Here is a 55,535-nt window from a genome sequence, read left to right as displayed (position 1 = left end):
AGCGAGGAGCGTATCCAGCGTTCCATCGCCCAGCTCACGCGCGGCAAAACGCTGCTGGTCATCGCGCATCGGCTGTCCACCATCGTCGGCGCCGACTGCATTGCGGTGGTGGAGGACGGCCGTATCGCGGCAACGGGCACCCACGACGAGCTGCTGGCCGCGTGCCCGCTGTACCGGAGCATGTGGGAGGCCCATGTGGGCGCGCAGGCGTGGGCTGCGAGCGGCAGGCGCGCGGCGTTCGCGCCGACGCGCGCGACGCGGAAGGAGGAGTCCCATGTTTAAGGCCATCAGGCGCATCATCGCGTGGACGGGACCGTACAAGCGCAATCTCTACCTGGGGTGCGTCTGCTCGTTCCTCATGACGTGGGCCACGGCGGCGCCCGTCATGCTGGCGGCGTGGATGCTCGCGCAGGTGCAGGACGACGCACGCGGCATCGCGGCGCTCGATCCCCGCTGGGTGTGGCTCTCGCTCATCATCATCGTCGCGTGCATCCTCGTGCGCTTCGCGTTCTCGTACGGCAAGAACCGTTTGCAGGAGAGCATCGGCTACGAGGTGGCGCCCGAGGAGCGCGTTCGCATCGGCACCATCCTGAAGCGCGTGCCGCTCGGCTACTTCTCCACGGTGAAAACCGGCGACATCCTGGCCACGGCCACCACCGAGCTGGGCATGTTGGAACTGCAGGGCATGAAGATGGTGGACGCGGTGGTGAACGGCTACCTGTCCGTGGCGGCCATCGTCGTGTTCCTGGCGTTCATGTACTGGCCGTGCGCCGTCGCCGCGGTTGCGGGCGTGGCGCTGTCGGGGCTGGCGCTTGCGGGCATCAACCGGCGCAGCCGTGCGCTCACGCCTGCCACGCACGTTGCCACCGAGCATCTGGCCGGTTCCATCGTGGAATACGCGCGCGGCTTGGGCACGGCGAAGTCGTACGGCCGCGGCACGAGCGCCCTCGAGCCGATGTACGCCGCTTGCGCGGAGGCGAAGCAGGCGCGCCTCGACGTGGAGTACGGCTTCACCCCGTTCAACGTGCTGCACCTCATCGCGCTCAACCTGGCTTCGGTGGCGCTCGTGGGATGCGCCGCGTGGGCGTGTTTGCACGGCGAGCTGTCGCTGTGGATGTTCCTGGCCATCGCGCTGTTCTCCTTCACCCTCTTCGGCAGCGTCGAGCGCGTGAACGACTCGGCGCACATGCTGGGCGACCTGAACGACGTGCTCGACCGGTTGGAGGCTATCGAGCGCGCTCCGTTCATCGACGAGGACGGCCGCGACGTGGCGCTCGAGCGGTTCGACGTCGAGTTCGAGAATGTGGCGTTCTCGCACGGCGAAGGGGCCGAAGCGCGACGCGTGCTGCACGACGTGAGCTTCCGCATCCCGCAAGGCAGCACCTGCGCCATCGTGGGGCCGTCGGGCGCGGGCAAGACCACGGTGGCGAACCTCATGGCGCGGTTCTACGACGTGGACGAGGGCCGGGTGCGCGTGGGCGGGCACGACGTGCGGGAACTCACGTGCGACAGCCTGCTGCGCGCTATCAGCATGGTGTTTCAGAACGTGTACCTGTTCAACGACACGGTGCGCGCCAACATCGCGTTCGGGCGCCCCGGCGCCACGGACGAGGACGTGGTGGAGGCGGCGAGGCGCGCGCAGTGCCACGACTTCATCGAGGCGCTCCCGCAGGGCTACGACACCGTGGTGGGCGAGGGCGGTTCCAGCCTGTCCGGCGGGCAGAAGCAGCGCATCTCCATCGCGCGGGCGCTGCTGAAGGACGCGCCCCTCGTCATTCTCGACGAGGCCACGGCCAGCGTCGACCCGGAGAACGAAGCGCTTATCCAGCAAGCCATCGGCGAGCTCACTGCGGGCAAGACCGTCGTGGTGATCGCACATCGTCTGGCCACCATCGAGGCGGCCGACCAGATACTCGTGGTGGACGGCGGCACGGTGGCCCAGCGCGGCACGCACGACGAGCTCATGGCCGAGGGCGGCACGTACCGCCGCTTCGTGGAGCTGCGCGCGGCGGCCGAGGGTTGGCGCATCGGAGAGCGTGTGGCCGCGAGCGAATCGCCGGTTTCGTGTCGTGCGCAGATAATCGGCTAAACCGCGTTTGCCTCGATATCCGGAACGTCCGTCTCGTACTCTGCGGTCGTCGTCTCGACCGGTCTGCTCGAGCGCTCGTCCCTCTGTTCGAGGCGACGCCATTTCAACAACGTGGCTGAGTTCGCGATGACGACGACCGATCCGGCGTTGTGCACGAGCGCGCCCACCACCGGGTTCAGGATGCCGGTCATCGCCAGGACGATCGCGACGAAGTTGAGCGTCATGGAGAAGGTCATGTTCAGCTTGATGGTGGTCATCATGCGTTTTGAGATAGCCAGCAGGTGGGGTAGCGATGCGATGTCGTCGCGCACGAGCACGATGTCGGCTGCGTCGACGGCGATGTCGCTTCCCGCTCCGCCCATCGCGATGCCGACGGTGGCGCGCTTGAGGGCCGGAGCGTCGTTGATGCCGTCGCCCACCATGCACACCGGTTCGCCCGCGCGTTCGAGACGCTCGATTGCGTGCATCTTGCTCTCCGGAAGGCAGTTGGCCTCGACGTGTTCGATGCTCGTTTGCGAGGCGATATGGCGCGCTGCGGACGCATGATCGCCGGTGAGCAGCACCGGCTCAATGCCGAGTGCCTTGATGCCTGCGACGGTTTCGCGTGCCGTGGGGCGTACGACATCGGCGAGCGCGACGTAGCCGGCCGCCGCGCCGTCGAGGGCGACGTAGATGAGGGTGCAGCCTTCGCGTATGTGCTCCTGCGCGGCGGCCATGAGCGTCTCGACGCCGGAAACATCCAGTTCAGATAGCATTTCGGCGTTGCCGGCGACGACTTGGCGGCCGTTCACCGTCGCACGCACGCCCCGCCCGGGCGCCATGACGAAGTTGGTGGCGACATCGGTCTTCCCGGCCCCTGTCGCACGCCAGCTGCGTACGACCGCTTTGCCCAGCGGGTGTTCGCTCAAACCCTCGGCGGCAGCTGCCAGGGAGAACAGCGCTCGATCGTCCAGGTTCGCCGTGGCGAGCGTCTCCACGGCTACCACGTCCGGATGTCCGAACGTAAGCGTTCCCGTCTTGTCGAAGGCCACGTTTCTCACCGCTGCTAGACGTTCAAGAGCATCGCCCTCGCGCACAAGAACGCCGTGTTTCGTCACGTTGCCGATGGCTGCCATGATGGCTGTCGGGGTAGCCAGCACGAGCGCGCAGGGGCAAAACACGACGAGAATGGTGACGGCGCGGATGATCTCGCCGGTGATGAGCCATGTGCCGGCGGCTGCGACAAGGGCCACGATGACGATCCACGTAGCCCATCGGTCGGCCAGGCGCACGATCTTCGCCTTTCCGGCATCGGCCGATTGCACGAGCTCGATCATGCGGGCGATGGAACTGTCTTCTCCCACGTGCACGGCGCGCAGGTCGAATGCGCCGAACTGATTGACCGTGCCACTGCGCACGTTGTCTCCGGGTGCCTTGTCTACGGGGAGCGGCTCTCCGGTGAGAACGGATTCGTCGATGGATGTTTGGCCTATCATGATGGTCCCGTCGACAGGTACCGTTTCTCCCGGCAGCACGCGCACGATGTCGTCTACGCGCACCTCCTCGGCTGCGACGATATCCTCGGAGCCCTCCGCGCGCACGATGCGCGCCGTGCGTGGCGTCAAGTGGACGAGCCGTTCGATGCCAGCGCGCGCCTTCGCTACGGTCAGGTCTTCGAGAAGCGCGCCCAGCTGCATGATGAGAGCCACTTCCCCCGCCGCGAAGTACTCGCCGATAACGAGCGAGGCGATGAGCGCCAGTGCCACGAGCACGTCGGCCTTGATGTCGAAGGAAGTGATGAGGCCGATAATCGCTTCGAGCATGATAGGCGCGCCACATAAGACGATGGCGACCCACGCAGGGTTGAAGGGGAGGCTTTCTGGTGCGAAGAAACTGAGAACGAGGGATACGGCGGAGATGACGAGGAACGTCACGTCGCGTTTTACGCCTCCCCATGCCAAAACATGCTCCGCTTTGTTCACTACGACGTCGACGCTGCGCATGGTTGGTCCTTTCCCGTGCGATTTGTACCTATGGGGGTATAGGTATAGTATCGCATACGGAAAATATTTACCATAGGTAACTTTTCAGCGATCGGGGAAGCGGCGATTAGCTCATGTTGGAGAAACGCTCCACCGCTTTCGTGAAACTCTCAATGGTTTTGTCGGCATCGCCGTGTTCGATGCCGTCGCGCACGCAGTGTTGAATATGCCCCTCGAGGACTACTTGTCCGCATTTGTGCAGTGCCGATTTAGCAGCATTGATCTGGGAAAGCACGTCTTCGCAGGGCACGTCTTCGTCCACCATGCGATCGATGGCTTGCACCTGCCCGATGATCTTCTTGAGTCTGCGATGCAGGTTGTCCGCATCCATACACTGTCTCATGGGTGCTCCTTCGCTTCGTTTGGGCGCCCGGGTCGGGGCGCTGCGTCCATTCTACTTGAAATGCCGACGGTTCCCGCTCGAACCTGGTTCAAGCGCGTGGCCCTACGCTGAGAACAGCTTGCGGACTTCGGCTATGAGCTGCTTGCGGGTGAACACCACCATGCCCAGCAGGAAGACGAGGGCCACGAAGGCGCTGATGAGGGCGAGGACGTCCCAGGTGGTGAGGCCGAGCGCCGTCAGGGCGATGGGAATGAGGCCGAACGCGACGTCGAACAGCAGGTACTTCGCGTAGGTGGTGACGAAGGTGCCGCGGAACACCGCGAACAGCACGCCGTCGAACACGAGCGCCACGAGGCAGATGCCGGGGATGACGAACGTGGTCACGACGAGGTTGCGTGACACGAGGAACCACACGGCGGCGATGGCCAGCAGCACGAGGAAGTAGCGCACCACCACGCGCAAGAAGTCGGGCGTGTGCGTGATGATGTTGCGCACGAACAGGTAGTTCACCACGAGGCCCAGGCACACGGTGAGCACGATGTCGCCCGGCAGCTTGAGCAGGTATCCTAAAAACAGCATGACGAGCAGGCACACGCCCGTGGCGAACGCGAGCACCGCGAGCGCGATGGCGCCCGACTTGCGCACCTCGTTGCGCGGGAACACGGGCGGCGTCGCGTCGCCCGACAGCTCGGATTGGCAGAGCGGGCAGCAATCGAGGTTGCCGGAGAACTCGACGCCGCACTTGTCGCATCGCTTCATCGGCTGCCCTCCTCCCCGTCGCGCGCCGGGACCTGGCCGCGAGCGCGCTTCATCGACGTCTCGATCTTGGTCTCGCGACGATCCTCGGCCACTTCCTCGCTCGTCTTGTTGATGTTGATGCGACCCTCGATGCCCTGGCCCGAGAAGAAGCGCACGAAGTTCTTCACGATGTCGGGGTTCGAGTACACCGTGGATATGCCGATGCTCAGATCGTCGCCGAAGGAGCAGGCCATGAAGTTCAAGCCGGTGGTGGACGTGAGGATGTTGATGTCGCGGATGTAGGGCATCAGGCGCTCGTCGAGGCTGATGCTGCCCAGGTTTGACACCGTGGTGGTCACGTCGCGCGCGGCGAGGTGGTCGGCCAGCTCGAGGAGGGCGTCCTTCACGAACAGCGGCGCCAGGCGCAGCAGCGGGTTCTTCTCGAGCTTGATCATGCGGTTCATGCGCGACTTGAGCTCGTCGGCCTGCGTGGCGGCCTTGAGCTGCGCGTGCACGGTGCGCGCCACGACGTCCACGGGCTCGTCCTCGTCGCCGGGCACGTAGGATACGAACGCGAGGCCGAAGAAGTTCTTCACCGTGGTGGATTTGAAGAAGCGCCGCAGGTCGACCGGGATGTCCATGCGGATGGCGCGCTGCCGGTCGCGACGGGGCATCTCGGCGCGGATGGCGCACATGACCACCGCGATGACGAGGGCCGTGAGGCTCACGCCGTAGTCGTGCGCGAGGTCGAGCACGCGGCGGGCGGGCAGGTGGTACTCGAGGAAGGTGGGGTCGCCCTCGTCGCGCCAGCCTTTGAGCCGGTACACCTTCGGCGCGTGGGTGGGCGCGGCCAGGGCGGGTTCGTAGAACTTGTTGAAGCTGTCCTCCGACTTCTGGTGGTCGGAGCCGTCGTACTCGGCGGGCACGCCTTCCACGCCGTAGCGTTCTTCGACGTAGGCGTGCAGGAGGGCCTTGAAGAAGCTCAGGGTGCCGCGCCCGTCGGAGACGATGTGCGACACCTCGAGGTTGATGCGCGATTCGTAGTAGCTCACGCGGAACAGCACGCTCTTCGCGTGAACGTGCAGGCCGTAGCAGAGGGGGAGGTTCTCGCGGTGCACGGCGGGCGGTTCGGCGGCCTGTTCGAGGTAGTGCCAGAACATGCCGCTGCGCAGGCACACGTTGAAGTTGGGGAACACGTCCACCGTCTTCTCGAGCGCGCGCTGCAGGATGGCGGGGTCCACGTCGTCGCGCACGGTGGCCGCGTAGCGGAACACCGTCTGGGCCGAGCTGCCGGCCTGGGACGAGTAGAACTTGCCGACGTTGTCTAGTCGGTACCAAGTATCCCGAGCCATGCGGGTTCACCCTCCTGCGTGAGTTCCTCGTCGTCCAGGAAGTGCTTGATGATGCGGTACGTGTCCCTCACCAGGCTGAGGATGGAGGGGTACAGCAGGTAGCCGTGCACGGCGTCGAGCATGCGGTAGCATTGCACGTCGGAGCCTTCCAGCTCGAGTCGCGCGGCGAACGCCTCGCCCTCGTCGCGCAGCGGGCAGTATTCGGCGCTGATGACGAGCGTGCGCGGCTGGTGCGACAGGTCGGGCTCGAGCAGCGGCGCGAAGTAGGGGTTTGCGCGGTCGAGGGGCGAGGATTGGTACAGCTCCATGTAGCCTTCGATGTCGCGCCAGGTGAGCAGGTAGTCTTCGCCGTTCTCGCGCACCGAGTCGAACCACGACGAGACCGGGTTGTGGTCGTCGTAGGTGACGGGGTAGAGCAGCACCTGGGTGCGCGGCGTGAAGTCGCCGCGGTCGCGGGCCATGAGGGACAGCGCGGCGGCCAGGTTGCCGCCGGCGCTGTCGCCGAACAGCACGACGTGATCGGGGTCGACGTCGGGCAGCAGCGTGCCCGCGTACAGCTGGCGCGCCACCTCGTAGCAATCTTCGGGCGCCTGCGGGAAGCGGTGCTCGGGCGCGCGCCGGTAGTCCACCGACACGATGCGGCGCTCGAGGTGGATGGCCATGGCCGTGCACGCGTCGATGTAGAAGTCCACCGTGCCGTTCACCCAGCCGCCGCCGTGGAAGAACAGGACCGTGCCGCGCGAATCCTCGCACACCTTGAGGCCCTCGGCAAGCGAGAAGTCGAAGTCGAGCGGGGTGAACACGCGCAGCGGCACCTCGAAGCCGTCCGGCATGACGGCCGTGGCCTCGTCGATGCGGCATCGGGGGTTGGGCAGCACGAGCTTGGCGCTCACGTCTTCGGCGAAGCGCTGCGCCTTGTAGAACTCCCTGATGTCGGGCCGGAGCCTGGTGGCAGCTTTGAATGCGGCAAGAACCGCCTTGTTGATGGGCATGGGGCGACGTCCTTTCTCAAACATGCATCGTAGCATATGGACGCGCCCGCGGGATGCCGCGTTACGCAAGCGCCATGACGCAGCGGCCGGGGCGGGGCGGTTGACTCGGGCGGCGGGGTTCGTTATGATGGCGAGCCCGGGCCGCGATCGCGCGACCCGTCCGTATCTCGAAAGGCCTCTCTTCATGACGACTCCTCCCAACCGCTAAGCAACGCATTCATTGCCTGTCCGACGAACCGCGCCGCATGAGGTGCGGCGGTTTCGCGACGGCGTGTTCCGGTTGAGACGAACAGAAGAGGTTCTTCCATGAAAAAGCTGAACAACGGCGTGGTGCCGCCTGTGCGTACCTTCCTTTTCGAATCTGTCCGAATTGCGAAGGAAGGCACTCCTTACCATGAACACAATACGATGGCGCGTGGCTGCGGCCGACGCGCCGGTGGCCGTGCGCCCCTGTGGGCGATGCGGTGCTAACGCCGCGTTCGCGTCGACCGGCTTGTTCCGCGTGAACGCTCAGAAGAAGCTGGTGGACGTGTGGCTGGTCTACCGCTGCGCCGCGTGCGGCAGCGTGTGGAACAACGCGGTGATCAGCCGCGCCAGCATGAAGGCCGTCGGCATCGACGAGCTGGAACGCTACCACCGCAACGATGCCGAGCTGGCGCTGGCCTGCGCGCTCGACCCCGACCTGCTGAAGCGCAACGGCGCGAAGCGGGGCCCGGTTGCCTACGAGGTCGAGGGGCCGGCATGCGGCGACGAAGACTGCCGGGTGGACATCGACTGCGCGTTCGACACCGGCGGCATCCGGCTTGCCGACGTGCTGCGGCGCAAGCTGGGCGTGTCGCGGCGCGAGCTGGAACGGCTCGTGGAGGCGGGCCGGGTGAGCGCGCCGAGCGGGCTGGACGTTGACGTGCTGAAGGTGAAGCTCGCGACGTGCCGGTCGGTGACGGTGCGCGGCGTGGGCGCGTAGCAGGTTGAGGAGCGGCGGCGGTGCGGATGCGCCGCCGCTCCGCGCTTCTCGTGTTCGATGTTTCACGTGAAACATTTGTTCGGTGCGCACTCCTCCGCGTGAGTATTGAACGATGTTTATTGACATTTGTTCAATAGGGTGAGATGATCGGGAAGCGATCGTGTTGGGATCGTCATGGCGGCCGTATGAGCGAACGAGGGAAGGACGTGCGAGGCGCATGGTGAGAACGGTGATGGACCCCGAGGAGCGGAAGCGCGACATCCTCGACACGGCCATGCGGCTGTTCGTCGAGCGCGGCTACGAGGCGGTGTCCATGCGCGACATCTCGCGCGAAGCCGGCATCACGCCCGGACTGTGCTATCACTACTTCGATTCCAAGCAGAAGCTGTTCGCCGCCGCGCTCGCCGCGTACGCGGAGGAGTGCTGCCGCGACTACATCCGCGTGCTCGACGACGCGAGCATCTCGCTCGACGAGAAGATCGAGCGGTTGTTCGCGGCCGTGTTCGAGGAGGAGAACCTGCGCTATCACGAGTTCTTCCACGCGGAGGGCAATCGGGAATTCCATCGGCAGCTCGCCTTCGAGCTGTGCGACCGCATCCGGCCGCACATGGTGGCCGCGGTGACGGCCGACGCGCGGAGGCGCGGCGTGACGGTGAGGTCGCCCGAGACGCTCGTCGACTTCATCACGCACGGGCAGCTCAACATCCTGTCGAGCACGAACGCCCCCGATCGCGAGGCGGTCGAACTCGTGCGCACCTACGTGCGCGCCCTGCTCGATTCGCAAACCGAACCTTCCGCGTAACCTGCGCCCCGGTTCTGCCGGGGCATTGTTCAACCCTTAGATTAAACATTGTTCAATGAAGTGAAGAAAGGAACCTGTTATGGACGAATCGACGGCCATGCCGGCACGTGACTACAAGGAGGCGTCGAAGCAGGCGTTCGACGCGCAGGCGGCGACGTACGACGACGACATGAAGGGCGAGCACGCGCGGCGGCTGTACCCGTTCGTGCTGGAGGAGGTCGTGGCCGCGGCGCCGTCGTGCGTGTTGGACCTGGGGTGCGGCACGGGTGCGCTCGCGCAGCTCGTGCTCGACGCGCTGCCCGGCTGCACACTGGCGGGCATCGACCTGTCCGATGCCATGTTGGCCCGCGCGCGGGAGCGCCTGGGCGACCGCGCCGATGTGCGCCTGGCCGACAGCGAGCACGTTCCGTTCGCCGACGAGACCTTCGACGCGGTGTACTGCAACGACTCGTTCCACCACTATCCCGACCCGCGCCGTGCGGCGTTCGAGGCGTGGCGGGTGCTGCGGCCCGGCGGCGCGTTCGTCATCGGCGACTGCTGGCTGCCGGCTCCGGCGCGCACGGTGATGAACGCGTTCATGCCGTACAACAACGAGGGCGACGTGCGCATCTACTCCGAGGCCGAGCTGCGCGACATCCTGGGCACGTGGTTCGGCAGCGTGTCGTGGCGGAAGGCCGGCGCGCACGGGTGTCTGGCGAAGGCGGTGAAGTGAGCGGCTTGACGCCGGCGCTCGCGCGCTACCTGCTGGCCATTCGCGACGGTGCGACACGGCGCGTGGAGTTGGCCGACGAGCTGGCGGTGGCGCGCCCGAGCGTGACGAAGGCGGTGGAGCGCCTGGTGGGGATGGGGCTTGTGGCGGAGGATGGGCGGCATCGCCTGCTGCTCACGGCGCAGGGCGCCGCGGAGGCGCAGGCGCTGGCTGCCGCGGTGGAAGCCGTCGAGCGCTGCCTCGTCGCGCAGGGCATGGCCCCCGGCTGCGCGCACCGCATGGCCTTCGAGGGCGCCATAACCTCCGGTTGCGCCTCGCGCCGCTGGCACGCCTGAGCGCGGAGCGTGGCCGCGTCCCCCCTTGGGGCCAGGGGAGCGGACCTGGCGAGAAGTTCGCACGGGGCAGGCGGATGTTTCACGTGAAACATCCGTTCGAGTTCGTCGTTCGGCGTCCGTGTTCCGCGCGGGTACGCGAACCTGCGGGATGTCAAAGGAATTGGACAAGGTTCCAAGGTGATTTGCTTTCCCTCTTCCGCGAATTCCCGCAGAATAGCAGGTGACGAACGACGGAAAGGGAGCGACATCATGGTGGGAGAGAAGTTGCAGAGCCTGCGCAGAAAGCAGGGGATGAGTCAGCAGGAGGTGGCCGACCTGCTGGGCGTGACGCGGCAGACCATTTCCAACTGGGAGAGCGATCAGGGCGCGCCGGCGCTCGACAAGGCGGCCGAGCTTGCGCGCTGCTACCGCGTGGGCCTCGACGACCTCGTGTCCGACGAGGTGGAGGTGGTGACGGGGCCCGCCGAGGCCGCGCCGGGCAAGGACCTGCACGTGCTGCGCTCGCTTGTGGGCGCGTCGTGCCAGTTCATGGTTGAGAGCCCCGAGTTCATGCTGTCGAGCATGGACGCGATGGGCCGCACGCGAACCATGCGCATCCTCGACGCGGACGAGAACTGGATTCGGGTGGAGTACGAGCGCTCGTCGGGCATCGGCAAAAAGGAAACGGTGGTGCAGCTGATCGACGTGAACGTGGTGAGCAGCATCACGGTGGTAGGGGAGGACTCATGACGGAAATCCTGTTGCTGGTCATCGCGGTGACCGTCGTCTACATCGCCTGCAAGCTGCCGAAGGACCCTGCGCGCAAGAAGGAGGAAGAGCAGGTGGCTTCCCGGAAAGAACTCATGATGGCGCAACGGCTTCCCCAGCTCAAGGGCAGGTTGTGCGAGTTCACCATGAAGAACCTCACCACGTTCAACTCAGGGATGACGGGCAAGGCCGCCGTCGTGGACGTGGACGACGAGTGGGTGCTGCTGTCGGTGACCGAGCGCAAGGGCGCGGTGACGAAGGTGGTTCGCATCACGTCGATCGACGACGTGAAGGAGCTCGTTTAGAGGCCGCGCTCGTCGAGCAGCTTCTCGAACTTCTTCGGCGAGAGAATTTCGTGGGTGAGCAGCACGCCGTCGTGGAACAGGCTGTACGCCGTGAAGGGCGCGGGCGCGTTCTGCGCCTGCTCGGCGGTTTCGAGCAGGATCGTCTTGAGCGGCACGCCGCGCGCGGCCGCGACGTCGGCAACGAGGGGGACGTACTTGGCCGTGAACGGGCATTGCGGGCTGTAGTACAGCGCGAAGCCCGCATCGTCGGTGCGCGGCTCTTTCACGTGCGACTTGAAGCGCGGCAGTTCGGCTGCATCGGCTGCGTCGCCGAGGGGCAGATGGAGCAGCTCGTAGCCGGGCGCTGCGGTGTCGGCGGTGCGGAAGCCGCGCTTGCGCAGGTAGGCCGGGTCGGACAGGAAAGGCTGCTTCTTCGCGCTCGACAGCACGGTGAGGCCGGCTTTGCCCTGCGCTCGCGCGTCCTCGATGCAGGAATCGAGCAGCTCGTCGGCGTAGCCGTGCCCTTTGAGCTGGCCTGACACCCAGAAGCAGTCGATGTGCAGGTAGCCGGGCGCTTCGATGGGCGCCCAGGCGCGCTCCGCGGGCAGGTACTCGATGAAGCATTTGCCGCGCGCGTCGGCCTTGCGGAACACGAGCCCGTCGGCGAAGCGCTCGGCCATCCACGCTTTCTTGGAGGCCACCTGGCAGTCCTTGTTGTTCGAGATGGCGCAGCAGATGTGCTCCTGCTCCAGGTTCTCGGGCGTGACGGTGATGAAGTCCATGGCATCCTCCGTGGGGTGCGCGTTCGGGCGTTCGGATCAGGGTAGGTCGATGACCGTGGTGGTGCTGACGGGCGCGAGGGGCGATTCGGTGTCGGCGCTCCACACGCTCACGACGGGCGCCGGGTCCTTGCCGGCGTCGACGGCGTCCATGAGATCCTTCCAGGCCTCGGGATTCGCCGGCACGAGCCACAGGCCGTCGAGCTCTTCGAGGAAGTCGCCGTAGTACGGGCCGGTGGTGCCGTACACGGTGATCTGATCGCCCGACGCCAGCTCCTCGGCCCATGCCTGCTGGTCGGCCAGCGAGACGTTCGTGGTGACGAAGCCCTGCAGCAGCGCCAGCAGGTCGCCCGTCTGCGTCGGGTCGGCGTACGCGAGCTTGATGAACTGCGTCATCATCTGGCGGTCGACCACCTGGCGAATCATCTCCTGCTGATAGCCGGTGTCGCCGTAGCCGGTGCGCGCGCGGGACAGCGCCATGACGCGCCACGGCGTGAGCGTCTGCTCGCCGGCTTCGTACACCTCGTCGTCGAAGTCCTTCGTGTAGAAGTTGTACGTGAGGCCGTAGGGCAGGTTCACGTCGAGGCCGCCGAAGTGCTCGACGATGCTCTGCAGCCCGTCGAACCCGACCACCACGTAGTTCGTCACCTCGACGCCCACCACGTCGGACACGGCTTCGCACTGAGCCTCGGGGCCGGCGTTCGTGAGCATCTGGTTGAGCTTCGCGGTGTTTCCGTCGGGGAAGACGTAGGCGGTGTCGCGCGGCACGGTTACGAGGGTGATCTGGTTGCGCTCGAAGTCGAGGCGCATGAGCATCATGAGGTCGGCGTGGCCGGGCGTGTACTTCTCCCAGGAATCGTCGCCGATGACGAGGATGTACTCCGGATCGGGCACGGGCGGGGCCGGCGTGTCGTTCACCACGAGGGGTTCGGCCGGGGCCTGCTGCTCGCTTTCCGGCGCCGGCTGCGTGGCGCACGATGCCAGCAAGAGCGATGCCAGCGCTGCGATGATCAGGGCGATGAGGACGCGGCCGTGCTTCGCCGCGCGCGGGTTCGTTGGGGAGAGATGCATGGATGCCGCCTTCTGTCGAGCATGGTTCTTCGATCCGATGCCCTCATGATACCTGTCCGCGCCGCGGTATGCGGGCGGTATTTGCTATGATGGCGAAAACCAAGGCGATGCGGAAGCAAGGAGCGAACATGTACGGACTTAAAACTGAGGCCAGCTTCGATTCGGCTCACTTTCTGACCGACTACTACGGCAAGTGCGAGAACCTGCACGGCCACCGCTGGCGTTGCGTCGTGTATCTGGAAGCCGACGAGCTGCAGGACGAGGGCACGATGAAAGACATGGTGCTCGACTTCGGCGTGTTCAAGCGCGCGGTGCGCGCGGTGGCCGAAGAGCTCGACCACACCTTCCTCGTGGAAGAGGGGTCGCTCAAGCCGGCGACCGTCGCGGCGCTCGAGGGCGAGGGCTTCAGCCTGACCGTGCTGCCGTTTCGCATGACGGCCGAGAACCTGGCCCGGTACTTCCACGACCGGCTCGTGGAGCAGAACCTGCCCGTCGCATGCGTGGAGATGTACGAGACGCCGAACAACTGCGCTCTCTACCGCGCTCGCTGAGCGTGCTCTGAACTGCGATGACAACTGCGGGTTGTCGGGGCTTCCGCTGAAAAAGCATCCTGAGGTTGGTTGCGGGAACCGCTCGTTCGGGGCATGCTGGTAGGCGTAGGGAAGACGCGGACGAAGACGAGAGGAGCACGCGATGACCTTTCGAGACAACCTCCAGTATTTGCGTGGGACGCGCACCATGAGTCAGGCGGAGCTTGCGCAGGAGCTTGGCGTGAGCCGCCAGTCGGTGGCGAAGTGGGAAGCCGAGAAGAGCTATCCCGAGATCGACAAGCTCATCAAGCTGTGCGACCTGTTCGGCTGCTCGCTCGACGACCTCGTGCGCGGCGACCTCACGGGCGCGCCGGTGGAGGAATGCCCGCAGGTTGAACTTGCGGCGGAGGAGGCGCCGCGGGCGGAGGATGCGCCGGACGCGGAGGCGCCGCGCGTTGTGGACGAGCACGGGTACGACGAGCACATGCGCGTGCGGGCGTGGGATACGGCGGCTGCGGTGGCGGTGTTCATCGCGAGCATCGGCGTGGACTTCTTCATCACGGGCGGGCATATGGCCGGTTCGCTGCCGGCGTCCTGCGCCGTGTACCTCGTGGGCATCGCCATCGCGCTGGCGCTGACGATGCCGATGTATCGGAACCATGTGGCGTTCCAGCAGGCGCATCCGCACATCGAGGACTTCTACCCGCCCGCGCGAAAGGCCGAAGCGGCCCATCGCAAGGCGAGCGGCGTGGTGGTGGGCATCGTGCTCGCGGTGCTCGGCCTTGGCACGCCCGCCCTGTTCGCGAACTTCCACACGATGCAATTCGGCAGCATGACGCTGTTCGGCTTCCTCGGGCTGGCCGCCGGGGTGGTGGTGTACGCCGTGATGATGGAGCATCGCGTGGAGGTGCTCCGCTACAACACGGCGGCGCAGAAGGTGCTCGAAGCGGGCGACGACGCCGATCAGCTGGCCGACCTCGTGGGGCTCGCGCAGCGGCTGAAGAACGCCGTGCTGGTTGAGCTGCGCCGCTAAAGCGGACGGCGGGACCCGCTCCGGTACGCGCTGGGCACCGTGCCGGTGCGGCGGCGGAAGGCTTCGGCGAACGCGCCGGGCTTGCGGTAGCCCACCATGCGCGCCACCTGCGCGATGGGCAGGTCGGTTGCGTCCAGCAGCTCGACGGCGCGCTCGATGCGCGCGGCGGCCACGAAGGCGGCGGGGGAGGTTCCGAACGCCGCCTTGAACGCCGCCTTGAGCTTCGTTTGCCCCATGCAGGCTCGCCGGGAAAGCTCCTCGCACGATAGGTCGGCGTCGGGATGCTCGGTGATGTAGGCATGCAGGCGGTCGAGCGCCGCGCGATCGTCGGACGACAGCGTCGGCGTGCTGCCCTCGTCGTGTTCCCGCTCCAACTGGGTTGCGCGCTCGATGATGAGCGCCATCGCCTCCGATACCGCCCCCTCGTAGAACAGCTCGGCCGCCATGCCGGTGCCCCGATAGGCTCGAATCTGCTTGAACAGGGCGATGAGCTCGGGAAAGTCGCGTCGACCGTCGATGAGCGCGAACGCGCGGCGCACGTCGGGGATGTTCCCGAAGCGCTCCTGCAGGTAATCGCGATAGTAGTCCGGCGAGATGGTGAGGGACGTGGCGCGGGTGTTCGACCCGGCCGCGTAGCGCGCGACGTATTCGGCGCCTTCGTCGGCGATGTACGCGGAGAGGGCGCCCGCGCGCAGGGCGCACCCCCGATTCTGCTCCACAAGGTGCACGGCTTCGTAATAGCCGATGGACAGGTGCTCGGTATGCCGGTAGCGCATGACGCCCGGGCTGCCGAACTGCATGTCGAAGGCGTTCACGGCGAACAGGTTGCCGCGGATGTAGGTCCAGTATTCGCCGCGGCCGCGTCCGTTCGCGAACCGGTAGAGGCTTCCGGCGGGGCCGTAGCCGTCCGTCAGGTCGATGGGCACCATGTCGAAGAGGCGGAACGCATCCTCGTACATATCCTTCTTGATGTCGCGCATGGCGGGACCTCCTCAGCTGCGCGCCCGAAACGGTCGTTTCGATGCCGCGAATCGTCGCGAGCGCGTCGATGCGCTCGCCGCGGGCATCCTCGTGCTCCATTATAGCAAAAGTTACCAAAGGCTAACTACAGGAGGGGAGAACGATCCCCTCTCGCGAAAGGAGCATGCTTCATGGCATCGAATGCTGCACGTGCGCATGGCGGCGGGAGCGCGGTTGCGTCGAGTCGGTGGACGACGCGCGACGTTCTGACGTTCGTCGTGTTCAACCTCATTATCGTCATGGTGACGATGGTGGTGAAGATGGCGGAGGACATGATCCTCTCGCCGCAGAACACGTTCTTCGTGGGATCTTGGCTGTTCCCGCTCGTGTCGACGCCGTTCTACCTCGTGATGGCCGATCGCATTGGCAAACGCGGCGTGCTGGCGGGCTCCATCCTCGTGTTCGGGCTGCTGTACACGCTCATGGGCGGGCTGTACTGCGCCCCCGTGGCCCTCGTGGGAGCGTTCGTGGGCGAGCTGGTGATGTGGGGGAAGGGGTCGTATCGCTCCGTCAAGCGCGCGACGGCGGGGTTCTTCGTGTACTGGGCGACGTTCGCCTGCTACGGCATTTTCCCGTACCTGCTGTTCCGCGACGCCTACATGGAGCAGCTCGGCGCGTACTACAGCGCCGCCGACGTGGCGGCCATGGTGGCGCAGTACACCGAGCTGCCGTGGATTCTGCTCATGCTGGCGATGTTCGCCGTGGGCACGGCGGTGGGCGGCGTTATCGGAGCGAAGTTCCTCAAGAAGCATGTGCGCAAGGCGAAGATCGCGTAGGCGGGCGGCGATGGATGCGAATGCGACGAGCGCCACGGGCGTCACGAGTGCCACGAGCGCCACGGGCGCGGGACGGGCGGCGCCCGGTGCCGCGGCGGGCGAGGATGCGCGGGAGGGCGTGCTGGGGCTCGACCCGCGGGCGCACCTGTTTGCCATCGCGGTGATGGGAACGGCTGCGCTGCTGGTGACGGGCGTGCTCGCGACGGCGGCGCTGCAGGCGGCGGCCGCCTTGTACCTCGCGGGGGACGGGCGCGCGCGGATGGCGGGGCGGTGCTGTCTGAGCTTCGCCGTGGTGTGCGGACTCAGCTTCGTGCCGCTGCCGGGGCTGTACGGCGTGCTGTTCGTGAGCCTCATGCACATGGTGCCGCCGTTCACGGCGGGGTGCGCGCTGTTCACGCTGTCGCCCTCGGCCGTCATGTGCGCGCTTGCGCGGTGGCACGTGCCGCAGCGCGTGCTCGTGGGCGTGTGCATGGTGTTCCGCTTCGCCTCGACGCTGTCGTTCGAGGCGCGCTCCATCGTGCGGGGCATTCGCATGCGCGGCGTGTTCCCGCGCGCCGTGGACGTCGTGCTGCATCCGGCGCTGGCCTACGAGTGCGTGTACACCCCGCTCGTCATGCGCTGCCTGCGGCTTTCGTCGGAATTGGCGGCGTCGGCCGAGCTGCGGGGAATCGAGATCGAAGGCGGCCGCACGTCGATCCACCACGTGGGCTGGGGTCTGCGCGATGTGGCGGCGCTTGCGCTGCTGGCGGCCGCCTGCGCGGGCGTGTGCGTGGGGGAGGCTGTCGCATGAGCGGGGCGAAGGTGGCGGTGCAGCTCGACCATGCGTCGTTTCGCTACGTGGACGAGTCGGAGGACGAGGCGGGAGCGCAGGGGGCCGCACCGGTTGGCAGCCGGGTGGACGACCTGTCGTTCACGGTTGCGCCGGGGGCGTGCACGGTGCTGTGCGGGCGGTCGGGCGACGGCAAGTCGACGGTGTTGCGGCTGGTGAACGGTCTTGCCGGCACGTTCTTCCCCGGCGTGGCGCACGGCGTGGTGGCCGTGTGCGGAACGGAGGTGCACGCGATGGCGCCGCGGCAGCGCACGGAGCGGATGGGCGTGGTGATGCAGGACCCGCGCAGCCAGTTCTTCATGGGCACCGTGGGCGACGAGGTGGCGTTCTCGTCGGAGAACCTGGGCGTCGACCCGGCCGAGACGCGCGAGCGCGTGCAACGGGCCGCGACGCTGTGCGGCGTGGGGCACCTGCTGGCCGAGCGGCTCGACGAGCTGTCGAGCGGGCAGAAGCAGCGCGTGGCGCTCGCCGCCGCCATCGCCTGCGACCCGCAGGTGCTTGTGCTGGACGAACCCACGTCCAACCTGGACGAAGAGGGGTCGGAGGCGCTCGTGGACATCCTGGTGGAGCTCAAGCGGCGCGGGGTGGCCATCGTGGTGTCGGAGCATCGACTCCATCGGTTCCTCAAGGTGGCCGACGCTTACGTGTGCCTGCGCGCGGGGCGCATCGTCCGCCGGTGGGACGCCGACGCCTTCGCCCGCCTCACCGTGCGCGAGGCCGCCGCGTTCGGGCTGCGGCATCCCGCCATGGAGGCCGGGAGCGCAAGCGCCGCGGCGGCGCCGGGGACCGGGGGCGGCTGGCGTGTCGAGGGTCTGACGTACGTGTATCCCTCGACGCGGCGGGGCGTGCGCGCGCTCGACGCGCACATTCCCGCCGGCGCCGTCACCGTGGTGGCGGGGCCGAACGGAGCCGGGAAGACCACGCTGGCGCGCGTGCTGTGCGGCGCGGTGCGCGCGCAGGCGGGAGCCGTCACGCTCGACGGCGCGCCCGTGTCGCGTCGCGTCCGCAGGCGGCTCAGCTACTTCGTCATGCAGGACGCCGACTACCAACTGTATGCGGGCAGCGTGGCCGACGAGGTGGTGCTCGGGCGCCGCGTCGACGATGCGCTCAAGGCGCGGGCTTGGGAGGCGCTCGAAGCATTCGACCTGGTCGACCTGGCTGATCGGCATCCGGCAAGCCTGTCGGGCGGCCAAAAGCAGCGCGTGACGCTGGCGGCGGCCTACTGCTCGGACGCGCAGCTCGTCGTGCTCGACGAGCCCACGAGCGGCCTGGACGGACGCGGCGTGTCCGAGGTGGCGCAGTGGTGCCGCGCGCTCGCCGCAGCGGGCAAGGCCGTGGTCGTCATCACCCACGACGAGTTGCTGGCCCGCCTTGCGGGCGACTGCACGGTGAGGTTGGAAGCGGGCAACGAAGGAACAACGCACGATCGCAACAGAGAGGCATCTTCATGAACGACGTTTCGCCTGCGAATCGCTCGGCTCGACCGAGCGCGTTCGCCAAACTGTACTACTTCATGCGGCCGGACCGGGGGCGGATGGCGGTATCGCTGCTGCTGGCCTGCGTGGGCGAGGCCGTGGGCATGGTGCCCTACCTGGTCATCGCGCTGCTGGCGGCGGGGCTCGTCGAGGGCACGCTCACGCTCGAGCGCGCCGCATGGCTCGCGGCCGCGGCCGCCCTCGCGCATACGGCGCGGTTCTTCCTCACCTGGCGCTCGTCCATGATGAGCCACCGCGTTGCGTTCAGGGCCCTGCGCACCATGCGCGAGCAGATGGCCGAAAAGATGGAGCGCGTACCCATGGGCACCATCATCGACACGCCCACCGGCGCCTTCAAAAACCGCTTCGTCGACAACGTGAACCAGCTTGAAGACGCCATCGCGCACTTCATGCCCGAGTTGCCGTCGAATGTGTTCGGGCCCCTTCTGGCCATGGGGGTGGTGTTCGCGCTCGATTGGCGCATGGGGTTGGCGGGCCTGGCCACCATCCCGCTCGGCGTGCTGTTCTATGCGGCCATGATGCGCGACTACAAGCCGAAGATGGCGCGGTACCTTTCGAGCGAGCAGAAGATGAACTCGTCGCTCGTGGAGTACGTGAACGGCATTCAGGTGATCAAGGCGTTCGGACGCTCCGCCTCGTCGTACGGCGCGTTCTCGCAGGCGGTGGCCGCGTACCATGATTCGACCTTGGCGTGGTTTCGGCAGAGCTGGGTGTGGATGGCGGCCGTCAAGGCGGTGGTTCCGTGCACGCTGCTCGTGTCGCTGCCGCTGGGCGTGTGGCTCATGTCCATCGGGCAGCTCACGCTGCCCGTGTTCCTCACGTGCATCGTCATCCCGCTCGGGTTCATCGCGCCGTTGTTGAAGTTCGCGCAGGCGGGCGGCATGATCTCTCGCATGGACGTGTGCCTGAACGTCATATGGGACTTTTTGGGAACGCCGGAGCTTGTCCGCCCTGCGCAGCGCGTGAAGCTGGCGGGCGAATCGTTCGCGTTCGAGCGCGTGTCGTTCGGCTATCGGGAGGGCGTCGAGGTGCTGCGGGACGCGAGCTTCGCAACGCGCCCCGGGCAGATCACGGCCATCGTGGGGCCGTCGGGCTCCGGCAAGTCCACCATTGCGAAGCTCATGGCGGGTTTCTGGGATGCGACGGAAGGCCGCATCACGTTCGGCGGGTGCGATGTGCGCGACATTCCGCACGAACAGCTCATGGAGCATATCTCCTACGTTGCCCAGGATACGTTCCTGTTCGACCGCACGCTTGCCGACAACATCCGCATGGGCAAGCCTGCGGCCACCGATGCGGAGGTGGAGGCGGCAGCGCGCGCGGCGGGCTGCCACGACTTCATCAGCGCGTTGCCGCAGGGGTACGCCACGCGCGCCGGCGAGGCGGGCGAGCGGCTGAGCGGCGGCGAAAAGCAGCGCATCACCATCGCGCGTGCCATGTTGAAGAACGCGCCGGTGGTCATCCTCGACGAGGCCACGGCCTACGCCGACCCGGAAAACGAGGCGCTCGTGGAGCGCGCCATCAGCAAGCTCGTGGCCGGGAAAACCCTCGTCACCATCGCGCACCGCCTGTCCACCATCAAGGAGGCCCAGCAGATCCTCGTCGTGGACGAGGGACGCATCGTGGGTCGGGGCACCCACGCCGAGCTGCTGGCGGCGTGCCCGCTGTACGCGCGCATGTGGCGCGAGCACATGAGTTCGGCGTGCTTCGAGGATAGCGAGATCGAGGGCGTCGAGGGCGTCGAGATGGGGAGCACCGTGGGTTCCGACGATGTCAAGGAGGCGAGGTAGCATGTTCGCATTGATCAAACGGGTGCTCGACCTGGCGGGAAGCTTCTCGCCGGCAAGCCGTACGAGCCTGATGTGGGGCATGGTGTGCAATATCTTGAAGGCGTTCTTCATGGCCGGCATGCTGGGCGCCGTGTTCTGGGCGCTCGAGCATCGCGACCACCTCGATGCGACGGTGGCGCTGCAGTGCCTCGGCATCCTGCTGGTGAGCGTGGCCGGGCAGTTCGCGTTCCAGTACCTCGTGGACATCAAGATGGACGCGGAAGGCTTCCACATCTTCCGCGACCTGCGTCTGCGGGTGGGCGATCGCCTGAAAGCCGCGCCCATGGGCTACTTCTCGGAGCAGCGCCTGTCGGCCATCGCCACGACGCTCACCACGACGGTGCATCAGCTCGAGGAGTTCATGACCATCTGCTTGACGGGGCTGTCGGGCGGCGTGGCCATGGCGGTCATCATGGGCCTGTTCTTCCTGGCGGCGGCATGGCCCATCGCGGTCATCACGTTCGTCGGCATCGCCGCGGGCCTGTTCGTGCTGCGCGTGCTGCGGCGTCGGGCCACCGCCGTGACGCGCGAGGTGGCGGCGGCGCAGGAGGCCATGTGCGACAAGGTGGTGGAGTACGCGCGCGGCATGGCGGTGCTGCGTACGTTCGCCACGCCCGACGAGGCGCTGGCGGCCGCGAAGGCGTCTTTCGAGCAGAAGCGCGCGGCCGACTACGCGCAGGAGGCGGCGGCGCAGGGCGTGCTCAAGCTGTACGCGCTCGTGTTCAACCTGGCCAGCTGCGCGGCGCTGTTCGCCGCGTGCGCGCTGTACCTGAACGGGACGCTGCCGTTGTCGTGGGCGCTCACGCTGCTCGTGGCCGCGTTCATGATATACGGCGAGCTCATCCATGCCAACGATGCGGCCTTCCTCACGAAGAAGATCGAAGGCGAGCTCGACCGCGTGGACGAGGTGTGCGCCATCCCGCGGCAGGACAGCGTCGACGTGCCGCTGAGGCCGGTCGGTTTCGAGATCGCCCTCGACGGCGTGAGCTTCGGCTACGACTCCGGTCGACGCATCATCAACGACGTGTCGCTGCGCATTCCGGCCGGCTCGAGCTGCGCCATCGTAGGGCCGTCGGGTTCGGGCAAGACGACGCTCGTGAACCTCATGGCGCGCTTCTGGGACGTGGACGCCGGCGCGGTGCGCCTGGGCGGCGCGGACGTGCGCGCGGGGACGGCGGAGAGCCTGCTCGAGCACGTGTCCATGGTGTTCCAGAACGTGTACCTGTTCAACGACACGGTGGAGAACAACATCAAGTTCGGCTGCCCCGACGCCACGCACGACCAGGTGGTGGCCGCCGCGCGGCGCGCCCGCTGCCACGACTTCATCGAGCAGATGCCCGAGGGCTACGCCACCGTGCTCGAGGAGGGCGGCGCAAGCTTGTCCGGCGGCGAGCGGCAGCGCATTTCCATCGCCCGCGCCATCATGAAGGATGCGCCCATCGTCATCTTGGACGAGGCTACGAGCTCGGTCGATCCGGAGAACGAGCACGAGCTGATCGCCGCCATCGATGAGCTGACCCGGGGCAAGACCCTCGTTTCCATCGCGCACCGTCTGAACACGGTGACGGCGGCCGACCAGATTCTCGTGGTGGACGCCGGCCGCATCGTGCAGCGCGGCACGCATGCGCAGCTCGTGGCCGAAGCGGGGCTCTACCGCGACTTCATCACCCTGCGCCGCGAGGCGGCCGGGTGGCGGCTTGCGGGAGCGGCGAATCTCCAGCGGTAGGCGGCGGGGGAGCTGGGACGCGAGCTGCACGTCGGCAAGCCAAACGGATGCGGTATCATAGTCGCAGAATCCAAATGAGCGTGCGGACGGCGAAGACGGGGGTGGCGACATGGTCGGCGCGAGAGACGAAGCGGGCGAATCGGCCTCGCGCGAGCGCATCGTCGCGTGCGCGACGAAGGAGTTCTTGGAGAAGGGCTTCTCGGGCGCGTCCCTGAGAACGATCGCGTCGGCGGCGCAGATGACGACCGGCGCGATCTACGGCTATTTCGCAGGCAAGGAGGCGCTGTTCGACGCCGTTGTGTCGCCCGCGGCCGACGAGCTGTATCGCCGGTACCGGCGGATGCAGGAGGAATTCTACCAGCTTCCCCCCGAAGACCAGACGTTCGAACGCATGCAGGACTACGAACACGACGAGATCAGCGGGCTGCTCGACTTCGTGTACGACCATCGCGACGTTTTCGTGCTCGTGCTCTCCAAGTCGGCGGGCACGTCGTGGGAGCGGTATCTGGACGCCTTCGTCGACGTAGAGGTGGACAGCACGTTTCGCTACGTGCGCGAGATGCGCGAACGGGGCGTTGCCGTGAACGACGTCGAGCCGCGCATGGCGCGCATCGTGGCAAGCATGTTCCTGCACGGCTACTTCGAGCCGTTGCTGCGGGGCGTCCCCCGCGAGGAGGCGCATGCGTTCGCCGACGATCTTGAACGGTTCTTCCGCGCCGGCTACGAGGAGCTCATGAATCCGGAGGTCGGCCGCGCGAGCGAGCGGTAGACGATCTCGAGAGGCGCAGGGGTGCGAACGCCCGCTGGCGAGTGAGCCGGCGGGCGTTTTTTATCCGGAAAGCATCTTCAATGAAAGATATAACAGTGTTATACTCCAAAGTAAGCATTGGATAACTTTTTGAGAGGACAGCGTATGAATGGAGGAAGCGCGGCGATGGCCGACGGTGTCCCGAATATCTCGGACGCCGAAACGGATGCGAGAGGCGTGCCGGCAAGTCCGGTGGCGCTGCTGCTGGAGTGGGCGGGCAGGGCGAACCGCGTGCGATTCGCCCTGTCGGTGGCCTTGGCCGTGGTGGGCGTGGCCGGCAGCATCGTTCCGTATTACGCAGCGGGGCAGATGATCGTGGGCGTATTGGAAGGCGTGCGCGATTTCGCGTACTACGTGGGCTGGTGCGGTGTGGCTGCCGGCGGCTATGGGCTGTATCTGGTATTTCACTACGCATCGACGGCCGTGTCGCACGTGTCGGCGTTCTCCACCATCTCGATGATCCGCCGACGCATGGCCGCCAAACTGACGCGCGTGCCTTTGGGGTACGTGCTGGACAAGCCGTCGGGCGCGTTGAAGAACATCATGGTGGAAAAGGTGGACAGCATCGAAACGACGCTTGCGCACGTGTTGCCCGAAATGACGTCGAATCTGCTGGTCCCCCTCGCCGTGGTGGCGTATATGTTCGCGCTGGATTGGCGCATGGCCCTTGTGGCCCTGATAACGTTGCCTATCGGGTTTTTGGCGTACATGGGCATGATGAAGGACTATCGGTCGTGGTACGAGAAGACGGTGAGCGCCGGCGAGGCCATGAGCGCCGCTTCGGTGGAGTACGTGGGCGGCATCGAGGTGATAAAGGCGTTCGGCCGCTCGGCGAGTTCGTACGACAAGTTCTCCCAGGCGGTGCATCGCTACGCGCACTCGTTCATCGACTGGATGCACCATGTCCAGGTGTTCCAAGACTTGGGATTGGCCATTTGGCCGGCAACGCTGGTCACCGTGCTGCCGGTGGGCTGCATGTTCGTCATGCAGGGCACGCTTGCGCCGGCGACGTTCGTGATGGTGGCGGTGCTGTCGCTTTCCCTGTTTCCTCCCTTGTACGCCGCTATGAACTTCATCGACACGCTCGCGCAGATCGGTACCGTGGTCGAGCAGATATCCTCGGTGCTCGACGTGCCCGAGCAGCGCCGCGCTGATCGATCGGCCGTGCTTGACGGCAAACGCATCGAGCTTGAGGACGTGCGCTTCTCCTACGGGCGCGAAGAGGTGATCCACGGCGTGAACCTGACTATCGAACCGGGCCAGGTGACGGCGCTCGTGGGCCCGAGCGGGTCGGGCAAGTCGACGCTCGCCCGCCTGGTGGCCGGATTCTGGGATGTCGATGGGGGCGCCGTGAAGATAGGCGGCGTGTCGGTGAACGATTTGGAAGCCGCTCAGCTGGCGGCGTGCATTTCGTACGTCGAGCAGGACAACTACCTGTTCGATGAGACGGTGATGGACAACATACGCATGGGCCGTCCCGCCGCCACCGACGAGGAAGTGGTCGCCTGCGCGAAGGCATCGGGCTGCCATGCGTTCATCGAGGGCTTGGAGCACGGGTACCAGACGGTGGTGGGAGGCAGCGGCGGGCACCTTTCGGGGGGCGAGCGTCAGCGTATTGCCATCGCGCGCGCCATGATGAAAGACGCGCCCATCGTCATGCTGGACGAGGCGACGGCCTACACCGATCCTGAAAACGAAGCGGTTATCGAGCAGGCCGTAGGCCGGCTTGTCGCAGGCAAAACGCTGGTGGTGGTGGCGCATAGGCTGTCGACGGTCGTCGATGCCGACAAGATCGTCGTCGTGCGGGACGGCCGCATCGAGGCCGAGGGCACGCACGACGAGCTTATGGCGGCGTGCCCGCTGTATGCCGACATGTATCGCGCCCATATGGAATCCAAGGATGCGGCCTAGAAAGGAGGTTCGGATGTTCGCAACGTTCAAAAAGTATTTTGCGTTCGGAGGCAGCTATGCGGGTCTTCTGAAGCGCGGCATGGCGTTCTCGGTGCTGAACTCGTTCTTCGAAGCGTGGCAGATGATGGCATTCGCCGTGGTCCTGTTCGCCCTTGCGGAGGGCACGTTGTCGGCGGCCACCATGTGGACGGCGCTCGCGATCATGGTGGGCAGCATCGTCGGGTGCTTCGTCACCTCGCATTTCAAAAGCGAGAACTTCTGCCGGGGCAATTTCTCCATGACCGGCGAGAAGCGTACCCAGATAGGCGATAAGATGCGCTATCTGCCCATGGGCTACTTCAACGAGCATCGTCTGGGAGCCATTTCCAGCACCATGACCAACACGTTGGACGACGTGCAGAACGCGGGCGGCCAGGTGTACACGAACGTCATCTCGGGGTTCGTGTTCTCGGGTTTCATGGCGCTCATGCTGCTTGCGTTCGACTGGCGGCTGGGGTTGGTGGTTGTGGTCACCATCGCGGTGTTCTTGCTGGTGAACGCCTGGATGCAACGTGCGGCGCGGGATATATCCGGCCGGCGCGTCGAGGCTCAGCGCGCAATCGTGGGCGCCGTATTGGAATATATCCAGGGCATGAGCGTGGTGCGTGCGTTCTCGCTTGTGGGCAAGGCCGAGCGAAAGCTGGACGATGCCATAGCGCGATGCGAGCGCATGAACGTGACCATGGAGCTGCGCTTTCTCATGTTCGGGGTTCTGCAGACCATCGTCACGAAAACGTCGAGCGTAGCCCTGTGCCTCGTGTCGGTGTGGTGCTGGTTGGCGGGTACGATGGACGCGGGCGTGTGCCTGGTGGCCATCGCGGCATCGTTCATGGTGTACGGCAAGTTGGAAGCCTCGGGCATGTTCGCAAGCCTGCTGCGCCAGATAGATCTGTGCATGGACAAGGTGAACGACATGGTGGCCACGCCGTCGATGCCCGAAGGGGCCGGGGTGAGCAGCTCCGAAAACCTGGACATCGAGGTGGAGAACGTGTCGTTCGGCTATGAAGGCCGCACCGTCATCGACAACGTGAGCCTGGTCATCCCCGAGCGCACCACGTGCGCCATCGTGGGCCCGTCGGGTTCGGGCAAGACCACGCTCGTCCGGCTGCTGGCGCGGTTTTGGGACGTGGGCGAAGGGCGCATCACGCTGGGCGGGGTGGATGTGCGCGACTGGAAGATGGATGATTTGCTGGCGCGATTCTCCATGGTGTTTCAGGGCGTGTACCTGTTCGACGATACCATCGAAAACAATATCAAATTCGGTCGTCCGGACGCTTCGCACGAGGACGTGGTGAAAGCGGCGAAGCGCGCCTGCTGCCACGAGTTCATCGAGAGCTTGCCTCAGGGCTATGCGACGCGTTTGGGGGAGGGCGGCGCCGCCGTTTCGGGTGGCGAGCGCCAGCGCATCAGCATCGCGCGCGCCATCCTGAAAGACGCGCCCATCGTCATTTTGGACGAGGCGACGGCCAACGTCGATCCGGAGAACGAGCGCGATCTGCAGCGGGCCGTCGAGGCGCTCACGCACGATAAAACGGTGATCATGATTGCGCATCGGCTGAAAACCGTGACGGACGCCGACCAGATCGTCGTGCTGGATGCCGGCCGTATCGTGCAGCGCGGTACGCATGACCAGCTGATGGCGCAAGAAGGCATCTACGCCGACTTCGTGGGCATGCGCGAGCGAGCCATCGGTTGGAAACTGGGCGGCAAGTCGTCGTCCGCCGCAGTGCCGACGGGCGCATGAGAAGCTTTTGGAATTCCCCTGAACCGAAAGGAGACGCGTATGCAGAAGGAAGCGCGGTTGGGAGCGTCGATGGAGACGGATGCGGCGGGCGCGTCCAAGCGGACGGGATGGACGGTGCGCGACGTCGTGACAACGGTGCTGCTGTCGGTGCTGCTCGTGGTCGTGCAGGTGGCGGTGAGCATGGTGTGCATGGCGAACGAGTTCGCGAGCATGGTCTTATCGGTGGGCATCACCATGCTTCTGTGCGGGCCGATATACGTGCTTATGGCGAGCCGCGTGCGCAAACGAGGCGTCACGCTTGCGTACATGACGCTGCTCGGCGCGGTGTACTTGCTCATGGGCACCTGGTTTTTGCTGCCGTGGTTCGTCGGCGTGGGTCTGGTATGCGAGGCGATACTGTGGAAGCGGGGTTCCTACGAGCGGCCGGCGCGCCTGACGGCTTCGTGGACGGTGGCCAGTCTGCTGTACAACGGCACGAACCTGCTGCCGATGTGGTTCTTCTGGGATGCGTACTATTCGTTCGCCGTGGCAAGCGGCATGGAGCAGAGCTACATCGATGCCTACGTGAGCTATTTCACCGAGCCCGGATGGGTTGCGCTCATCGTCGTGTTCACCACGGTTTGCGGGTTGGCGGGGGCGTTGGCGGGCACCAGGCTCATGGGCAAGCACTTCAAGAAGGCGGGAGTGCTGTAGTGCGCGCAGATTCCGGTGCGCCGCGTCCGGTTGCGGTGCCGGTGAAGCTGCTCGCGTTCGCCTGCGCGTTGACGGGATCGATCGTGGCGGCGGAGCCCGGTGCGTCGGGCCTTCTGTCGTGTGCGGCGCTGGCCTACCTTGCGGCGCAGCGACGTTGGCGCCTTCTTGCGGGAGGGGTCGTGCTCGTCGCCGTGCTCGGGTGCTTGCTTGCGTTGATCAGGTTCGCGGGCCTGCGCATGGTGCTGTTCTCGGAGTTCTACGTGCTCATGTTCTGGAACCTCTCGCCGGTGTTCCTGGTTGCGGGCGATGTGGTGACGACTCCTCCGGGGGAGCTGTCGGCGTTTTTGTCGCGCATGCGCGCGCCGCGCCCGGTACTGCTGGGGGTGCTGGTGGTGTTTCGCTTCTTTCCCACCATGCGCGCCGCCGTGCGGGCGACGGTGCAGTCGATGCGCAATCGGGGGCTGGCGACGCCGCGTGCGGTGGCGATGCATCCGGTGCGCGCTGCCGAGTACGTGGCCGTGCCGCTGCTGCTGCGCTGCTTGCAGACGGCCGATCAGCTGGCGGTGTCCGCGGTGGCTCGAGGAGTGGAGGCCCCCGGCGTTCGCAGCAGCTACCATGAGCGCCGCATGGGCGCGGCCGACGCCGCATGGGCGGCATTCTGGCTGCTGGGTGCCGGTGCGTTCCTTGCGTGGAGGGCCGTGGCATGAGCGTGGAGCAGGCTGCGCCCGCGATAGAGTTCGCGGACGTGTCGTTTCGCTATGCCTCGGACGGCGCGGCGGAGGGGGAGGGCGCGGGCATCGCGCAGGTGAGCCTGCGGGTGCTTCCTGGGGAATGCGTGGTGCTGACCGGCCCTTCGGGAAGCGGCAAGACCACGATCACGCGCGTGGCGAACGGCCTGGCTCCGGCATACTGGCCGGGAACCTTGACCGGCACGATCCGTCTTTTGGGAGCCGATGCGGAAACCGTGCCCCTGTGGGAGCGCGGCCGGATGGTGGGAAGCGTGTTCCAGGACCCGGCCAGCCAGTTCTTCTCGTCCGATTTGGCGGGCGAGGTGGCGTTCGGGTGCGAGAACTACGGGTTGGCCCATCGCGAGGTGGTGGCGCTCGCCGATGCAGCCATCTCCTCGTTCGGGCTGGATGACGTTCGCGGGCGCCCGCTCGATGCGTTGTCGAGCGGCGAGAAGCAGCGCGTGGCCGTGGCGTCGGCGTGCGCTCCGCGTCCGGCCGTGGTGGTGTGCGACGAGCCCACGGCCAACCTCGACGAAGAGGGCGCGCTGCTGTTGGCTCGGCACGTGGCGCGTCTGAAGGCCGAGGGTCGTGCGGTGCTGGTGTCGGAGCATCGCTTGGCCTGGCTTGCCGGTATCGCGGATCGTTACGTGTACGTGCGCGACGGGAGCGTGTTGTGGCAGCGTTCGGCTGCGCAGATGGAGTCGCTGGGCGAGGACGAGCGTGCAGCGCTGGGCTTGCGTTCGGCCACGTTCGTTGCGCTTCCCGACCTGCCATTGCCTTCCGAAGCTCGTGCGGCGGAAGCGGGATCGTCGACGCGTCGGCCGTCGCAACCCGTTCTGGAGACGTGCGGGCTCACGTGCTCGCGTGGCGGCTCTACGCTGTGGAGCGCCGTCTCTCTTGCGGTTTGGCCGGGTCAGGTAGCGGCTCTGACGGGGCGCAACGGAGCGGGCAAGAGCACGCTTGCCCGGGTGCTGGCCGGTTTGGAGCGGCCCGATGCCGGCACGGTGCGCATCTGCGGCGCGACGATGCGCCCGGGCGCGCGCCGCGCGCACGTATGGTACGGCTCCAACGACACGGCGCAGCAGTTCTTCACCAGCAGCGTTTCCGACGAGGTTCTGCTGGGGCGCACCGACGACGAAGCGCTCCTCGAGCGTGCCCGCATGGTGGTGCGGGGATTGGGACTCTATCCTTTGCGGGACGCCCATCCTGCCACGCTCTCGGGCGGTCAAAAGCTGCGCCTGATGGTGGCGTGCGGCTTGCTTTCCGACCGGCCAGTGCTCATCTTCGATGAGCCTACCAGCGGATTGGACGGCGGCTCGATGACCGTGGTGGCCGATGCTCTGTCGAGCGCAGCGGCGCAGGGACGGGCCATCGTGGTCATCACCCATGACGGCGAACTGGCGAAGCGTTGCTGCACGTGCCGTGTGCGCATGGAGGATCTGGTGGATGGAGGGTGCTGACGGGCGCTCCGGGCTGGCAAGCGGGAGCGCCCGAGGGGTTCTATGCCGCCAGCTTGCCGCCGACGCGGACGCATTCGGCGCTGGCTTCGTCGTCGGGGTAGTCGTAGGCGGCTACGGAGTCCACCACGTTCACGCCGGCCGCTTCGGCGCGCTGCTCCCATAGCTCCATCCACTCGCCGTCGTTCCACTCGTACGAGCCGAACAACACGACGTCGCGGCCTGCCAGCAACGGCTCCACCTCGTCGTACATGGGCAGGAATTCCATGTCCTCCAGCTCCTCGTCGCCCATGGCGGGGCAGCCGAAGGCGAAGGCGTCGAAGTCGTCGAGGCGCGTCGCGTTGAACGACGACGCGTGGATGAGCTCCGCCGTGCCGCCTTGGGCGCGCACGCCCTGCGCGATGAGGTCGGCCATGGCCTCGGTGTTGCCGGTGCCGCTCCAGTAGACGATTGCAACCTTGCTCATATGCTTGCTCCTTACGTTGAGGGTGATGTGCTCGGTGTTGAGCGACGTGGGCGGCGTGCGGCGCGGGGCCGCCCACGTCGCTGAACGCCGAGGGAGCCGCGGGCGGCGTCAGCTTGCGGGGCGGAAGGCCTCGGCGGCGGGGAAGTCCTCGTCGACGCTGGCCAGGCACTCGAGGGACACGCCTTCGGCAAACAGATTCTCGTAGAGGGCCGTGCAATCCTTGTAGCTGCAAAAGCACGCCAGCGCGTCGCGCTCCTTCGCGTACACCTTCCAGCAGCCGCTGCACAGGAAGTTCTCGCCGCGGTTCTCGATGAAGCCCATGACGTCGTCGAAGGGGTAGCCCAAGAACAGGCCGATCTCATGGGGGAAGGAACAGCCGCCGGTGAGCTGGCTTTGCACGTCGGTGCCGCAGATGCGGCGATGGAGGCGCTCGATGCACGCGGAGAGCGATGCGGGGTCGTAGCCTTCCCGCGCGAGGAAGGATGCGACGGGTTCCTGCTCGATAATGGGTTTGAGCAGGGCCGGGCGGTACACGTACACGAGCACGCCGCTCGTGCGCCGTGCGAGCACCTCGATGCGCACGCCGCAGGGCGCCAGCTTGGCGCGGCAGGCGCGCAGCGCGCGGGACAGCTCGTCGTCGCGCAGGCCCGTTGCCGCGGGGCGGTTCGCGGCGCGCCCGCTCGCCGGGGCGTCGGAGCTGCGGCAGGTGAACAGGTTCGCCGGCTTGAGCGCCGCGAGCGTGGGGGTGCAGTGGTGCACGAGCTTGCGCTCGAACGCCTCGCAGGATGCGACGTCCTCGGTGGTCTCCATGCGGCTTCGGCCTCCTTGCTGATAAGTTAACTATGGATAACATATACCCGAGCGAAATGCTTCCGTCAATGGGAAATCGGGAAAAAGCACGGGAGGGGGAGAGGAGTGTTTCACGTGAAACATCCGTTCGTATTTCGCGAAACGCGCCAGCTTCCGCAACCCCGCGATCGCTCCCCGCAAACCCTCCCCGCAAACCCGTGCGCCTTTCTAAGTTACCTTAAGCTAACTTATGCTAGAATGCTTCCAACATGCAACGGAGGGAAGGCGGTCGTGATGGTGGTAGGCGTGCGCAAGTCGCTTGAAGAGGGTCGGACGTATGCTTTCGATGATCTGGCCAAACGGTTCGGCTTGAGCGGCGCGGCGTTCGAGCGCGTGCTCGATCATCTCGTGGAGCAGGGGTGTCTCAAGCCGGTGATCTTCGATTGCCGCGGAGGCAAAGGCTCCGCCGTGCGCCTGGCCGCGCACCGTGAGTCGCTTCTGCGCTGGGAGGCCTGAGTCCCCGCGCTCAGCGGCGGTCTGTGCGGTAGGCGGAGGGCGCCTGGCCGATGACCTCGGCGAAGGCGGCGGCGAACTTGCTGGGATTGCGGTAGCCCACCTGCGCGGCGATGTGGGCGACGCTGTCGTCGGTGCGCTCGAGGCGCCGTGCGGCTTCCTCGATGCGGCACTGGCGGCGATACGCCATGGGCGACAGCCCGTACGCCGCGCGAAAACGCTCCTTGAACAGGGAGAGCCCCATGTCGGCGCACCGCGCGACGTCTCCGAGCGCCAGGTCGTCGTCGAGGCTGCTCCCCAAAAGGTCGACGGCGCGCTCGAGCGCGGCCGCGTGATCGCGCGTGTGGTAGGGGAACGTCATCCAGGCGGGGCGTTCGGTGGCGTCGAGCAGCACGAGCAGCTCGAGCGCTTTGAGGCGCAGCCGCTCGAGGCGTGCCCGCTCGTCAACCTCGAAGAACGAGGAGAACAGCGACGCGACGCCGCGGTCGGGCAGGAACACGCGGCACCCCTCCTCGCCCGCGAAGCGTTCGCGCAGAGCGTTGAAGTCGAGGTGCCGCGTGGCCGGCTGCGCCTTGAGCGCCGCGCTGCCCGCCTCGTACTCCACGCTCAGGGTGAAGCCGACGTAGCGGGGCATGGGGTAGCGCATCTGCCGCTTGACGATGCGCTGATCGTGCGCCGCGCACTGCCCCTCGTGCACGAAGTAGCTCTTTCCGTTGGCGCATGCGATCTCGCCGCGCCCTCGCTGGCTCCACTCGAACTGCAACGTGCGCGGCTCGCCGCTCTGCCAGGCGAGCGTGCCGCGCGGCACGTCGTTGAACGTGAGGTTCACGCCGTCGAACAACGCCCAGTCCTCCAGAAGCCCCGTTTCTCCGCCGTCGAGCGTCAGCCGAAACGTCGTCTTCGGGCCGTCCGCGTCCAGGACGTCGAAGCGTCCGGTGTTGCGCGAGGCGAGGTACTCGAGGTTTTTCACGAACGGCCTCCTTCTATGCGAAGAACGCGTGCAGCGTGCGCACGCCCGCGTGGTCGAGCGGGTAGGATTCCACGATACGCCCCTGATCGAGGCGCACGACCCAGGTGCAGCATGCGAGGATGAATTCGGGGTCGTGGGTGATGACGAGCTGGGCGGCGCCCTGTTCGCGCACGCGGGCGATCATGCGGGCAACCTGCAGCATGTGGTGGAGGTCGAGCCCGCTCGTCGGCTCGTCGTACACGATGAGGTCGCGCTTGCTGGCCAGGGCCGACGCGATGCATGCCCGCTGCTTCTGGCCGCCCGAGAGCGCGAGCGGATGATCGTCGGCCCGCTCGTCCAAATCGAGCGCGGCCAGCAGGCGATGCGCCTCGGCTTCGTCGGGCGCGGCCATGCTGAGCAGCACTTCGTCGAGCACGCTTTCCGCGAACAGCTGGTGGTTCACCTCTTGCATGACCTCGAAGCAGCTTTCCGTGCGCGCCCGGCGCTTGAGAACCTTTCCGTCGATCGACAACGTGCCCGCGCAGCGGTTGAGACCGCAGAGCGCGGCGGCGAACGTCGACTTGCCGGCGCCGTTCGCGCCGATCACGGCCGTCACCGCGTGGCGCGGCAGCGAAGCGTGCGCAATGTCGAGGGCATGGTGCCCGCGCGCGCCGCGGCGATAGGCGAAGGAGAAGTCGTCCAGCTCGAGCTGCGGGCCGCCCGCTTCCTCGCCCCTCCGGCTCGTCTGGGCTGCGAACGCGTCGTCCAGCCCGAGCGCCCGCAGCCCGAGCGCGGCCAGTTCGCCCGTCCCGAGCGCGCGGAATTCCGTGCCCGTCCAGGTGCGCTCGATCGCTCCGTCGCGCAGGTAGTGGACGCGGTCGGCGAGGTCGGCCAGGTAGTGCAGCCGGTGCTCGGCCACGAGCACCGCCCGCCCTTCGTCCTTCCAGCGCTCGATGGCGGCGCGCACATGCGCTATCGAAGGGAAATCGAGGTTCGACGAAGGCTCGTCGAGCACGACGAGCGTCGGCCCGGCAGCCGTTGCGCTCGCGCAGGCGATGCGCTGCTTCTGCCCGCCCGAGAGGTCGAACAGGCTCCGTCCGACGAACGGCTCAAGGTCGAACGCTCGCGCGGCCGCTGCCACGCGCCGCTCGACCTCGCTCCGTTCCATGCCCTGGTTCTCGCATCCGAATGCCAGCTCGCCCTTCACGTCCACGCTGAAGAACTGGGACTTCGGATTCTGGAACACCGACCCCACCGAGCGCGCGGTCTCGTAGAGCGGCGCGGTGGAAACGTCGCGCCCGCAGACGGTTATGCTCCCGTCGGGCGCACCCTCGTAGTAGGCGGGCGCGAGGCCGTTCGCCAGGCGTGTGACGGTGGTTTTCCCGCAGCCCGATGGCCCGCAGAGCAGCACGACCTCGCCCGCATGCACCCGCAGCGAGACGTCTCGCACGCCCGCTCCGGCCCGCCCGCTCGCGTAGGAGAATGAGACGTGTTCCAAGGCGAGCACGGGTCTCGATTCCGCTTGGTCGCGCATCTATCCCACCGTCCATCCGAGGCTGCTTGCGGCCAGCACCGCCAAGCAGGCGGCGCACGTTGCCAGCACTGCCGCATCGGCCGGCCCGAACCCGATCTCGCAGACGTTCGTCCGCCGCACGGGCGCGCCGAGCCCCCGCGTGAGCGAGGCGGCCGACAGATCCTCGCCGATCTGCACCGCGCAGGTGATGAGCGGCACGAGACGGCATTCGACCAGCTTGACGGGCCCTGCGCTGCCCACGCGCAACCCGCGCATGCGCATGGCGCTGCCGATGGCGCGCGCTTCTACCCCGAGAGTGGGGAAGAAGCGGAACAGCACCGACAGCGGGATGACGAGCCATTGAGGGGCGTGCACGCGTTCGGCGGCCGCCATGAACTCCGACACCGTGGTGGTGGCGAACACGAAGTACGCCGTGGCGATGGTGGGCAGAAAGCGCGCGGCTATCATGCACGAAGCCACGATGAGGAAGTTGAGCGGCCCGTCGACGTTGGGCACGACAAGCGCGCTCAGCGCCTGCGCGCCCGCGTAGGCCGCCAGCAGCGCGGCGGCCGCCCCCCGTCGGCCCGACACGGCCAGCAGGCCGAACGGCGCCAGCAGCATGATCGTGCGGGCGGCGTCCATGATCGTCCCGTTTCCGCCGATCAGCAGCACGGTGGAAACGGACACGAGCAAGACGAGCTTCGTGCGGGGGTCGAGGCGCACCGTTCGTTCGACGGCGCCGGTTTGCAGGAGTTCCATGGCGCGCGCCTACGCGATGCCTGCGCGCTTGAAGTGCTTCTTCAGCACCTTGAGGCCGATGTAACCGCCGATGATGCCCGTGATGAACGCGGCCGCAAGCATGAGCGGGTAGGCCCATGGCTGCAGGTAGCTCATCAGCTCGTTGACGTAGGCATCGCCGTATTGCACGCGCATCGTGGCGTAATAGCTGTCGGCCGTCAGCAGCATGGGCAGGAAGTTGCCCACGATCCAGCAGCTGAACACGCCGTGCGACAGCACGCTCATCTTGGCGCTCGCGTACGAGCCCCTGCGGGCGACGAGGTCGGCCAGCAGCCCGAACACGAGGCCGGTGAGAATGCTGAAATACCCCATGCCCGTGACGAACATGATGATGCCGATGAGCAGTCCCATGATGGTGATCATGCCGAACTTCTTCACGCGGGTGAGGTAGAGCATGTAGGGGATGCCTGCCACGAGCGGCACGATGCCGCAGATGAGTGCCATGAGCAGGGGGACGAAGCCGAGGCAGGCCACCGCGAACACGATGACGAAGTAGATGGCGGTGAATATGCCGATGTTGATGAAGTCCTTGCCGCCGAGACGTGCGCCGGCGGCCCGCCCGACGGCGGGGGAGGTTTGTGGTTCCATGATGCGGCCTTTCCAGACGAAGTGGGTTTCGGTCCCGCTGTGGCAAGGCTCCGGAGCAAAGTTAACCAAAGCGAACAAGAAGCATCATAGTGCATTCGTCGCAGTCGTCCAACTCCAAAAAGCCGCCGATGATCCGGAAAGCCGCTCTTCTCGGTGAGCTCGTCCGCTAGGCGCGCAGCTGCTGGAGGGCGTCGGCGGTGAGGTCGATGGCGTCGGCAATGCAGCCGTTGCAGCTGCGCAGGGGCTGCTTGGTTTCGATGCCCTTGAGCGTGGAGCAGACGGTCGAGCCGTTGAGCGTGCGGAAGTCGCCGGCCAGTTTCCGCACGATGCGGTACGTGCGCGCCTTGCTCGTGGGGTCGTCCTTGCCCGAGCTGTTCGCCATGCCGATGACCACGGCCGCGCCGGTCACGGCTCCGCAGGTTTCGGTGAAGCCGCCCATGCCCGCCCCGAGCCCTTCGGTGGCGCGGAAGCACGCATCCTCGTCGGCGCCGACGAAGGGCGCGAACGTGCAGGCCACCGACTGGGCGCAGTTGTACTTCTTGCCGTGCAGCTCAAGCGCGCGCCGCTCGAGCTCCTCGCGGTCGGGCAGCGGGAGGGGGCGGCGGTCGTCGTTCGTCATGGGGCAGCTCCTTTCGTGCGGTAGGGGGCCATGATAGCGCAACGGCCAGGCTCCCGTGGCCCGCGCTTCGTCTTTCCGGTATGCTGGGAAGGTCGACGAAAGGAGCATTCATGGACGCGCGCAGGGTCCTCGTTGTGGAGGACGACCCCGATATCAATGCGCTGCTGGCGAAGATCGCCGAGCGCGAAGGGTATCGCCCCGTGCAGGCCTACTCGGGCACCGAGGCGCGGCTGCAGCTGGAGCACGCGGCGTTCGACCTCGTGCTGCTCGACGTGATGCTGCCCGGCATGGACGGCGCGGCCCTCATCGCGCTCGTACGCGACGAGCTGCGCTCGAGCGTGCCGGTGATCGTCGTGTCGGCGAAGGCGGGCGCGGCCGACAAGGTGGACCTGCTCACCTTGGGTGCCGACGACTACGTGACGAAGCCGTTCGACGCGCACGAGGTGGCCGCGCGCATGCACGCGGTGCTGCGCCGCTGCGACGGCAGGGGCGCCGGGGCCCCGGAAGCCGACGGCGAAGCGTACGACCATCGCGACCTGCACCTCGACGTGGCCCGCCGCCGCGTCGCGCTCAAGGGCGCGGAGGTGGCGCTCACGGCGCACGAGTTCGACATCCTGCACGTGCTGATGCAGGCGCCCGACCGGGTGTTCTCGCGCGAATTGCTGTACGAGCTGGTGTGGAAGAGCGGCTACTACGGCGAGCAGAACGCCGTGAACGTGCACGTGAGCAACATCCGCAAGAAGCTGGCGGCGGTGGACGCGGACGCCGACTACATCAAGACGGTGTGGGGCATCGGCTTCAAGCTGGCATGATGCGCGAGGGGCGGCGCGCGAGCGGACCCGCGGCCTTTACGCTTTCCTTAACCTTTCTTGAGGACTTATGTTTGGACGGCATCGTATTCTTCTCCCCGAAGCGATCGACGTACGAGCGAAAGGGAGAGCGGCTTCAATGGATACGGTAATCGAAACGAGGGGGCTCGCAAAGCGCTACGGCGGGTTTGCCGCCCTCGACGACGTGAGCATCTCGGTGCGGCGCGGCGAGATATTCGGCGTGGTGGGCGACAACGGCGCGGGGAAGTCGACGCTGTTCAAGCTGCTGAGCGGCCTCGCGTTTCCCACGGCGGGCGAAGTGCGGCTGTTCGACGCGCACGGGCAGGCCGCCCTCGAGCGGCAGCGGGCGCGCATCGGCTCGATGATCGAGCAGCCCGGATTCTATCCCTCCTTGAGCGTGGAGAAGAACCTCGAGTGCTGCCGCATTCAGAAGGGCGTGCCGGGCGCTGACAAGGTGGGCGCGCTGCTGGAGACGGTGGAGCTGGAGCATGCGAGAAAGCGGCGCGCGAAGGACCTGTCCATGGGCATGAAGCAGCGTCTGGGGCTGGCCATGGCGCTCATGGGCGAGCCGGAGGTGCTCGTGCTCGACGAGCCGACGAGCGGCCTCGACCCGAGCGGCATCGTGGAGATGCGCGACCTGCTGCAGCGGCTCAACCGCGAAAGAGGCGTCACCGTGGTGCTGTCGAGCCATCACCTCGCCGAGCTCGAGCAGGTGGCCACCGAGTACGCGTTTCTGCGGCGCGGGCGGCTCATGGAGCAGGTGAGCGCCGAGGTGCTGCGCGCGCGATGCGCCGACTGCATCGACATCGCCGTGTCGGACCCCGCGCGCTACGTCGTGCTGCTCGAGCAGGAGCTGCATCATGCGCGCTATCAGGTGCTGCCCGACGGCGCGGTGCGCGTCCTCGACCCGCAGCTCGATATCGAGGCCTACAGCGGCCTCGCGAGCGCGCACGGATTGGGCATCGTCAAGCTCGAGCGGCGGCGGATGTCGCTTGAGCAGTACTATTTCGATTTGAAGGAGAAGGGGGCCGCATGATGCTGAACTATATGAGAAGCGAGTGGTACCGCATCGTGCACGGCCGAGAATTCTACGTGTTCACCGGCGTGCTGTGCGCCCTTGTGCTGGCGGCGAACCTGCTGCTGGTCAGCGTGGGTGCTTCCGATCCGAACTTCCCGTACGCCACCGTGCGGTTCTCGTTGAGCAACCTCATCTCGTCGTTGAGCCTCTTGTTCTTCATGGCGGGGTTGCTCGTGTGGATACTGTTCGCCGACGATCGCAAAGACGGCACGTTCAAGAACGCCATCGCGCACGGCCTGTCGCGGCGCGACCTGTTCGTGGGGAAGTGCCTCGTGTCAACGGCGCTGGGCCTGATCAGCATGGCGGTTATCCTGATCATGTACGTCGGCAGCGCGCTGGTGCTGCTGGAAGGGCCGGGGCTCGAAGCGGTGGGCTACCTGCTGCAGGGCATCGGCGCTGCCCTGCCGTTCACCGTGGCGTGCATCGTGCTGGCCGCGGCCGTGTGCGCGACGCTGCCGAAATCCACGGCAGGATTCTTGGTGTGGCTCGCGGTGGTCAGCGTCATCCCGATGGTGCTGCACATGGTGGGCATGGTCGTGGAGCCGGTGGGCGCCGTGGCCAGCTGGCTGCCTGCGAATTTCTTCCAGCACGAGGTGGCCATCAACCAGAGCGGTGTGGCCGAATTCCTGTGGAACACCCCCGCCGGCCTGGCGAAGTGCCTCATCTCGGGGTTTGTCGGCATCGCGCTGTTCGGTGCCGTGGGGTTGTGGCGCGCGGGCAAGACGGAACTGTAGCGAGGGCGAGGGAGCGAAGCATGACGATGGTGTTCGCGGGATTGTTCGCGCTTGCGCTGGCGGCGGCGGTATGGTTCGTTGCGCGCCTGGCGCTGTTGAAGCGCTCGCTTCGCCAGGTGAACGACGAGCTGGGCGAAATCGTGGAGCATCTCGAGGACAGCCGCATCGTGAAGCTTCCGCAGCCGAGCGCCGAGCTCGAGGCGCTGCTGGGCACCGTCAACCGGGCGCTCGAGGGCATCCGGCGCCAGGCGGTGACGTACGCCCGGCGCGAGGCGCAGCTGAAAACCCAGATAGAAAGCATGAGTCACGACCTGCGCACGCCGCTCACCGCCATCGTGGGCTACCTGGCGCTCGTGGACGAGGCGGAACTCGACGACGAAACGCGCGCGTCGCTTGTCACCGTGCGCCGCAAGGCCGACGCGCTGCAGCGGCTCATCGCGTCGTTCTACGAGTTGTCGCAGGTGCAGGGCGCGGGCGCGCAGCTCGAGCGGGCGAAGGTGGACGCGGGCCGCGCAGCGCGCGAGGCCGTGACGGGGCAGTACCGCCTGCTGGAGCAGCGCGGGCTGCGCGTGGAGCTGCGCCTGCCCGAGCGGCCGCTGCCCGTGTGGGGCGACGCGCATGCCCTCGAGCGCGTCATGGAGAACCTCGTGCACAACGCGGGGAAGTACGCGCGCTCGGCGTTCGAGGTGGAGGCCGCGGTTGCGGACGAGGGCCGCAGCGTGGTGGTGACCTGCGCGAACGACGTCGACGGGCTGACCGCCTTCGAGGTGGGGCGGCTGTTCGAGCCGTTCTACACCGCCGATGCCGCGCGGTCGACGGAGAGCTCGGGCCTCGGCCTGGCCATCGCGCGCTCGCTCGTCGAGCAGATGGGCGGCACCCTGGAAGCGCAGCTCGACAAGCGCGAAGGTGCCTCCTGGCTGCGCTTCCGCATGGAGCTGCCCGCGGCAGGGTAGGGCGACCCGGCGCACGGCGTGCCCCATCCCGCCGCGGAGCGTAAGGGGCGCGCGGAGCCTACGAGCGGCCCGTTCCGGCGCGGTACTCGCTGGGCAGGAGCCCCGTTTCGCGGCGGAACAGCTCGGAGAAGCGGCTCGCGCACGCGTATCCCACGGCGCGCGCCACCTGCTCGATGGACAGGTCGGGCTGGCGCAGCAGCAGCTCGGCCTGGCTGATGCGGCGGCCCTGCACGTACTGCGTGAGCGTCGAGCCCGTGACGGCTTTGAAGCATTCCTTGAACTTCGTGGGGCTCATGCACGCGGCGCGGGCGAGATCGGCCACCTTGAGCGTGCTCGAGCAGTGGTCGTCCACGTAGGCGGCCACCGAGCGGATGCGCTCGCGGTCGCCGGGCGACACCGCGCGGGCGGTTGCGCGCGGGCATGCGCGGGTCCGCTCGACGATGAGCCCGAGGGCCTCGAACACCTTGCCCTCGTAGTACGGGCGGCTGCGGTTCTCGTCGCCGGGCTTCGGCCACAGCCCGGCGAGCAGGGCGCGCAGCTCGGGTATGTCGGTGCCGTCGTTGAGCGCGGCATAGGCATCGCGCACGCGTTCGAACTGGCCGTCGTACTCGCGCGCGAGGTAGGCGCGCGACAGCTCCGGGCGAACCTCGATGGACACCGTGCGGATGGGGACGTGGCCGTGGACGAGGCCGCGCCAGCCGCCCTCGTCGCTGCAAAAGCCCCACATGCTGTTCGCCCGCAGCTTGGCGTACGGGGTGAACTGCTCGCCCGATATGGAGTCGTGCCAGGCCACGCTCAGGTACTCGGGCAGTTTGAAGTCGAGGAGTGTGTCGCTGGGCAGGGTGAAGTCGTGGATGGTGATCGACCATCGCTCGTCGGGCGCAAGCACGTGGAAGTGCCCGACCGTCTGCCCGACGTCCGAGCGGAACGAGTGCCACAGCGGGCAGAACCCCTCGGGCGGCTCCACCTCCGCGAAATCGAGCGCGGCGAGGTGCGGGGCATGGATGCCCGCCTCGGGCGACGGGCTTGCACCATCGCCGACGGGCGCACGCTTCGCGCTGTCGAACGAGGCCCGCGCGATGCCGCCTCCCCGCTCCATGACCATGCATCCCTTTTCGACGCGATGGATGCGCGGACGCTGCGCGTCTGCGTCGAGGGGACGTCCGGATTCTCGCGGTTCTTCCGTATTTCGCTGAGCATCGAGCATGGTGGGCCGTGCCTCCCTCGCTTCTTCGACGGGCTGTTTTCGTGCGGTGCGACGATCGGACGGCGCGGTGCGACGTTCGGACGCGCTGCGGTGCCGAAGCGGGTGGAATCGGCCTCGCAGCCCTAGTATACCGCATTGTTAACCAAGGCTACCTTTCTTCGTGCATGGGGTGAGGGCTCGGGGCGGGTCCCGCGCGGCACGAGGGGAGAGATCGGCCGTTTCAGTGCGAGAAAGGAAGGGTTCGCCATGCAAAGCGGAATGCGATCCGACGATACACGTGGCTTGAGCGTGCGGGATCTGGTGACGTGCGGCGTGTTCATCGCGCTGTACTTCGTCTTCATGATGGTGGGAAGCATGCTGTTCGCGCCGAATCCCGTGCTGACGTTCCTCATGCCGGCGGGTGCCGCGCTCTTGACGGGACCGGTGTACCTGCTGCTCATCGCGAAGGTGCCGAAGCACGGACCCATCATCATCCTGGGCGTGGTGGAGGCGCTCATCATGTTCGTGACGGGCATGTACTGGCTCTGGTCGGTGTTCCTCGTGGTGCTGGGCGTGGTGGGCGACCTCGTTGCCGGCGCGGGCGGGTTCCGCAACGTGAAGCTCAACGTGATCAGCTTCCTCGTGTTCTCGCTCAACCCCATGGGCTCGTACATGATGCTGTGGTTGGACCCGTCGGGCTATGCGTCGTACCTCACCGGCAAGGGCACCGAGCAAGCGTACCTGGACACGATGCTGGCAACCGGCGCGGACTGGGTGCTGCCCGCGATGATCGCGCTCACGCTGGTTTGCGCGCTGGCGAGCGCGCTGGTGGGCCGCAGGTTGCTGAGGAAGCAGTTCGAGCGCGCGGGCGTCACGGCATGACGGACGAGGTTTGCGCCGTGGCTGCGGGCGGCTGGCGCGCGGAAGCTCCCGCGCGCCGCTTCCATCCCGATCCGCGCACGAAGCTCGCGTTGCTGCTGCTGTGGGCCGTGGCGGTGTTCCTTTCGCCGGGGCTGTGGTTCGAGGTGCTCATGATGCTGCTGGCGGCGGCGTTCGGTTTCGCGAGCGGCCGGGGGCGCCTCGCGCTGGGCATGCTGGCGCTCTACGCGGCCATGATGGCGCTCATGATGGCGACGGCCCAGATGGATGCCGGCGTTCTCAAAACCATGCTGTCGTCGTTCTTCATGCTGGTGCGCAAGGTGTTCCCGTGCGGTTTGCTGGCGGCGATCATCGTGACGACGACCCACGTGAACGAGTTCATGAGCGCGCTCGCGCGCATGCGCGCCCCGCTGGCGCTCACCATCCCGCTGGCGGTGATGCTGCGCTACGTGCCGGCCATTCGCGAGGACTGGCGCTTCATCAAGGACGCCATGCGCATGCGCGGCGTGACGCCCAGCCTCGCGGGGTTCCTGCGCCGACCGGCGATGACGGTGGAGTGCCTCTACGTGCCGCTGCTGATGAGCGCTTCGAACGTGGCCGACGAGCTGTCGATGGCCTCGGTGGCGCGCGGCATCGAGAACCCGGCGCCGCGCACGTGCTACCTGCACATCGCGTTCCGCGTGCAGGACGGGCTGCTTCTGGCGGCTGGCGCGGCGGTGCTCGCAAGCGCGGTTGCATGCGGCGTGCTGGGGTTGCGATGAAAGGCGGACGGCGATGATCGAGTTCCAACAGGTGAGCTTCGCGTACCGCCGGGCGGCGCCGCACGAGGCGCCTGCGGGCGTGCGCGACGTGGACCTGCGGGTGGATGCGGGAACGTGCGTGCTCGTGTGCGGCGGGTCCGGCTGCGGCAAGACGACGGTCACGCGGCTGGCGAACGGGCTGGCGCCCTCGTTCATCCCGGGCGCGCTGTCGGGCCGCGTGCTCGTGGACGGGCGGGATATGGCCGACCTGCGCAGCTGGGAGGTGGCCGCGCACGTGGGCTCGGTGTTCCAGAACCCGCGCACGCAGTTCTTCAACGTCGATTCCACGGGCGAGGTTGCGTTCGCGCTCGAGAGCATGGCGTGGCCCGAAGACCGCGTGCGCGCCCGGGTGCATGAGACGATGGACGAGCTGGGCCTGCGCGACCTGGCCGACCGCGACATTTTCAGCTTGTCGGGCGGCGAGAAGCAGCGCATCGCCTACGCGAGCGTTTGGGCGCCGCATCCGGCGAACCTCGTGCTGGACGAGCCCACCAGCAACTTGGACGGGGATGCCATCGACGCCCTGCGCGGCTACCTGCGCGCGGCCCGCGCGCGGGGTACGGCCGTGCTTGTGGCCGAGCATCGGCTGTGGTGGCTCGCCGAGACGGTGGACGAGGTGGTGTACCTGCGCGACGGGCGCGTGGATGCGCGGTTCAGCGGCGCGGAGTTCCGGGCGCTGCCGGCGGCGCGGCTGCGGGCCCTCGGCCTGCGGGCGCGGGACGTGGCCACGGTGCGCGCGCCGGAGGCGCCGGATGCGCGTGCGCGGAGTTCGCGCGCGTGCGCTGCGCCGCCCCTGTTGTCCCTCGGCAACCTGCATGCGTCGTACGGCAAGCGCCCGGTGCTGCGCGGCGTCGAGGCATCGGTGCATGCGAACGAGGTGGTGGCCATCGTGGGGCGCAACGGCGCGGGCAAGTCCACCCTGTGCCGCACCGCGGTGGGGCTGCATCGCGAGGATGCGGGCGACGTGCTGGTGGACGGCGCGCCGTGCGCGCCGAAGGAGCGTCTGCGCCGTGCGGCCATGGTGTTTCAGGACGTGAACTACCAGCTGTTCGCCGAGAGCGTGGAGGCCGAGGTGGGCTTCGGCCTGGAGGGCGACGACCGGCCGTCGGCCGAGCGGGTGCGCGACATCTTGCGCGACCTCGGGTTGGATGCGTTCGCCGAGCGCCATCCGGCCACGCTGTCGGGCGGGCAGAAGCAGCGGTTGGCGGTAGCGGCCTGCATCGCAAGCGGCAAGCGCCTGCTCGTGTTCGACGAACCGACGAGCGGCCTCGACTTCGACAGCATGCGGGCCGTCGCGCAGCTTGTGCGCGCGTTGGCGGCCGAGGGCCGCGCGGTGCTCGTGGTGACGCACGACTTGGAATTCATCGCGTGCGCCTGCGATCGCGCGCTGCTCGTGGAGGACGGTCGCATCGCGTCCGAAGCGGCGGTGGAAGGCGACCTCGCCGCCCTGCGAGGTTTGATGGAAACGGCGGAGCCGCACCGGGGTGCGGCGGAAACGGCAAGGAGCGTGCGATGAGCGGTACGAACGAAGCGGCGGCAGTGCTCGACGGCGAAGGCGACGGCGCGCCTGCGCCCGCATCCGCCGTCCGGCAGCCGGGGCCGTTTGCCCTCGTGCTTGCATGGGCGGGGACGAACAAGCGCTATCTCTTCGCCTCGGTGGCGTGCGCTTCCGTTGCGGGGCTCGTTTCCATGGTGGCGTACCTGGGCGTGTTCAACATCATGCAGGCGGCGTACGCGGGCACCTGCACCATGCAGACGCTGCGGGACAACGCCCTGCTCACGGCGGTGGGCTTCATCGTGCAGTACGCGTGCTTCGCCGCCTCGAGCGTGTTGTCGCACAGGGGCGCGTACAACACGCTGTTCGACGTGCGGTGCCGTGTGATGGACCATCTGGCCCATGCGCCCCTCGGCGCGCTCGACGAGCGCAGCACCGGGCAGATCAAGACCGTGCTCGTGGAGGACGTCGAGAAGCTGGAACTGTTTTTGGCGCACAACATCCCCGAGGCGTTCATGTATCTGACCGGCCCGGTTGCCGCATTCGTGTTCCTGTGCACGGTGAACGTGCCGCTCGCGTTGGCGACGCTCGTTCCGTTCGCCGCCGCCCTGGTCATCCTCGGCGTCATCTTCTCGCGCATGGGCGCTCTCATGGAACGCGCCACGACGGCGCTGTCGTGCATGAACACCGTCATGGTGGAGTACGTGAGCGGCATGCGCGTCATCAAGGCGCTCGACATGGGGTCGGCCTCGTTCGCGCGCTTCCGCGACGCCATCGACACCGAGCACGCCATCTGGTGCGATATCTCCCGCAAGACCGGACCGGGCTATGCGGCCTATCTCGTGGTCATCGAGTGCGGTCTCGTCATCCTCGTGCCGCTGGGCGGCTGGATGTTCGCCACGGGCGCCATCCCCGGCGCCACCTACCTGCTGTTCGCGTTCGTGGGGTCGCTCTACCTCACGGAGATACGCCTGTTGCAGGAAATCGGCACGAAGCTCGCGGAGGTGGGAAGCGGTGCCGCGCGCGTGCAGGGGCTGCTCGATCTTCCCGTGTTCGGCGGCGGACGGCCGTTTCCGCCTCGTACGGACATCGAGTTGTCGGGCGTGCATTTCTCCTACGACGGCGAAACGGAGGTGCTGCACGGCATCGACCTCGCGGTGCGCGAGGGCGAGCGTTTGGCCGTGGTGGGCCCGAGCGGCGCCGGCAAGTCGACGGTGGTCGAGTTGATCAGCCGCTTCTACGACGTGGGGGCGGGCGCGGTGCGCATCGGCGGCGTGGACGTGCGCGCGCTCGACTACGACGACCTGCTGCGACACGTGGCCGTGGTGTTCCAGAAGACGTTCCTCACGAGCGGCAGCATCCTCGAGAACATCCGCATGGGCTCGGGCGCCTCGCTCGAGGAGGTGCGCGCGGCGGCGCGGCGCGCCTGCATCGACGACTTCATCAGGGGCTTGCCGCAGGGCTACGACACGGAAATGGGATCGCTGGGCGACCGCGTGTCGGGCGGTCAGCGGCAGCGTATCGCCATCGCGCGCGCCATCTTGAAGGACGCGCCCATCCTCGTGCTGGACGAGGCGACGAGCGCCGCCGACCCCGAGAACCAGCTGGAAATCGACACGGCCATCCGCAACCTGTGCGAGGGCAAGACCGTCATCATCGTGGCGCACCGGCTGGGCGTGGTCAAAACCTGCGACCGCGTGGCCGTGATCGAAGCCGGACGGCTCAGCTGCGTCGGCAAACACGACGAGGTGCTGGCCCAGTGCCCGTACTATCGGCGCGTGTGGGCCGACTACGACCGGGCGCGCAGCATCGAGATCGGGTTCGGGGACGGGAAGGAGGCGGTCCATGCGTGAGGTCAACGTGTTCGCGAAGAACCGCAAGCTGGCCGCGTCGGTGGCGTGCACCGTGGTGGAGGGCTTGCTCGACGGCTGCAACTTCATGCTCATCTACCTGGTTATCAAGGAGGTGTTCGCCGACAGCTTCAACCTGGATGCGGTGCTCGGCCTCACGGGCGCGCTCGTTGCCATCTTCGCCGTGCGCCTCGTGGTGTACGGGTGGGGCTACGTGCAGGGGCAGATCGGCGGCGCGCAGGTCAGCCGCACCATTCGCATCTACCTCGGCGACAAGATCAAGCGCATCCCGCTCGCGCGTTTCAGCGAGCGCACGAGCGGCGACTACCTGGGCGCGCTCACGTCGAACGTGAACGATTACGAGCAGATCCTCACGCACAAGACGGGCAGCATCGTGAAGAACATCGCGCTCGGCATCATGCTCGTCGGCTTCGTGACGTGGCTGTATCCGCCGGCGGGCGCCATTGTGGCGCTCATGTTCCTTCTCATCGTGCCGGGGCTGGCCTACGCGTGGCGGCAGGTGCGGAAGTTCGGGGTGCGCAAAAGCGCCGTGCAGGCGTCGAACACGAGCAAGGTGGTGGAGCACGTATCCGGCATGCAAACGCTGCGCGCCTACGGTGTCGGCGGCGTCGACAACGAGGCCATCGTCGCGAGCATGCGCGCCTACTCCGAGGTGTCCTACCGCTACGAGGCGGCGGTCACGCCTCCCGGCGCCGTGGTGTTCGCGCTCATTGGGATGGGGCTTCCCGCGCTCATGCTCGTGTGCGGCGGCGCCTGGCTCGCGGGCGCGCTCGACGTGGTGTCCATGCTCCTGATCATCATGCTTCCCATCTTCATCCTGAAGCTCACCACCGGCATCTTCGTGGACCTGATGGCGTACAAGAACCTCATGATCGCGAAGCGCCGCATTCAGGCGGTGGTGGACGAGCCGGAAGAGACGGGGAGCCAGGCGCCGCTTCCGGCGCAGGGCGCGGGGATCGCGCTTTCCGAGGTCTCGTTCGCCTACGAGGCCGCGAATCCCGTGTTCGACGGGCTCGATCTCGTGTGCGTGGAGGGCGGGCTGACCGCGCTCGTGGGCGATTCGGGCTGCGGCAAATCGACGGTGCTGTCCCTGATCGCGCAGTACTACCGACCCGATGCGGGATGCGTGTCCGTGGGCGGTGCCAACACGGCCGGCTACGCGCCCGAGAGCGTGCTTGCGGGCATGTCCATCGTCGATCAGAACGTGTTCCTGTTCGACGATTCGGTGATGGACAACGTGCGCTACGCGCGCCCCGATGCGACGGACGAGGAGGTGGTGGCGGCTTGCAGGCTCGCGAACGCCGATGGCTTCGTGCGTTCGATGCCGCAGGGCTACGACAGCCTTATCGGCGAGAACGGCGGCAGGCTTTCCGGCGGAGAGCGTCAACGGCTGTCCATCGCGCGCGCCATTCTGCGCGATGCGCCCATCGTGCTGCTCGACGAGGCCACGGCATCGCTCGATATCGAGAACGAGCTTGCCGTGAAGGAGGCCATCGCGAACCTGCTCGCGCACCGAAAGACCGTGGTCATGGTGGCCCACACGCTGCCCATCGTGCGCGCCGCCGACTCCATCGCGGTCATCGGAGAGGGCCGCGTGCTCGAACAGGGCACGCACGACGAGCTGATGGCGCAGGGCGGCAAGTACGCCCGCATGTGGGCGGCCGACCGCGCGCTCGTGTAGCGCGCGGTCGGCCGTCATCCCGAGCGGCGTCAGCTCATGCGGCCGGAATCTTCCACGGTGGTGGCGAGCGGCGTCTCGCGCAGGAAGAGCAGGAGCGCCAGCCCGATGAGCGCGAGCGGCAGCATGAACCAGAACACAGGCACGAGCGCGTCGTTGTAGGCGACGCCCACCGCGTCCCGCACGGCCTGCGGCAGCGCATGGACGATGGCCGGCGTGAGCGAGTTCGCATCCACGCCGAGGGCGTCGGTGCCGCCCACCGACGCGAGGTTCTCCGTCAGCGTGCGCGCCAGCCCGCTCGTGAACAGGGCGCCCACGATGGACGTGCCCAGCGTGGTGCCCACTTCGCGGAAGAAGTTCGTGGCCGCGGTGGCCATGCCCACGTCCGACGCGGCGAACTCGTTCTGCACGATGAGCACGAGGATCTCGAAGTTCAAGCCGATGCCGAAGCCCACGATGGCCAAGAGCGCACCGATGAACGCCACGGGCGTGCCGGACGTGATGAACGTGAGCGCCCCGACCCCCACGACGAGGATGCCGAAGCTCGCCACTATGAGCTTCTTGTACGTGCCCAGCTTGCTGACCGCGTAGCCCGAAGCGAGCGACGCGGCGAACCAGGCCACGTTCATGGGCACTTCCATGTATCCTGCGGCCGTGGCGCTCATGCCGTCGACGATTTGGAGGTAGGTGGGCAGGTACGTGAGCACGCCCATCATGACGAACGTCGTGACGAACCCGGCCACGGTGCAGATGTTGAAGTTGCGGTTCTTGAACAGGGAAAGCGCCATGAGCGGTTCCTTCGCGTGGCGTTCGGCCACCGCGAACAGCACGCCTGCCACGACGACGGTGGCCAGCAGCGCAACGATGACGGGGGAATCCCAGGCGTATTCGACGCCGCCCCACGAGGTGGCCAGCGTGAGCGCCGTGACGGCGACGACGAGCGTGACCGTGCCCCAGGTGTCGAAGTGCGCTTTTTCCACGGTGCGGCGCGGCTTCGGCAGAAACGCGACCGCCGTGCCGATGGCGACGAGCGCGAGCGGCACGTTGATCCAAAACGCCCAACGCCAGCCGATGGTGTCGGTGAACAGGCCGCCGAGCAGCGGTCCGGCAAGCATGGGCACCGCGTAGGCGATGCCCATGGCGCTCAGGTACATGGCGCGCTTGCGCGGCGGCACGATGTCGGCCACGATTGCCTGCGAGAGGATCATGAGCCCGCCGCCGCCAAGGCCCTGCACGGCGCGCCCGACGATGAGCCCGCCCATGGATGTGGAGAGGCCGCACACCACCGATCCCACGATGAACAGCACCAATGCGCCGATGAACAGGCCCTTGCGGCCGATGAGATCGCCCATTTTGCCGTAGATGGGCATGGTGATGGTGGCGGCCAGCACGTAGGCCGTGACCACCCAGAGCAGATGGTTCACGCCGCCAAGCTCCCCTACGATGGTGGGGAGCGCCGTGGCCACGATGGTCTGATCGAGCGCGCCGACGGTCATGGCCACCAAGAGGCCGATGAACACGACGAGCACCGAGGTTTGGGGCAGCTCGTCGGGGGAGGGGGCGTTGTTCGGGACGGTGTCGATGTTGGAGGGGGTAGAGCTCATGGCGTACGTTCCTTACGAGTCGAGTTCTTGCTTGAACAGGGTCAGGTAGCGGGTGCTGATGTCGTGCATGCGGGCCATGTCCTCGGCGCCCACCTGCTCGACGCAGCGCAGCTCGATGCGGCGCAGCGTGCCCATCACCTCGTCGCAGTGGCGCGTGCCGGCGGGGGTGAGGAAGTGCAGCTTGCTGCGCTTGTCTTCGGTATCGGGCTTATGGTCGGCCAGGCCGCGCTTCTCGAAGCCGCTCACGATGGAGCCGACGGTCTGCTTCGGCTGAAACAGCTCGCGGGCCAGCTGCTTTTGGCTGATGCCCTCGGGATGCTCGCCCAGCAGGTAGAGGATGGACATCGACGTGTACGACTCGCCGAAGCGCTTGGCGAATTCGCCGTACAGGCTGTCGGTGAGGAAGAAGTCCTCGTACATGTCTTCGAGATGCTGCTCGAAATGGCTCATGTCCCATCCTTTCAAAACTAGTCCGAAGTCAGACTAGTTTAGCGAACCGGAAGCGCGGCGCAAGCGATGTTGAGCATTCGCCATCGTCTTCACGAAAGCCGCACGAGCCGCGCCCCCGCCCGCCGCACCGCGCGCTGCGCTATGATGGGACGTGTTGTGGGGCGACGAGGCGGGCGCCGAGGTCGAAAGCCGCCTGGCAATCGCGGGGGAACTGCTCGGCGCGCACGCGGGCCTTGCGGGCTTCGTCGAAGTTGGAGGCGGCGTAGCGCCGGTAGTCGTCGAACTGGTACGTGTCGGCGGCGACGACGTAGTCGGAAGGGCCGCGCAGCAACTCGAGGTAGCCTTTGACGGTGTCGAACAGGTGCGGGTACCCGGCCTTGTCGGCAAGGGCGTGCGGCATGCCCATCGTGTAGACGAAGCCGGTGGCGATGCGCGTGGGGCACTGCGAGCGGCTGGGGTCGTCGTAGGAGAGGTTCGGGAACACGAGACGCTCGAAGAACGACTTCATGAGGCCGCTGAGCGAACTCAGGTAGACGGGCGATCCCAGCAGCACGACGTCGCTCTCGCTCGCGCGCTCGAGCACGGGGGTGGCGTCGTCGCGCAGGGCGCAGCGACCGACGAAGCGGCCGTCCTTCCGCTTGCAGGCGAAGCAGCTGCGACAGCCTTCGAAGCGGAGGCTGCCCAGGTTGACGAACTCGGTTGCGGCTCCTTGCTGCGCGGCGCCGTCGAGGGCGTGGCGCAGCAAGGCGGCGGTGTTTCCCGTGGTGCGCGGGCTGCCGTTCAGGGCGAGCGCGTGCATGGGCGCTCCTTTCTCGGGGGGGGGGTGCGGAAGACGAAGCGATCTTCGCGCCAACGGCGAGCGAGGGCAAGTACGCACAATAATGTTCCCTACGGGGCGACACGTGGAAAGGCGGATACGATGGCGGATGCGGCGAGGGACGCGATGGCGGGCGCGAGCTTGTATGATGGGTCGTGCGCAGCGCTCGAGGCGCTCCATATCGTGAGCGGGCGGTGGAAGCTGTCGCTTTTGTGGCGGCTGGCGGGCGGGGCGAAGCGCTACAACGAGCTGAAACGCTGCTTGCCCGGCATCACGAACACGGTGCTCACGCGCGCCCTGCGCGAGCTCGAACAGCACGACGTGGTGGAGCGCATCGCGCGGGACGCCGTGCCGCTGCAGGTGGAGTACCGCCTGTCGGCGCGCGGCGAGCACCTGGTGCCCGCGCTCGAGGCGCTGAAAGGGTGGGCCGTAGAGCAAGCGGCTTATGAGCGCGCGCGAGGCGGATGTTTCACGTGAAACATTTGTTCGCTGGCGATATTTCGGGGAGGGGTCAAGTTGTAGCAGCGCGGGCCGCCCGCTACGCGGAAACGCCGCCGAAGCGCGGCTTGCGATCGGCGCCCGCCCTGCGGTCATGCGCAAAAGGGGCAAGCAGGACATTCGTTCGTGGTTCGGGAAGCTGAGTGGAAGGAATGCTGGATATGAAGTGGGATGCGGATACGTATACGCAGGAGTTCTCGTTCGTCGCGGACTACGGTCGCGACGTGTTGGGGCTGCTCGACGCCGCGCCGGGCGAGCGGGTGCTCGACCTGGGTTGCGGCAACGGCGTGCTGACGCGCGCGCTGGCCGATGCAGGATGCGAGGCGTGCGGCGTCGACCTGTCGCCCGAGCTGCTGTCCGTGGCGCGCGCGGCGCACCCCGACCTTGCGTTCTTCGAGGCCGATGCGGCCGACTTCGCGCTGCCGCACCAGGTGGACGCCGTGTTCTCGAACGCCGCGCTCCATTGGGTGAGCGCGCAGCGGCAGCCCGCGGTCGCGCGCTGCGTGCATCGGGCGCTCGTCGACGGCGGGCGGTTCGTGTTCGAGTGCGGCGGGTTCGGCAACAACGCGCTCATCCACGAAGCTCTGGCCGAGACGTTCGCCGCGCGCGGGTTGCGCTACGAGATGCCGTTCTACTTTCCGACGGTCGGCGCGTACGCCGCGCTGCTCGAGGATGCGGGCTTCCTCGTGACGTACGCGGTGCTGTTCGACCGCCCGACGCCGCTTGCGGGCGCGGACGGCATGCGCGATTGGATCGAGATGTTCGTGAAGACGCCCTTCGAGCGCGTGAACGCCGACCGGCCGACGCGCGATGCGATCGTGGCCGACGCCGTGGAGCGGTTGCGCCCGACGCTGTGCGCCGACGGCCGCTGGACGGCCGACTACGTGCGCCTGCGCATGCGCGCCGTCAAGCGGGAGCACGGGCGCGAGCGCTAGCGCGTGCGTCGGGGCGCAAACGACCGCAGCCGCCCCGAGGGACGGCTGCGTCGAATGGCGGCGAAAGAGGGAGGGGTCCCGCCGCCGTGGGTCAGTGGATTGATGCTTAGGCGAAGTCGATCTCGCTGATGACCTTGCCTTGGGCGCACGCTTCGCCAACCAGCTGGCCGAAGGTCACGCAGCGCCCGTGGCTGACGCCGGGGCAGTGCACCGGGTAGTCCTTGCCGAAGAAGTCGCCCTGCACGTTGCCGATGGCGAACAGGCCCTTGACCGGCTGGTCCTCCTCGGTGAGCACCTGCGAGTCGGCGTTCACGTGAAGGCCGAACGGGATGGTGAGCGTGGAGCACACGTTCTTCGTGGCGTAGAAGGGGGCGGTCTTCACCGGCGCGAGCCACTGCGCGGGCACGTCGAAGTCGACGTCCTCGCCGGCCTCGGCCATGCTGTTGTAGCGCTCCACCGTGGCCTTGAACGTGTCGGCCGGGATGTCGAGCTGCTTGGCCAGGTCGTCCAGCGTGTCGGCCTTGATCAGCTTGCCGTTGCCCAACCACTTCTCCATAACGGCGTCGAGGCCGTCGGTGAAGCGGTCGTAGCGCTCGGGCTGCTGCTGCATGATGTAGGTCTCGTAGTCGCTGTCGAAGACGGACCACGCCACGTTGCCCGGTGTGTTCATGCGGGCGTTCGTCAGCATGGGCTCGAACGGCATCTCCGCGCCGTAGCGCTCGCCGTTGGCGTTCACGGCCAGCCAGCTCATGATGAACGAGGTCATGTTGAACTCAAGCGTGTCGAGCGTGAACTGGTGGATCATCGGGGCGGCTTCGCTCTTCGAGATAGCCGCGCCGGCCCAGGCGCCCATGAGCAGGCCGTCGCCGTTGTTGAAGCCGGCCGGAGCGTACACGTTGGCGTCCGAGCGGTTCGAGATGGGGCAGAACACGTCGATCATTTCCTGGTTGCCGCCGATGTCGCCCGTGGCCAGGATGACGCCGTTCTTGGCGTTGTACTGCACGTGCTTGCCGTCCTTCGTGGTGGCGATGACGCCCGTGATGCCGCTGGCCGCGTCGCCCACCAGCTGCTCGGCGCGTGCCTCGAACACGAACTCGGCGCCGTTGGCGGTTGCGGAATCGTACACGAGCTCGCCCAGCGTCACGTTGACCGGCTGGCCGTCGTCGCGGGCGTCGTAGGTCTCGCCGCCGCGCACGAACGATACGGCGTCGGGATACACGCGCCAGTGGTCGGGCAGCGTGGACCAGTTGCCGTACTTGGCCGTGCCGGACAGCGCGGGCACCATGCTCACGCCGTTCTTGGAACCGAGATCCTCGATGTAGTCGAACACCTCGCCGGAGCGCGACGCCCACACGTAGATGAGGTCGTAGTTCGTGGTCTGGTGCGACGCCTGATGCAGGAAGCGCGTGGCAACGCGCGGATCGAGGTCGAAGCCGTTCTCCTTGTGGAAGCGGCTGCCGATGTGGCCCACGTCCACGCCGCGGATGGAAATGCCGGTGTTGCGCTCGATCACGACCACCTTGGCGCCGTTGCGTGCGGCCGCTTCGGCGGCGTTGACGCCTGCGAGGCCGGCGCCCACGATCACCACGTCGTAGTCCTTCGTCTCGGCGATGTCGGTGATGGGCTCAGGCGCGACTTCCCACGAGTGCTTCGTCGTGGCGGTGTCGCCCTTCGAGGACGTGCTCTTCGCGTCGGACGACGAGTCCGCCGACGCGGCGGGGCTGCACGCCGGAAGCGCGACGGCCGCGGCAGCGGCGGCGCCCGTGACGAGTGCACCCTTCAAGAAATTTCTGCGATTGATATCCATGTAGATACCCTTCCCTCCGAACCCCTCGGGGTTCTCTCCCTGCCCGCAACGCGGGCTGCGCAGCATCGAAGTGCGCTGGGATCAGGGTGGCGGAAGGGGCTGGGGCGCACAACGCGCGAATGACCTTATTTCACAATATCAGGTGTCTTCCGTGAGCTATTCGACATGCTCACGTGACTCGGGTGACATGCTCTGATCAGGCGAGAAGACGAAATCGATGAATTCCTGCCGGCCGTGCACGCCCGCCTTCTGGTAAATGTGGCGCACGTGGGTGCCCACGGTGTTCTCCGAAATGCTCAGCCGTTCGGCAATCCAGGGCTGCGTGCGGCCGTACGCCAGCAGCACGCCGATCTCGCGTTCGCGCGTGGTCAGCCCGATGCGGTCGAACCAGGCGTCGATGTGCGCTTCCTGGCTGGCGCCCTCGTCGCCCGACAGCTCGCCGGGGCGCGTGCGGCCGAACAGCATCCACATGTCCTCGCTGCTGAGCAGCAGCACCGTCGCGATGACCACGAGGTAGCCCACCACGGTGGTTTCGGCGGCCACGTTGCCGTGCATGATCTCGTCGTTGCCCACGAGCAGGATGCCCACGAGGGCGCCCACCACGTAGCACAGCACCGCCAGCAGCCGCATAAGCGCGATGGTTTTCAGCGGGTCGCGCGATTGAGCGTAGGCGATCTGCGAGAACGCCACCCAGATGAGCAGGTCGAGGATGGTGTAGCCGCTGATGATGATGGCTCCCGATACCCAGAACAGATCGGTGCCGAACAGAAACGCCATCATCATGAACCCGGCGATCATAGCCAGCAGCCCCACGCGGTACACGGTGCTCGCCCGCCGTTTCCCCACCACGACGATGGCGAACACGAGCAAGGCTGTGATGCCGCGCGCCACCTGCACGAGGATGCCGTTCGCCGAGCCGTCGCTGGCCACCGGCGAGAACGACACGAGGTGCTGCAGGTAGCCGAACCCGGTCATGACGAGGGCCACGGCGCACAAAAGCATCATCGACGTGCCGAGGTGCACCTTCAGGCGCGAGCGCAGCCCGCGCTTCGGCAGCGGGTCGAGCGGCGTCGTGCGGCGATAGGTGCGCAGCTCGGGGGCGAGCGCCACGAAGAACGCGCCCGAGACGAGCGGCAGCAGGGCGGAGAACACGGCCGCCGCTTCGGGAATCATGAACAGCAGGGGCGTGTCGATGATGATGGCGCAGGCGAACCCGCCCGCGACGTACGGGGTGGCGCTGCGCTCGCCGTCGTGGCAGTACGCCGCGCCCCATGCCAGCTGGAAAGCCGCCATGAACGCACCGGCGCACACGCCGCCCGCGGCGAGGGCGATCCAGTTGAGCCGGAGTCCCGCCAGCAGGAACAGCAACGAGCCGGCGGCGCCGAGCGCGGCGAAGGCGAGCGGCACGCGCTTCTGCCCGAGCAGGCTGTTGCAGGCCGCCGGTTTGAGCAGCGCGAGGACGAGCCACGGCAGGCTCAGCCCGAACACGGCCACGGCGGCCAGCTCTGCCATGAACCCCTCCGCTTCGGGGTGCACGAAGAACGCGCTCATGAACAGCGCGTCGAGCCATGCCCAGAAAAACGCCGAGCCGATGATGATTTTGATGCCGGCCGCACCGTGCACCCGTTCCAGCAAATTCATGGGTTCCCTTCCCGTTCTGGGCTTGGATTATACCAGCAATCGTTTCACGGACGCCCGCGCTGAGGAGGTGGTGACAGGAAGGAAGGAAATCGTTGCCCTCTTCCCCTTTTCCTCTTTTCTCCCTTTCCCCCTCTTTCTCTCTGCCCCCCCCCCTCTCTCTCCCTTTCTCTCCGCCTCTCTCCTTGCGCCCGCCGAAAGT

54 protein-coding genes (1 of these 54 running past the window's edge) are annotated in these 55,535 nt (G+C 67.0%); 33 read left to right on the top strand and 21 right to left on the bottom strand.

The genetic code is table 11. The features are described from left to right. Together C1876_RS12630 and C1876_RS12625 are read left to right on the top strand one after the other, a co-directional pair. A protein-coding gene (locus tag C1876_RS12630; RefSeq protein WP_244910146.1) for an ABC transporter ATP-binding protein crosses the window boundary here: on the top strand, positions 1-282 show its end. It extends 1,548 nt beyond the left edge of the window; only the last 282 of its 1,830 coding nucleotides appear in the window; its start codon lies beyond the left edge, outside the window; its stop codon occupies positions 280-282. Then, positions 275-2,089: an ABC transporter ATP-binding protein gene (locus tag C1876_RS12625; protein WP_114547079.1), complete on the top strand. Its 1,815-nt coding sequence runs from the start codon at positions 275-277 to the stop codon at positions 2,087-2,089. The genes C1876_RS12630 and C1876_RS12625 overlap by 8 nt, the downstream gene beginning before the upstream one ends. On the opposite strand, the gene C1876_RS12620 is transcribed toward C1876_RS12625, so the two are convergent. The 5 genes from C1876_RS12620 to C1876_RS12600 all read right to left on the bottom strand — a co-directional run bounded on the left by C1876_RS12620 (position 2,086) and on the right by C1876_RS12600 (position 7,535). Further along, positions 2,086-3,891, bottom strand: coding sequence for a heavy metal translocating P-type ATPase (locus tag C1876_RS12620; RefSeq protein ID WP_244910145.1), 1,806 nt, complete (start codon positions 3,889-3,891; stop codon positions 2,086-2,088). The two genes, C1876_RS12625 and C1876_RS12620, sit on opposite strands and share 4 nt — an antisense overlap. 286 nt (positions 3,892-4,177) lie before the next feature. Beyond that, positions 4,178-4,453 (bottom strand): metal-sensing transcriptional repressor, encoded by a 276-nt coding sequence (locus tag C1876_RS12615; protein WP_114547077.1) that lies wholly within the window; start codon positions 4,451-4,453, stop codon positions 4,178-4,180. 102 nt (positions 4,454-4,555) lie between these two features. Beyond that, positions 4,556-5,212, bottom strand: a complete 657-nt coding sequence (locus C1876_RS12610; protein WP_114547076.1) for a DUF6320 domain-containing protein — start codon at positions 5,210-5,212, stop codon at positions 4,556-4,558. After that, positions 5,209-6,543, bottom strand: coding sequence for a phthiocerol/phthiodiolone dimycocerosyl transferase family protein (locus tag C1876_RS12605; RefSeq protein WP_114547075.1), 1,335 nt, complete (start codon positions 6,541-6,543; stop codon positions 5,209-5,211). Before C1876_RS12605 ends, C1876_RS12610 begins: the two co-directional genes overlap by 4 nt. Further along, positions 6,516-7,535 (bottom strand): alpha/beta hydrolase, encoded by a 1,020-nt coding sequence (locus C1876_RS12600; protein ID WP_114547074.1) that lies wholly within the window; start codon positions 7,533-7,535, stop codon positions 6,516-6,518. The genes C1876_RS12605 and C1876_RS12600 overlap by 28 nt, the downstream gene beginning before the upstream one ends. Before the next feature lie 394 nt (positions 7,536-7,929). Between C1876_RS12600 and C1876_RS12595 the strand changes: the two genes are divergently transcribed. The 6 genes from C1876_RS12595 to C1876_RS12570 all read left to right on the top strand — a co-directional run bounded on the left by C1876_RS12595 (position 7,930) and on the right by C1876_RS12570 (position 11,397). Next, positions 7,930-8,499 carry a DUF1062 domain-containing protein gene (locus C1876_RS12595; RefSeq protein ID WP_114547073.1) on the top strand — a complete coding sequence of 190 codons (570 nt, stop codon included), beginning with the start codon at positions 7,930-7,932 and terminating at the stop codon, positions 8,497-8,499. Between the two features lie 217 nt (positions 8,500-8,716). After that, complete coding sequence (locus C1876_RS12590) at positions 8,717-9,301, top strand: TetR/AcrR family transcriptional regulator (protein WP_114547072.1); 585 nt, start codon at positions 8,717-8,719, stop codon at positions 9,299-9,301. A gap of 79 nt (positions 9,302-9,380) precedes the next feature. Further along, positions 9,381-10,013 (top strand): class I SAM-dependent methyltransferase, encoded by a 633-nt coding sequence (locus C1876_RS12585; RefSeq protein WP_114547071.1) that lies wholly within the window; start codon positions 9,381-9,383, stop codon positions 10,011-10,013. Next, complete coding sequence (locus C1876_RS12580; protein ID WP_158544687.1) at positions 10,010-10,345, top strand: MarR family transcriptional regulator; 336 nt, start codon at positions 10,010-10,012, stop codon at positions 10,343-10,345. Before C1876_RS12585 ends, C1876_RS12580 begins: the two co-directional genes overlap by 4 nt. 249 nt (positions 10,346-10,594) lie before the next feature. Beyond that, positions 10,595-11,074, top strand: a complete 480-nt coding sequence (locus C1876_RS12575; protein ID WP_114547069.1) for a helix-turn-helix transcriptional regulator — start codon at positions 10,595-10,597, stop codon at positions 11,072-11,074. Continuing rightward, positions 11,071-11,397, top strand: coding sequence for a hypothetical protein (locus C1876_RS12570; RefSeq protein ID WP_114547068.1), 327 nt, complete (start codon positions 11,071-11,073; stop codon positions 11,395-11,397). The genes C1876_RS12575 and C1876_RS12570 overlap by 4 nt, the downstream gene beginning before the upstream one ends. Here C1876_RS12570 and C1876_RS12565 read toward each other — a convergent pair. Together C1876_RS12565 and C1876_RS12560 are read right to left on the bottom strand one after the other, a co-directional pair. Further along, positions 11,394-12,158 carry an N-acetyltransferase gene (locus C1876_RS12565; protein WP_114547067.1) on the bottom strand — a complete coding sequence of 255 codons (765 nt, stop codon included), beginning with the start codon at positions 12,156-12,158 and terminating at the stop codon, positions 11,394-11,396. The genes C1876_RS12570 and C1876_RS12565 overlap by 4 nt on opposite strands. Positions 12,159-12,194: 36 nt before the next feature. Next, complete coding sequence (locus tag C1876_RS12560; RefSeq protein WP_114547066.1) at positions 12,195-13,226, bottom strand: LCP family protein; 1,032 nt, start codon at positions 13,224-13,226, stop codon at positions 12,195-12,197. A 128-nt stretch (positions 13,227-13,354) separates the two neighbouring features. Between C1876_RS12560 and C1876_RS12555 the strand changes: the two genes are divergently transcribed. Beyond that, positions 13,355-13,777 (top strand): 6-pyruvoyl trahydropterin synthase family protein, encoded by a 423-nt coding sequence (locus C1876_RS12555; protein WP_114547065.1) that lies wholly within the window; start codon positions 13,355-13,357, stop codon positions 13,775-13,777. A 142-nt stretch (positions 13,778-13,919) separates the two neighbouring features. Continuing rightward, positions 13,920-14,789, top strand: a complete 870-nt coding sequence (locus C1876_RS12550) for a helix-turn-helix transcriptional regulator (protein ID WP_114547064.1) — start codon at positions 13,920-13,922, stop codon at positions 14,787-14,789. Here C1876_RS12550 and C1876_RS12545 read toward each other — a convergent pair. After that, a complete protein-coding gene (locus C1876_RS12545) occupies positions 14,786-15,769 on the bottom strand; it encodes a helix-turn-helix domain-containing protein (RefSeq protein WP_114547063.1) in 984 nt (327 codons plus the stop codon). The genes C1876_RS12550 and C1876_RS12545 overlap by 4 nt on opposite strands. A 171-nt stretch (positions 15,770-15,940) precedes the next feature. On the opposite strand from C1876_RS12545, the gene C1876_RS12540 reads away from it, so the two are divergent. The 11 genes from C1876_RS12540 (at position 15,941) to C1876_RS12490 (ending at position 29,848) form a co-directional block, all read left to right on the top strand. Then, the gene (locus C1876_RS12540; RefSeq protein WP_114547062.1) at positions 15,941-16,585 is read left to right on the top strand and encodes an MptD family putative ECF transporter S component; all 645 of its coding nucleotides are present in this window, start codon (positions 15,941-15,943) and stop codon (positions 16,583-16,585) included. A gap of 10 nt (positions 16,586-16,595) precedes the next feature. Next, entirely contained in the window at positions 16,596-17,375 is a 780-nt protein-coding gene (locus tag C1876_RS12535; RefSeq protein WP_114547061.1) for an energy-coupling factor transporter transmembrane component T family protein, read from the top strand. Further along, positions 17,372-18,865 (top strand): ABC transporter ATP-binding protein, encoded by a 1,494-nt coding sequence (locus C1876_RS12530; RefSeq protein WP_114547060.1) that lies wholly within the window; start codon positions 17,372-17,374, stop codon positions 18,863-18,865. Before C1876_RS12535 ends, C1876_RS12530 begins: the two co-directional genes overlap by 4 nt. Further along, a complete protein-coding gene (locus C1876_RS12525) occupies positions 18,862-20,700 on the top strand; it encodes an ABC transporter ATP-binding protein (RefSeq protein ID WP_114547059.1) in 1,839 nt (612 codons plus the stop codon). Before C1876_RS12530 ends, C1876_RS12525 begins: the two co-directional genes overlap by 4 nt. Before the next feature lies 1 nt (position 20,701). Further along, the gene (locus C1876_RS12520; RefSeq protein ID WP_114547058.1) at positions 20,702-22,465 is read left to right on the top strand and encodes an ABC transporter ATP-binding protein; all 1,764 of its coding nucleotides are present in this window, start codon (positions 20,702-20,704) and stop codon (positions 22,463-22,465) included. Positions 22,466-22,574: 109 nt separating this feature from the next. Further along, positions 22,575-23,234, top strand: a complete 660-nt coding sequence (locus C1876_RS12515) for a TetR/AcrR family transcriptional regulator (RefSeq protein WP_114547057.1) — start codon at positions 22,575-22,577, stop codon at positions 23,232-23,234. Between the two features lie 165 nt (positions 23,235-23,399). Beyond that, the gene (locus C1876_RS12510; protein WP_114547056.1) at positions 23,400-25,184 is read left to right on the top strand and encodes an ABC transporter ATP-binding protein; all 1,785 of its coding nucleotides are present in this window, start codon (positions 23,400-23,402) and stop codon (positions 25,182-25,184) included. Positions 25,185-25,197: 13 nt separating this feature from the next. Further along, positions 25,198-26,967: an ABC transporter ATP-binding protein gene (locus C1876_RS12505; protein WP_114547055.1), complete on the top strand. Its 1,770-nt coding sequence runs from the start codon at positions 25,198-25,200 to the stop codon at positions 26,965-26,967. 39 nt (positions 26,968-27,006) lie between these two features. Beyond that, complete coding sequence (locus C1876_RS12500; protein WP_244910144.1) at positions 27,007-27,660, top strand: MptD family putative ECF transporter S component; 654 nt, start codon at positions 27,007-27,009, stop codon at positions 27,658-27,660. Further along, the gene (locus tag C1876_RS12495; RefSeq protein ID WP_244910143.1) at positions 27,660-28,367 is read left to right on the top strand and encodes an energy-coupling factor transporter transmembrane component T family protein; all 708 of its coding nucleotides are present in this window, start codon (positions 27,660-27,662) and stop codon (positions 28,365-28,367) included. The genes C1876_RS12500 and C1876_RS12495 overlap by 1 nt, the downstream gene beginning before the upstream one ends. Continuing rightward, on the top strand, positions 28,364-29,848 hold the full coding sequence (locus C1876_RS12490; protein WP_114547053.1) for an ABC transporter ATP-binding protein: 1,485 nt from the start codon (positions 28,364-28,366) through the stop codon (positions 29,846-29,848). The genes C1876_RS12495 and C1876_RS12490 overlap by 4 nt, the downstream gene beginning before the upstream one ends. Before the next feature lie 40 nt (positions 29,849-29,888). On the opposite strand, the gene C1876_RS12485 is transcribed toward C1876_RS12490, so the two are convergent. Beyond that, positions 29,889-30,311 carry a flavodoxin gene (locus C1876_RS12485; RefSeq protein ID WP_114547052.1) on the bottom strand — a complete coding sequence of 141 codons (423 nt, stop codon included), beginning with the start codon at positions 30,309-30,311 and terminating at the stop codon, positions 29,889-29,891. 108 nt (positions 30,312-30,419) lie between these two features. After that, positions 30,420-31,121: a DUF3793 family protein gene (locus tag C1876_RS12480; RefSeq protein ID WP_114547051.1), complete on the bottom strand. Its 702-nt coding sequence runs from the start codon at positions 31,119-31,121 to the stop codon at positions 30,420-30,422. Between the two features lie 273 nt (positions 31,122-31,394). Here C1876_RS12480 and C1876_RS12475 point away from each other — a divergent pair, with 273 nt between their 5' ends. Next, positions 31,395-31,616, top strand: coding sequence for a hypothetical protein (locus C1876_RS12475; RefSeq protein WP_114547050.1), 222 nt, complete (start codon positions 31,395-31,397; stop codon positions 31,614-31,616). Positions 31,617-31,626: 10 nt separating this feature from the next. Here the strand turns inward: C1876_RS12475 and C1876_RS12470 are convergent, their stop codons facing one another. From C1876_RS12470 to C1876_RS12450, 5 genes are all read right to left on the bottom strand, one after another. Continuing rightward, positions 31,627-32,583, bottom strand: a complete 957-nt coding sequence (locus C1876_RS12470) for a helix-turn-helix transcriptional regulator (protein ID WP_114547049.1) — start codon at positions 32,581-32,583, stop codon at positions 31,627-31,629. A 13-nt stretch (positions 32,584-32,596) separates the two neighbouring features. Next, a complete protein-coding gene (locus tag C1876_RS12465) occupies positions 32,597-34,096 on the bottom strand; it encodes an ABC transporter ATP-binding protein (RefSeq protein ID WP_244910142.1) in 1,500 nt (499 codons plus the stop codon). Then, positions 34,097-34,834 (bottom strand): energy-coupling factor transporter transmembrane component T, encoded by a 738-nt coding sequence (locus tag C1876_RS12460; RefSeq protein ID WP_114547048.1) that lies wholly within the window; start codon positions 34,832-34,834, stop codon positions 34,097-34,099. 9 nt (positions 34,835-34,843) lie between these two features. Beyond that, on the bottom strand, positions 34,844-35,461 hold the full coding sequence (locus tag C1876_RS12455) for an MptD family putative ECF transporter S component (protein ID WP_114547047.1): 618 nt from the start codon (positions 35,459-35,461) through the stop codon (positions 34,844-34,846). Positions 35,462-35,627: 166 nt separating this feature from the next. After that, entirely contained in the window at positions 35,628-36,080 is a 453-nt protein-coding gene (locus tag C1876_RS12450; RefSeq protein WP_114547046.1) for a C-GCAxxG-C-C family protein, read from the bottom strand. A 110-nt stretch (positions 36,081-36,190) separates the two neighbouring features. On the opposite strand from C1876_RS12450, the gene C1876_RS12445 reads away from it, so the two are divergent. The 4 genes from C1876_RS12445 (at position 36,191) to C1876_RS12430 (ending at position 39,675) form a co-directional block, all read left to right on the top strand. After that, a complete protein-coding gene (locus C1876_RS12445) occupies positions 36,191-36,892 on the top strand; it encodes a response regulator transcription factor (RefSeq protein WP_114547045.1) in 702 nt (233 codons plus the stop codon). 136 nt (positions 36,893-37,028) lie between these two features. Further along, a complete protein-coding gene (locus C1876_RS12440; protein ID WP_114547044.1) occupies positions 37,029-37,946 on the top strand; it encodes an ABC transporter ATP-binding protein in 918 nt (305 codons plus the stop codon). Further along, positions 37,943-38,722: an ABC transporter permease gene (locus C1876_RS12435; protein WP_114547043.1), complete on the top strand. Its 780-nt coding sequence runs from the start codon at positions 37,943-37,945 to the stop codon at positions 38,720-38,722. The genes C1876_RS12440 and C1876_RS12435 overlap by 4 nt, the downstream gene beginning before the upstream one ends. Positions 38,723-38,742: 20 nt before the next feature. Continuing rightward, positions 38,743-39,675 (top strand): sensor histidine kinase, encoded by a 933-nt coding sequence (locus C1876_RS12430; RefSeq protein WP_114547042.1) that lies wholly within the window; start codon positions 38,743-38,745, stop codon positions 39,673-39,675. A 58-nt stretch (positions 39,676-39,733) separates the two neighbouring features. On the opposite strand, the gene C1876_RS12425 is transcribed toward C1876_RS12430, so the two are convergent. Next, complete coding sequence (locus C1876_RS12425; protein WP_114547041.1) at positions 39,734-40,774, bottom strand: AraC family transcriptional regulator; 1,041 nt, start codon at positions 40,772-40,774, stop codon at positions 39,734-39,736. A gap of 354 nt (positions 40,775-41,128) precedes the next feature. Between C1876_RS12425 and C1876_RS12420 the strand changes: the two genes are divergently transcribed. From C1876_RS12420 to C1876_RS18215, 5 genes are read left to right on the top strand one after another with little or no spacing between them, the layout of a single operon-like run. Further along, complete coding sequence (locus C1876_RS12420) at positions 41,129-41,743, top strand: MptD family putative ECF transporter S component (protein WP_114547040.1); 615 nt, start codon at positions 41,129-41,131, stop codon at positions 41,741-41,743. Beyond that, positions 41,740-42,501 carry an energy-coupling factor transporter transmembrane component T gene (locus C1876_RS12415; RefSeq protein WP_114547039.1) on the top strand — a complete coding sequence of 254 codons (762 nt, stop codon included), beginning with the start codon at positions 41,740-41,742 and terminating at the stop codon, positions 42,499-42,501. Before C1876_RS12420 ends, C1876_RS12415 begins: the two co-directional genes overlap by 4 nt. 13 nt (positions 42,502-42,514) lie before the next feature. Beyond that, positions 42,515-44,056: an ABC transporter ATP-binding protein gene (locus tag C1876_RS12410; protein ID WP_114547038.1), complete on the top strand. Its 1,542-nt coding sequence runs from the start codon at positions 42,515-42,517 to the stop codon at positions 44,054-44,056. Continuing rightward, positions 44,053-45,888, top strand: a complete 1,836-nt coding sequence (locus C1876_RS18220; RefSeq protein ID WP_114547037.1) for an ABC transporter ATP-binding protein — start codon at positions 44,053-44,055, stop codon at positions 45,886-45,888. The genes C1876_RS12410 and C1876_RS18220 overlap by 4 nt, the downstream gene beginning before the upstream one ends. Next, on the top strand, positions 45,881-47,587 hold the full coding sequence (locus tag C1876_RS18215) for an ABC transporter ATP-binding protein (protein ID WP_114547036.1): 1,707 nt from the start codon (positions 45,881-45,883) through the stop codon (positions 47,585-47,587). Before C1876_RS18220 ends, C1876_RS18215 begins: the two co-directional genes overlap by 8 nt. Positions 47,588-47,616: 29 nt before the next feature. On the opposite strand, the gene C1876_RS12395 is transcribed toward C1876_RS18215, so the two are convergent. The 3 genes from C1876_RS12395 to C1876_RS12385 form a co-directional block, all read right to left on the bottom strand. Beyond that, positions 47,617-49,188, bottom strand: coding sequence for an MDR family MFS transporter (locus C1876_RS12395; RefSeq protein ID WP_114547035.1), 1,572 nt, complete (start codon positions 49,186-49,188; stop codon positions 47,617-47,619). Between the two features lie 12 nt (positions 49,189-49,200). Beyond that, entirely contained in the window at positions 49,201-49,638 is a 438-nt protein-coding gene (locus tag C1876_RS12390) for a MarR family winged helix-turn-helix transcriptional regulator (protein ID WP_114547034.1), read from the bottom strand. A gap of 139 nt (positions 49,639-49,777) precedes the next feature. Beyond that, entirely contained in the window at positions 49,778-50,437 is a 660-nt protein-coding gene (locus C1876_RS12385; protein WP_114547033.1) for a flavodoxin family protein, read from the bottom strand. Positions 50,438-50,557: 120 nt separating this feature from the next. Between C1876_RS12385 and C1876_RS12380 the strand changes: the two genes are divergently transcribed. Next, positions 50,558-50,932 (top strand): winged helix-turn-helix transcriptional regulator, encoded by a 375-nt coding sequence (locus tag C1876_RS12380; RefSeq protein ID WP_244910141.1) that lies wholly within the window; start codon positions 50,558-50,560, stop codon positions 50,930-50,932. Between the two features lie 182 nt (positions 50,933-51,114). Beyond that, the gene (locus C1876_RS12375) at positions 51,115-51,888 is read left to right on the top strand and encodes a class I SAM-dependent methyltransferase (RefSeq protein ID WP_211309547.1); all 774 of its coding nucleotides are present in this window, start codon (positions 51,115-51,117) and stop codon (positions 51,886-51,888) included. Positions 51,889-51,994: 106 nt separating this feature from the next. On the opposite strand, the gene C1876_RS12370 is transcribed toward C1876_RS12375, so the two are convergent. Both C1876_RS12370 and C1876_RS12365 read right to left on the bottom strand, forming a co-directional pair. Then, positions 51,995-53,695 carry an FAD-dependent oxidoreductase gene (locus tag C1876_RS12370; RefSeq protein ID WP_114547032.1) on the bottom strand — a complete coding sequence of 567 codons (1,701 nt, stop codon included), beginning with the start codon at positions 53,693-53,695 and terminating at the stop codon, positions 51,995-51,997. Positions 53,696-53,851: 156 nt separating this feature from the next. Beyond that, the gene (locus C1876_RS12365; protein ID WP_114547031.1) at positions 53,852-55,336 is read right to left on the bottom strand and encodes a helix-turn-helix domain-containing protein; all 1,485 of its coding nucleotides are present in this window, start codon (positions 55,334-55,336) and stop codon (positions 53,852-53,854) included. Positions 55,337-55,535: the final 199 nt, after the last annotated feature.

This window comes from Eggerthella sinensis, from assembly GCF_003339815.1.
Classification (GTDB): Bacteria; Actinomycetota; Coriobacteriia; order Coriobacteriales; family Eggerthellaceae; genus Eggerthella; species Eggerthella sinensis.
Note: the sequence above shows the minus strand (reverse complement) of the source record. Positions and strands in the feature narration are given on the sequence as shown.

Excerpts from the sequence above, each read along its gene's own strand:
- C1876_RS12625 (WP_114547079.1), top strand. The coding sequence starts at position 275 with ATGTTTAAGGCCATCAGGCGCATCATCGCGTGGACGGGACCGTACAAG.
- C1876_RS12620 (WP_244910145.1), bottom strand. The coding sequence starts at position 3,891 with ATGCTCGAAGCGATTATCGGCCTCATCACTTCCTTCGACATCAAGGCC.
- C1876_RS12615 (WP_114547077.1), bottom strand. The coding sequence starts at position 4,453 with ATGAGACAGTGTATGGATGCGGACAACCTGCATCGCAGACTCAAGAAG.
- C1876_RS12610 (WP_114547076.1), bottom strand. The coding sequence starts at position 5,212 with ATGAAGCGATGCGACAAGTGCGGCGTCGAGTTCTCCGGCAACCTCGAT.
- C1876_RS12605 (WP_114547075.1), bottom strand. The coding sequence starts at position 6,543 with ATGGCTCGGGATACTTGGTACCGACTAGACAACGTCGGCAAGTTCTAC.
- C1876_RS12600 (WP_114547074.1), bottom strand. The coding sequence starts at position 7,535 with ATGCCCATCAACAAGGCGGTTCTTGCCGCATTCAAAGCTGCCACCAGG.
- C1876_RS12595 (WP_114547073.1), top strand. The coding sequence starts at position 7,930 with ATGAACACAATACGATGGCGCGTGGCTGCGGCCGACGCGCCGGTGGCC.
- C1876_RS12590 (WP_114547072.1), top strand. The coding sequence starts at position 8,717 with ATGGTGAGAACGGTGATGGACCCCGAGGAGCGGAAGCGCGACATCCTC.
- C1876_RS12585 (WP_114547071.1), top strand. The coding sequence starts at position 9,381 with ATGGACGAATCGACGGCCATGCCGGCACGTGACTACAAGGAGGCGTCG.
- C1876_RS12575 (WP_114547069.1), top strand. The coding sequence starts at position 10,595 with ATGGTGGGAGAGAAGTTGCAGAGCCTGCGCAGAAAGCAGGGGATGAGT.
- C1876_RS12570 (WP_114547068.1), top strand. The coding sequence starts at position 11,071 with ATGACGGAAATCCTGTTGCTGGTCATCGCGGTGACCGTCGTCTACATC.
- C1876_RS12565 (WP_114547067.1), bottom strand. The coding sequence starts at position 12,158 with ATGGACTTCATCACCGTCACGCCCGAGAACCTGGAGCAGGAGCACATC.
- C1876_RS12560 (WP_114547066.1), bottom strand. The coding sequence starts at position 13,226 with ATGCATCTCTCCCCAACGAACCCGCGCGCGGCGAAGCACGGCCGCGTC.
- C1876_RS12555 (WP_114547065.1), top strand. The coding sequence starts at position 13,355 with ATGTACGGACTTAAAACTGAGGCCAGCTTCGATTCGGCTCACTTTCTG.
- C1876_RS12550 (WP_114547064.1), top strand. The coding sequence starts at position 13,920 with ATGACCTTTCGAGACAACCTCCAGTATTTGCGTGGGACGCGCACCATG.
- C1876_RS12545 (WP_114547063.1), bottom strand. The coding sequence starts at position 15,769 with ATGCGCGACATCAAGAAGGATATGTACGAGGATGCGTTCCGCCTCTTC.
- C1876_RS12540 (WP_114547062.1), top strand. The coding sequence starts at position 15,941 with ATGGCATCGAATGCTGCACGTGCGCATGGCGGCGGGAGCGCGGTTGCG.
- C1876_RS12535 (WP_114547061.1), top strand. The coding sequence starts at position 16,596 with ATGGATGCGAATGCGACGAGCGCCACGGGCGTCACGAGTGCCACGAGC.
- C1876_RS12530 (WP_114547060.1), top strand. The coding sequence starts at position 17,372 with ATGAGCGGGGCGAAGGTGGCGGTGCAGCTCGACCATGCGTCGTTTCGC.
- C1876_RS12525 (WP_114547059.1), top strand. The coding sequence starts at position 18,862 with ATGAACGACGTTTCGCCTGCGAATCGCTCGGCTCGACCGAGCGCGTTC.
- C1876_RS12520 (WP_114547058.1), top strand. The coding sequence starts at position 20,702 with ATGTTCGCATTGATCAAACGGGTGCTCGACCTGGCGGGAAGCTTCTCG.
- C1876_RS12515 (WP_114547057.1), top strand. The coding sequence starts at position 22,575 with ATGGTCGGCGCGAGAGACGAAGCGGGCGAATCGGCCTCGCGCGAGCGC.
- C1876_RS12510 (WP_114547056.1), top strand. The coding sequence starts at position 23,400 with ATGGCCGACGGTGTCCCGAATATCTCGGACGCCGAAACGGATGCGAGA.
- C1876_RS12505 (WP_114547055.1), top strand. The coding sequence starts at position 25,198 with ATGTTCGCAACGTTCAAAAAGTATTTTGCGTTCGGAGGCAGCTATGCG.
- C1876_RS12500 (WP_244910144.1), top strand. The coding sequence starts at position 27,007 with ATGCAGAAGGAAGCGCGGTTGGGAGCGTCGATGGAGACGGATGCGGCG.
- C1876_RS12490 (WP_114547053.1), top strand. The coding sequence starts at position 28,364 with ATGAGCGTGGAGCAGGCTGCGCCCGCGATAGAGTTCGCGGACGTGTCG.
- C1876_RS12485 (WP_114547052.1), bottom strand. The coding sequence starts at position 30,311 with ATGAGCAAGGTTGCAATCGTCTACTGGAGCGGCACCGGCAACACCGAG.
- C1876_RS12480 (WP_114547051.1), bottom strand. The coding sequence starts at position 31,121 with ATGGAGACCACCGAGGACGTCGCATCCTGCGAGGCGTTCGAGCGCAAG.
- C1876_RS12475 (WP_114547050.1), top strand. The coding sequence starts at position 31,395 with ATGGTGGTAGGCGTGCGCAAGTCGCTTGAAGAGGGTCGGACGTATGCT.
- C1876_RS12465 (WP_244910142.1), bottom strand. The coding sequence starts at position 34,096 with ATGCGCGACCAAGCGGAATCGAGACCCGTGCTCGCCTTGGAACACGTC.
- C1876_RS12460 (WP_114547048.1), bottom strand. The coding sequence starts at position 34,834 with ATGGAACTCCTGCAAACCGGCGCCGTCGAACGAACGGTGCGCCTCGAC.
- C1876_RS12455 (WP_114547047.1), bottom strand. The coding sequence starts at position 35,461 with ATGGAACCACAAACCTCCCCCGCCGTCGGGCGGGCCGCCGGCGCACGT.
- C1876_RS12450 (WP_114547046.1), bottom strand. The coding sequence starts at position 36,080 with ATGACGAACGACGACCGCCGCCCCCTCCCGCTGCCCGACCGCGAGGAG.
- C1876_RS12445 (WP_114547045.1), top strand. The coding sequence starts at position 36,191 with ATGGACGCGCGCAGGGTCCTCGTTGTGGAGGACGACCCCGATATCAAT.
- C1876_RS12440 (WP_114547044.1), top strand. The coding sequence starts at position 37,029 with ATGGATACGGTAATCGAAACGAGGGGGCTCGCAAAGCGCTACGGCGGG.
- C1876_RS12435 (WP_114547043.1), top strand. The coding sequence starts at position 37,943 with ATGATGCTGAACTATATGAGAAGCGAGTGGTACCGCATCGTGCACGGC.
- C1876_RS12430 (WP_114547042.1), top strand. The coding sequence starts at position 38,743 with ATGACGATGGTGTTCGCGGGATTGTTCGCGCTTGCGCTGGCGGCGGCG.
- C1876_RS12425 (WP_114547041.1), bottom strand. The coding sequence starts at position 40,774 with ATGGAGCGGGGAGGCGGCATCGCGCGGGCCTCGTTCGACAGCGCGAAG.
- C1876_RS12420 (WP_114547040.1), top strand. The coding sequence starts at position 41,129 with ATGCAAAGCGGAATGCGATCCGACGATACACGTGGCTTGAGCGTGCGG.
- C1876_RS12415 (WP_114547039.1), top strand. The coding sequence starts at position 41,740 with ATGACGGACGAGGTTTGCGCCGTGGCTGCGGGCGGCTGGCGCGCGGAA.
- C1876_RS12410 (WP_114547038.1), top strand. The coding sequence starts at position 42,515 with ATGATCGAGTTCCAACAGGTGAGCTTCGCGTACCGCCGGGCGGCGCCG.
- C1876_RS18220 (WP_114547037.1), top strand. The coding sequence starts at position 44,053 with ATGAGCGGTACGAACGAAGCGGCGGCAGTGCTCGACGGCGAAGGCGAC.
- C1876_RS18215 (WP_114547036.1), top strand. The coding sequence starts at position 45,881 with ATGCGTGAGGTCAACGTGTTCGCGAAGAACCGCAAGCTGGCCGCGTCG.
- C1876_RS12395 (WP_114547035.1), bottom strand. The coding sequence starts at position 49,188 with ATGAGCTCTACCCCCTCCAACATCGACACCGTCCCGAACAACGCCCCC.
- C1876_RS12390 (WP_114547034.1), bottom strand. The coding sequence starts at position 49,638 with ATGAGCCATTTCGAGCAGCATCTCGAAGACATGTACGAGGACTTCTTC.
- C1876_RS12385 (WP_114547033.1), bottom strand. The coding sequence starts at position 50,437 with ATGCACGCGCTCGCCCTGAACGGCAGCCCGCGCACCACGGGAAACACC.
- C1876_RS12380 (WP_244910141.1), top strand. The coding sequence starts at position 50,558 with ATGGCGGATGCGGCGAGGGACGCGATGGCGGGCGCGAGCTTGTATGAT.
- C1876_RS12375 (WP_211309547.1), top strand. The coding sequence starts at position 51,115 with ATGAAGTGGGATGCGGATACGTATACGCAGGAGTTCTCGTTCGTCGCG.
- C1876_RS12370 (WP_114547032.1), bottom strand. The coding sequence starts at position 53,695 with ATGGATATCAATCGCAGAAATTTCTTGAAGGGTGCACTCGTCACGGGC.
- C1876_RS12365 (WP_114547031.1), bottom strand. The coding sequence starts at position 55,336 with ATGAATTTGCTGGAACGGGTGCACGGTGCGGCCGGCATCAAAATCATC.